53 protein-coding genes and 7 tRNA genes (2 of these 60 running past the window's edge) are annotated in these 57,671 nt (G+C 53.5%); 20 read left to right on the top strand and 40 right to left on the bottom strand.

Going from position 1 to position 57,671, the window contains the following annotated elements; all coding sequences use genetic code 11:
• Nucleotides 1-579: the 5' portion of an adenosylcobalamin/alpha-ribazole phosphatase gene (locus MRY16398_RS20890; protein WP_107223652.1), read on the bottom strand. 33 nt of this gene lie to the left of the window's left edge; 579 of the gene's 612 nt are visible here — the first part of the coding sequence; it begins with the start codon at nt 577-579; its stop codon lies beyond the left edge, outside the window.
• Nucleotides 580-676: 97 nt separating this feature from the next.
• Between MRY16398_RS20890 and cobD the strand changes: the two genes are divergently transcribed.
• A complete protein-coding gene (gene cobD, locus MRY16398_RS20885; RefSeq protein WP_125125105.1) occupies nt 677-1,768 on the top strand; it encodes a threonine-phosphate decarboxylase CobD in 1,092 nt (363 codons plus the stop codon).
• Here the strand turns inward: cobD and nadD are convergent.
• From nadD to leuS, 4 genes are read right to left on the bottom strand one after another with little or no spacing between them, the layout of a single operon-like run.
• The gene (nadD, locus tag MRY16398_RS20880) at nt 1,743-2,384 is read right to left on the bottom strand and encodes a nicotinate-nucleotide adenylyltransferase (RefSeq protein ID WP_103245940.1); all 642 of its coding nucleotides are present in this window, start codon (nt 2,382-2,384) and stop codon (nt 1,743-1,745) included. The two genes, cobD and nadD, sit on opposite strands and share 26 nt — an antisense overlap.
• Before the next feature lies 1 nt (nt 2,385).
• On the bottom strand, nt 2,386-3,417 hold the full coding sequence (gene holA / locus MRY16398_RS20875) for a DNA polymerase III subunit delta (protein WP_041852131.1): 1,032 nt from the start codon (nt 3,415-3,417) through the stop codon (nt 2,386-2,388).
• On the bottom strand, nt 3,417-3,965 hold the full coding sequence (gene lptE / locus MRY16398_RS20870; RefSeq protein WP_041852130.1) for an LPS assembly lipoprotein LptE: 549 nt from the start codon (nt 3,963-3,965) through the stop codon (nt 3,417-3,419). Before lptE ends, holA begins: the two co-directional genes overlap by 1 nt.
• A 14-nt stretch (nt 3,966-3,979) precedes the next feature.
• Entirely contained in the window at nt 3,980-6,562 is a 2,583-nt protein-coding gene (gene leuS / locus MRY16398_RS20865) for a leucine--tRNA ligase (protein WP_110295819.1), read from the bottom strand.
• 228 nt (nt 6,563-6,790) lie between these two features.
• Between leuS and MRY16398_RS20860 the strand changes: the two genes are divergently transcribed.
• Nucleotides 6,791-7,273, top strand: a complete 483-nt coding sequence (locus tag MRY16398_RS20860) for a zinc ribbon-containing protein (protein WP_041852128.1) — start codon at nt 6,791-6,793, stop codon at nt 7,271-7,273.
• Nucleotides 7,274-7,336: 63 nt separating this feature from the next.
• On the opposite strand, the gene rihA is transcribed toward MRY16398_RS20860, so the two are convergent.
• From rihA to miaB, 10 genes are all read right to left on the bottom strand, one after another.
• The gene (gene rihA / locus MRY16398_RS20855) at nt 7,337-8,278 is read right to left on the bottom strand and encodes a pyrimidine-specific ribonucleoside hydrolase RihA (protein ID WP_125125104.1); all 942 of its coding nucleotides are present in this window, start codon (nt 8,276-8,278) and stop codon (nt 7,337-7,339) included.
• Nucleotides 8,279-8,396: 118 nt separating this feature from the next.
• Nucleotides 8,397-9,122 (bottom strand): amino acid ABC transporter ATP-binding protein, encoded by a 726-nt coding sequence (locus MRY16398_RS20850; RefSeq protein ID WP_041852126.1) that lies wholly within the window; start codon nt 9,120-9,122, stop codon nt 8,397-8,399.
• Entirely contained in the window at nt 9,122-9,796 is a 675-nt protein-coding gene (gene gltK, locus MRY16398_RS20845; protein WP_041852125.1) for a glutamate/aspartate ABC transporter permease GltK, read from the bottom strand. The genes MRY16398_RS20850 and gltK overlap by 1 nt, the downstream gene beginning before the upstream one ends.
• Nucleotides 9,796-10,536: an amino acid ABC transporter permease gene (locus MRY16398_RS20840; protein WP_041852124.1), complete on the bottom strand. Its 741-nt coding sequence runs from the start codon at nt 10,534-10,536 to the stop codon at nt 9,796-9,798. The genes gltK and MRY16398_RS20840 overlap by 1 nt, the downstream gene beginning before the upstream one ends.
• Before the next feature lie 284 nt (nt 10,537-10,820).
• Nucleotides 10,821-11,759 (bottom strand): amino acid ABC transporter substrate-binding protein, encoded by a 939-nt coding sequence (locus MRY16398_RS20835; RefSeq protein WP_071193864.1) that lies wholly within the window; start codon nt 11,757-11,759, stop codon nt 10,821-10,823.
• Between the two features lie 365 nt (nt 11,760-12,124).
• On the bottom strand, nt 12,125-13,663 hold the full coding sequence (gene lnt / locus MRY16398_RS20830; RefSeq protein WP_125125103.1) for an apolipoprotein N-acyltransferase: 1,539 nt from the start codon (nt 13,661-13,663) through the stop codon (nt 12,125-12,127).
• Between the two features lie 5 nt (nt 13,664-13,668).
• Entirely contained in the window at nt 13,669-14,544 is an 876-nt protein-coding gene (gene corC, locus MRY16398_RS20825) for a CNNM family magnesium/cobalt transport protein CorC (RefSeq protein WP_041852121.1), read from the bottom strand.
• A gap of 102 nt (nt 14,545-14,646) precedes the next feature.
• Nucleotides 14,647-15,114, bottom strand: coding sequence for an rRNA maturation RNase YbeY (gene ybeY, locus MRY16398_RS20820; RefSeq protein WP_041852120.1), 468 nt, complete (start codon nt 15,112-15,114; stop codon nt 14,647-14,649).
• Nucleotides 15,111-16,157 (bottom strand): PhoH family protein, encoded by a 1,047-nt coding sequence (locus tag MRY16398_RS20815; protein ID WP_041852119.1) that lies wholly within the window; start codon nt 16,155-16,157, stop codon nt 15,111-15,113. The genes ybeY and MRY16398_RS20815 overlap by 4 nt, the downstream gene beginning before the upstream one ends.
• A gap of 267 nt (nt 16,158-16,424) precedes the next feature.
• A complete protein-coding gene (miaB, locus tag MRY16398_RS20810) occupies nt 16,425-17,849 on the bottom strand; it encodes a tRNA (N6-isopentenyl adenosine(37)-C2)-methylthiotransferase MiaB (protein ID WP_041852118.1) in 1,425 nt (474 codons plus the stop codon).
• A 146-nt stretch (nt 17,850-17,995) separates the two neighbouring features.
• Between miaB and ubiF the strand changes: the two genes are divergently transcribed.
• Nucleotides 17,996-19,171 carry a 3-demethoxyubiquinol 3-hydroxylase gene (ubiF, locus tag MRY16398_RS20805; protein WP_041852117.1) on the top strand — a complete coding sequence of 392 codons (1,176 nt, stop codon included), beginning with the start codon at nt 17,996-17,998 and terminating at the stop codon, nt 19,169-19,171.
• 5 nt (nt 19,172-19,176) lie between these two features.
• On the opposite strand, the gene MRY16398_RS20800 is transcribed toward ubiF, so the two are convergent.
• The 13 genes from MRY16398_RS20800 to nagB all read right to left on the bottom strand — a co-directional run bounded on the left by MRY16398_RS20800 (nt 19,177) and on the right by nagB (nt 26,995).
• Nucleotides 19,177-19,752, bottom strand: a complete 576-nt coding sequence (locus tag MRY16398_RS20800) for a hypothetical protein (protein ID WP_125125102.1) — start codon at nt 19,750-19,752, stop codon at nt 19,177-19,179.
• A gap of 148 nt (nt 19,753-19,900) precedes the next feature.
• Nucleotides 19,901-19,974, bottom strand: a tRNA-Gln gene (locus MRY16398_RS20795).
• A gap of 77 nt (nt 19,975-20,051) precedes the next feature.
• A tRNA-Gln gene (locus tag MRY16398_RS20790) sits at nt 20,052-20,126 on the bottom strand.
• Nucleotides 20,127-20,175: 49 nt separating this feature from the next.
• Nucleotides 20,176-20,252: transfer RNA gene (locus MRY16398_RS20785), tRNA-Met, on the bottom strand.
• A gap of 27 nt (nt 20,253-20,279) precedes the next feature.
• Nucleotides 20,280-20,354: transfer RNA gene (locus MRY16398_RS20780), tRNA-Gln, on the bottom strand.
• A 34-nt stretch (nt 20,355-20,388) separates the two neighbouring features.
• Nucleotides 20,389-20,463: transfer RNA gene (locus tag MRY16398_RS20775), tRNA-Gln, on the bottom strand.
• 23 nt (nt 20,464-20,486) lie between these two features.
• Nucleotides 20,487-20,571, bottom strand: a tRNA-Leu gene (locus MRY16398_RS20770).
• A 9-nt stretch (nt 20,572-20,580) separates the two neighbouring features.
• Nucleotides 20,581-20,657, bottom strand: a tRNA-Met gene (locus MRY16398_RS20765).
• A 229-nt stretch (nt 20,658-20,886) separates the two neighbouring features.
• Nucleotides 20,887-22,551 carry an asparagine synthase B gene (gene asnB, locus MRY16398_RS20760; protein WP_108701801.1) on the bottom strand — a complete coding sequence of 555 codons (1,665 nt, stop codon included), beginning with the start codon at nt 22,549-22,551 and terminating at the stop codon, nt 20,887-20,889.
• A 285-nt stretch (nt 22,552-22,836) separates the two neighbouring features.
• Nucleotides 22,837-23,589 carry an HAD-IIA family hydrolase gene (locus MRY16398_RS20755; RefSeq protein WP_071193860.1) on the bottom strand — a complete coding sequence of 251 codons (753 nt, stop codon included), beginning with the start codon at nt 23,587-23,589 and terminating at the stop codon, nt 22,837-22,839.
• Nucleotides 23,590-23,757: 168 nt separating this feature from the next.
• On the bottom strand, nt 23,758-24,978 hold the full coding sequence (nagC, locus tag MRY16398_RS20750) for a DNA-binding transcriptional regulator NagC (protein WP_041852110.1): 1,221 nt from the start codon (nt 24,976-24,978) through the stop codon (nt 23,758-23,760).
• Nucleotides 24,979-24,987: 9 nt separating this feature from the next.
• Nucleotides 24,988-26,136, bottom strand: coding sequence for an N-acetylglucosamine-6-phosphate deacetylase (gene nagA, locus MRY16398_RS20745; protein WP_125125101.1), 1,149 nt, complete (start codon nt 26,134-26,136; stop codon nt 24,988-24,990).
• 58 nt (nt 26,137-26,194) lie between these two features.
• A complete protein-coding gene (gene nagB, locus MRY16398_RS20740) occupies nt 26,195-26,995 on the bottom strand; it encodes a glucosamine-6-phosphate deaminase (RefSeq protein WP_041852108.1) in 801 nt (266 codons plus the stop codon).
• A 318-nt stretch (nt 26,996-27,313) separates the two neighbouring features.
• On the opposite strand from nagB, the gene nagE reads away from it, so the two are divergent.
• The 4 genes from nagE (at nt 27,314) to chiQ (ending at nt 33,325) form a co-directional block, all read left to right on the top strand.
• Nucleotides 27,314-29,332: an N-acetylglucosamine-specific PTS transporter subunit IIBC gene (gene nagE / locus MRY16398_RS20735; RefSeq protein WP_125125100.1), complete on the top strand. Its 2,019-nt coding sequence runs from the start codon at nt 27,314-27,316 to the stop codon at nt 29,330-29,332.
• A gap of 178 nt (nt 29,333-29,510) precedes the next feature.
• A complete protein-coding gene (gene glnS / locus MRY16398_RS20730) occupies nt 29,511-31,178 on the top strand; it encodes a glutamine--tRNA ligase (protein ID WP_107223645.1) in 1,668 nt (555 codons plus the stop codon).
• Between the two features lie 393 nt (nt 31,179-31,571).
• Nucleotides 31,572-32,972, top strand: coding sequence for a chitoporin ChiP (gene chiP, locus MRY16398_RS20725; protein WP_079498369.1), 1,401 nt, complete (start codon nt 31,572-31,574; stop codon nt 32,970-32,972).
• A gap of 17 nt (nt 32,973-32,989) precedes the next feature.
• Nucleotides 32,990-33,325 carry a ChiQ/YbfN family lipoprotein gene (gene chiQ / locus MRY16398_RS20720; protein WP_071193988.1) on the top strand — a complete coding sequence of 112 codons (336 nt, stop codon included), beginning with the start codon at nt 32,990-32,992 and terminating at the stop codon, nt 33,323-33,325.
• 97 nt (nt 33,326-33,422) lie between these two features.
• Here chiQ and fur read toward each other — a convergent pair whose 3' ends face one another.
• The 4 genes from fur to ybfF all read right to left on the bottom strand — a co-directional run bounded on the left by fur (nt 33,423) and on the right by ybfF (nt 36,043).
• Nucleotides 33,423-33,875, bottom strand: a complete 453-nt coding sequence (gene fur / locus MRY16398_RS20715; protein WP_041852104.1) for a ferric iron uptake transcriptional regulator — start codon at nt 33,873-33,875, stop codon at nt 33,423-33,425.
• Between the two features lie 289 nt (nt 33,876-34,164).
• Entirely contained in the window at nt 34,165-34,695 is a 531-nt protein-coding gene (gene fldA, locus MRY16398_RS20705; protein WP_071193856.1) for a flavodoxin FldA, read from the bottom strand.
• 149 nt (nt 34,696-34,844) lie between these two features.
• Entirely contained in the window at nt 34,845-35,138 is a 294-nt protein-coding gene (ybfE, locus tag MRY16398_RS20700) for a LexA regulated protein (RefSeq protein ID WP_041852102.1), read from the bottom strand.
• A gap of 131 nt (nt 35,139-35,269) precedes the next feature.
• Nucleotides 35,270-36,043 (bottom strand): esterase, encoded by a 774-nt coding sequence (gene ybfF / locus MRY16398_RS20695; protein ID WP_125125099.1) that lies wholly within the window; start codon nt 36,041-36,043, stop codon nt 35,270-35,272.
• A 182-nt stretch (nt 36,044-36,225) separates the two neighbouring features.
• On the opposite strand from ybfF, the gene seqA reads away from it, so the two are divergent.
• Nucleotides 36,226-36,774 (top strand): replication initiation negative regulator SeqA, encoded by a 549-nt coding sequence (seqA, locus tag MRY16398_RS20690; RefSeq protein WP_071193854.1) that lies wholly within the window; start codon nt 36,226-36,228, stop codon nt 36,772-36,774.
• Nucleotides 36,775-36,798: 24 nt separating this feature from the next.
• Nucleotides 36,799-38,439: a phosphoglucomutase (alpha-D-glucose-1,6-bisphosphate-dependent) gene (gene pgm, locus MRY16398_RS20685; RefSeq protein WP_041852099.1), complete on the top strand. Its 1,641-nt coding sequence runs from the start codon at nt 36,799-36,801 to the stop codon at nt 38,437-38,439.
• Nucleotides 38,440-38,474: 35 nt separating this feature from the next.
• Here pgm and kdpE read toward each other — a convergent pair whose 3' ends face one another.
• Genes kdpE through kdpF form a run of 6 tightly spaced genes read right to left on the bottom strand, consistent with a single transcriptional unit; the run spans nt 38,475 to nt 46,266 of the window.
• Entirely contained in the window at nt 38,475-39,152 is a 678-nt protein-coding gene (gene kdpE, locus MRY16398_RS20680; protein WP_079498367.1) for a two-component system response regulator KdpE, read from the bottom strand.
• Complete coding sequence (gene kdpD, locus MRY16398_RS20675; protein WP_107223646.1) at nt 39,149-41,836, bottom strand: two-component system sensor histidine kinase KdpD; 2,688 nt, start codon at nt 41,834-41,836, stop codon at nt 39,149-39,151. Before kdpD ends, kdpE begins: the two co-directional genes overlap by 4 nt.
• A gap of 3 nt (nt 41,837-41,839) precedes the next feature.
• Nucleotides 41,840-42,418: a potassium-transporting ATPase subunit KdpC gene (kdpC, locus tag MRY16398_RS20670; RefSeq protein WP_125125098.1), complete on the bottom strand. Its 579-nt coding sequence runs from the start codon at nt 42,416-42,418 to the stop codon at nt 41,840-41,842.
• Between the two features lie 13 nt (nt 42,419-42,431).
• Nucleotides 42,432-44,480 carry a potassium-transporting ATPase subunit KdpB gene (gene kdpB, locus MRY16398_RS20665; protein ID WP_125125097.1) on the bottom strand — a complete coding sequence of 683 codons (2,049 nt, stop codon included), beginning with the start codon at nt 44,478-44,480 and terminating at the stop codon, nt 42,432-42,434.
• Nucleotides 44,481-44,497: 17 nt separating this feature from the next.
• A complete protein-coding gene (gene kdpA / locus MRY16398_RS20660; protein WP_108701794.1) occupies nt 44,498-46,177 on the bottom strand; it encodes a potassium-transporting ATPase subunit KdpA in 1,680 nt (559 codons plus the stop codon).
• Nucleotides 46,177-46,266, bottom strand: a complete 90-nt coding sequence (gene kdpF / locus MRY16398_RS20655) for a K(+)-transporting ATPase subunit F (protein WP_041852093.1) — start codon at nt 46,264-46,266, stop codon at nt 46,177-46,179. The genes kdpA and kdpF overlap by 1 nt, the downstream gene beginning before the upstream one ends.
• Nucleotides 46,267-46,610: 344 nt before the next feature.
• Here kdpF and MRY16398_RS20650 point away from each other — a divergent pair, with 344 nt between their 5' ends.
• The 7 genes from MRY16398_RS20650 to nei all read left to right on the top strand — a co-directional run bounded on the left by MRY16398_RS20650 (nt 46,611) and on the right by nei (nt 52,408).
• Nucleotides 46,611-46,817 carry a YbfA family protein gene (locus MRY16398_RS20650; RefSeq protein WP_041852092.1) on the top strand — a complete coding sequence of 69 codons (207 nt, stop codon included), beginning with the start codon at nt 46,611-46,613 and terminating at the stop codon, nt 46,815-46,817.
• A gap of 283 nt (nt 46,818-47,100) precedes the next feature.
• Complete coding sequence (gene phrB / locus MRY16398_RS20645) at nt 47,101-48,519, top strand: deoxyribodipyrimidine photo-lyase (RefSeq protein ID WP_125125096.1); 1,419 nt, start codon at nt 47,101-47,103, stop codon at nt 48,517-48,519.
• Between the two features lie 11 nt (nt 48,520-48,530).
• Entirely contained in the window at nt 48,531-49,280 is a 750-nt protein-coding gene (locus tag MRY16398_RS20640; RefSeq protein WP_079498361.1) for a type 2 GTP cyclohydrolase I, read from the top strand.
• An 11-nt stretch (nt 49,281-49,291) separates the two neighbouring features.
• Nucleotides 49,292-49,948 carry a 5-oxoprolinase subunit PxpB gene (pxpB, locus tag MRY16398_RS20635; RefSeq protein ID WP_041852088.1) on the top strand — a complete coding sequence of 219 codons (657 nt, stop codon included), beginning with the start codon at nt 49,292-49,294 and terminating at the stop codon, nt 49,946-49,948.
• A complete protein-coding gene (gene pxpC, locus MRY16398_RS20630; protein WP_041852087.1) occupies nt 49,942-50,874 on the top strand; it encodes a 5-oxoprolinase subunit PxpC in 933 nt (310 codons plus the stop codon). Before pxpB ends, pxpC begins: the two co-directional genes overlap by 7 nt.
• Nucleotides 50,864-51,604, top strand: coding sequence for a 5-oxoprolinase subunit PxpA (pxpA, locus tag MRY16398_RS20625; RefSeq protein ID WP_125125095.1), 741 nt, complete (start codon nt 50,864-50,866; stop codon nt 51,602-51,604). Before pxpC ends, pxpA begins: the two co-directional genes overlap by 11 nt.
• A gap of 12 nt (nt 51,605-51,616) precedes the next feature.
• The gene (gene nei, locus MRY16398_RS20620) at nt 51,617-52,408 is read left to right on the top strand and encodes an endonuclease VIII (RefSeq protein WP_125125094.1); all 792 of its coding nucleotides are present in this window, start codon (nt 51,617-51,619) and stop codon (nt 52,406-52,408) included.
• A 98-nt stretch (nt 52,409-52,506) separates the two neighbouring features.
• On the opposite strand, the gene MRY16398_RS20615 is transcribed toward nei, so the two are convergent.
• Nucleotides 52,507-53,793 (bottom strand): citrate synthase, encoded by a 1,287-nt coding sequence (locus MRY16398_RS20615; protein WP_041852084.1) that lies wholly within the window; start codon nt 53,791-53,793, stop codon nt 52,507-52,509.
• Between the two features lie 180 nt (nt 53,794-53,973).
• Complete coding sequence (locus tag MRY16398_RS31460; protein WP_075203577.1) at nt 53,974-54,156, bottom strand: hypothetical protein; 183 nt, start codon at nt 54,154-54,156, stop codon at nt 53,974-53,976.
• Nucleotides 54,157-54,430: 274 nt separating this feature from the next.
• Between MRY16398_RS31460 and sdhC the strand changes: the two genes are divergently transcribed.
• The 4 genes in view from sdhC to sdhB are tightly spaced (at most 15 nt apart) and all read left to right on the top strand, a layout consistent with a single transcriptional unit that may run on beyond the window.
• Nucleotides 54,431-54,835 carry a succinate dehydrogenase cytochrome b556 subunit gene (gene sdhC, locus MRY16398_RS20605; RefSeq protein ID WP_047371241.1) on the top strand — a complete coding sequence of 135 codons (405 nt, stop codon included), beginning with the start codon at nt 54,431-54,433 and terminating at the stop codon, nt 54,833-54,835.
• On the top strand, nt 54,829-55,176 hold the full coding sequence (sdhD, locus tag MRY16398_RS20600; protein WP_041852082.1) for a succinate dehydrogenase membrane anchor subunit: 348 nt from the start codon (nt 54,829-54,831) through the stop codon (nt 55,174-55,176). Before sdhC ends, sdhD begins: the two co-directional genes overlap by 7 nt.
• Nucleotides 55,176-56,942 (top strand): succinate dehydrogenase flavoprotein subunit, encoded by a 1,767-nt coding sequence (sdhA, locus tag MRY16398_RS20595; RefSeq protein WP_041852081.1) that lies wholly within the window; start codon nt 55,176-55,178, stop codon nt 56,940-56,942. Before sdhD ends, sdhA begins: the two co-directional genes overlap by 1 nt.
• 15 nt (nt 56,943-56,957) lie before the next feature.
• On the top strand, nt 56,958-57,671 hold the 5' portion of the coding sequence (gene sdhB, locus MRY16398_RS20590) for a succinate dehydrogenase iron-sulfur subunit SdhB (RefSeq protein ID WP_041852080.1). 3 nt of this gene lie beyond the right edge of the window; 714 of the gene's 717 nt are visible here — the first part of the coding sequence; the start codon lies at nt 56,958-56,960; its stop codon lies beyond the right edge, outside the window.

Raw genomic sequence — 57,671 nt, 5'->3', positions numbered from 1 at the left:
GAGAACGCGTAACATGGAAAAATCATCATGGATATCCATTGCGCTCCAGGTGCCCTGGTCTACGCGAAAATGCCATAACGACGCCGCTGGCATCTTAAGTAAACTGGCGATGAGCAGACTCAATACGCCCTGATGGCTGACGATCAGCAGATTTTCCGCCGGGCCCCAGTTGGGGAGCTGGCTGATAAAATCTTGTACACGTGCGGAGAACGCCTGAAAACCCTCTCCGTTGGTAGGAATGGCGTTCTGCCAGTCGGCGCACCACGCGGCATAGCTCTGCGGATCTTCCCGGGTAAGGTCCCGGTGGTGGCGCATCTCCCAGTCGCCAAAAAACATCTCATTGAGCAACGGCGTTGAATGTTGAACGATATTGCGATCGTTCAGGACCAGCCTTGCCGTGTGTTGCGCACGTTCGAGTTCGCTGCAGATCACCCGGTCGAAAGGCACTTCACGAAGCAGGTGATGTAGCGTTTGCGCCTGTGAAATCCCCTTTGCGGTTAGCGGGGTAGGTGAGTGCCCACTGTAGAGTCCTGCAACATTTGCTTCGGTTTCGCCATGTCGAATCAACCAGAGTCGCATTGTTTTCTCCCGTGCGGTTTTCTGCACGAAGTTTATCATTACACCCTTATTCCTGGTGGCTTTTCGTTTAAAATAACGCTTTTGCCCGGAGCAGAAGATGGCTTTATTTCACAGCGCACACGGCGGAAATATCCGTGAGGCCGCTGCTATGGTGGGTGTTTCAGCCGAGGATTTATTGGATTTCAGTGCGAATATAAACCCGGCAGGTATGCCCGCGTCATTGAAACACGCTTTACTGAATAATTTTGCCGTGGCTGAGCGCTACCCGGATCCTGAATATCAGCAATTACATCAGGCGCTTGCCGCACATCATCAGGTTCCCGCCGACTGGATCCTCGCGGGCAACGGTGAAACTGAATCAATATTTACGTTGGTGAAAGGCCTTCTGCCGCGCCGGGTGATGCTCGTCACGCCGGGGTTTGCCGAATATCGCCGCGCCTTGCAGCTTTCCGGGTGTGATATCGTCGATTATGCGCTGCGTGAAGAGGATGGCTGGCAGATTACCGGGGCGATTCTTGACGCACTCACCGGTGGCGTTGACTGTCTGTTCCTCTGTACTCCCAACAATCCCACCGGCCTGTTGCCAGATGCTTCACTGATGCATGATATTGCCGCACGCTGTAAGCAGCTCGGCATCACACTGGTGCTGGATGAAGCCTTTATGGATTTCCTTAGCGATCGCGACGGATTTATCCCCCATCTGGCGGACAATTCGCATATTTGGGTGCTGCGTTCCCTGACCAAGTTTTACGCTATTCCGGGGCTACGTCTGGGGTATTTGCTCAGCAGTAACACACATCTTGTCACCCGTATGCGCCAGCAGCAGATGCCCTGGTCTATTAACGCCTTTGCGGCGCTGGCGGGAGAAGTGGTTTTAAACGATAGCGCGTATCAAAAAGAAACATGGCAATGGCTCAACACGGAACGACCGCGCTTGCGTCAGGCGCTGGAAAATTTGCCTGAGTTATTCGTCTGGCCGGGCGTGGCGAATTATCTCTTCTTGCGCTGTGATGCAGGCATTGACCTACAGCAGGCGTTGCTCCGCCAGCACATTTTGATTCGCAGTTGTGCCAACTATCCGGGGCTCGACGCGCGTTACTACCGTGTTGCGGTACGTAGCGCGTCAGAAAACGATCGGCTGATTGAGGCGCTGGATAGCGTCCTCAGCGATAGAGGCCATGCTGATTGATATAATCGAGTACCGTGGCGGGAAGCAGATCATCGCAATTCTCGCCTCTTTCCAGCCTTTCACGGATGAGCGTGGCGGAAATGTTGAACCACGGTGTTTCCGCTAAATAGATTTTGCCGGCAGGCAGGGTATGCAAATCATCCGCGTTATGTGTCAGATGGTCTTCCAGCCACTGCTGATCGGCCTCATTCTCCATGGCTAACGGGTAACCGGGGCGGCGGCAGACAATCAAATGGCTGTTGTTCAGAATAGTTTCATAGTGATGCCATGTCGGAAACGTTAACAGCGAGTCCTGACCAATAATGAAGGCCAGTGAGCGCTTCGGCCCTTGTTCTTCTCGCCACGCCTGCAAGGTTTGCGCCGTGTACGAGGGGCTCTCACGCCGCAGTTCGCGCTCATCAAGGGCAAAAAGCGGTTTGTCGCTGATAGCCAGTTCCACCATTGCTTTACGCTGTACGCTTGTCGCCTCAGGCTGTGGGCGATGGGGAGGGACGTTATTGGGCATGATAATGACGCGTGACAGCCCAATCTGGTTTGCCAGTGCTTCGACCGGTTTCAGGTGCCCGTAGTGAATAGGATCAAATGTACCGCCAAAAAGTGCCTGCAACTGATTCATATCAACCATCAATAAAAACGTCTGCCAGTGCCTTATGACAGAGTAGCAGAGAAAGTCCTTCCAGCTCTGCCCATACCGACTGACCAAAATCCTGTTTCACAATCAATTCAATACGCGTAAGCAGATGAACAGCCTGGCGCAGTTGCTCATTGCTCAGACGTTGTAGCGCTTCACCGATGAGGCCGCGCCGATTTTGCCAGACCCGGTGTTTATCAAACAGCGAACGCAGCGGCGTATGGGCAGACTGCCGTTTTAGCGTCACCAGTAACGTCAGCTCACGCTGGATAGTACGCAGCAGGATAATCGGTTCGCTGGCTTCGAGTTTAAGCTGATGCAGTATATGAAGCGCACGTTTACTTTTCCCTGCCAGCAGGGCGTCTACCCAGTGAAATGGCGTAAAGTGAGCGGCATCGTTAACGGCCTGTTCCACGCGCGGTAGCGTCAGCTTACCGTCCGGGAAGAGCAGCGCCAGCCTTTCCAGCGCCTGCGCGGCGGCCAATAGATTCCCTTCGTAGCAATAGCAAAGCAACTGATTGGCGGCGTCGTCCAGTTGCAGGTTGTTCTGCTTCGCACGTGCGGCAACCCAGCGGGGTAGATTGGCCTGCTCCGGGGTCTGACAACTGACCGAAACGCTGCGATTGGCCAGAGCAGTATACCAGGCGGCATTTTCCTGGGCCTTCGTCAGCTTATTGCCACGCACAATCAATATCAGATCATCATGAAGCAGGCCCACCAGCATGGCGAGGCGTTCATTAAGCGCGGCGTTAGGGCCATTTTCCGGCAACTGTAAGGACAGTATCTGGCGGCTGGCAAACAGGCTGAGTGCCTGGCAGATCGCATAGATAGCATCCCAGTCCGTGCTGGCATCAATGGTGAAAGCGTGATGTTCGGTGAAGTCTTGTGCGAAGGCCGCCTGACGTACGGCGTCATGGCTTTCCTGCAATAAAAGAGGGTCATTACCGAGCAGTAAATACGCCGCGCGCAGCCCTTCATTGAGCTGCGCGCGGAGTTGTTCCGGATACAACTTAAGCATTAGCTACCCGATTTTGCCGCAGGACGCGCGGACGGCGGGTTTTTTTCGTTATCTGCCGCTTGTACGCTAGACAGTTTGCGAATCAGTTGTTCTGCCGCTTTGTCGTACATTTCCTGTATGATTATGTCCTGTTCGGCATCTTTCGCCAGCGCCGTCTGCGGGTTATCAAAGAACGAACGATACACCCTGGTGTGTATCGGGTAGATGTCATGGCCCGGGATCAGCACGCTGGCTTGAACTGTCAGCACTAACTGATACTCAGCAGTACTTCCGTCCTGGAAAATAGACGCGGTATCACGTGTGAAAGTGACAGCCCCAAGGCGAAGGGAAGGCACATCCTTACGCAATGAGCCTTTCTCCACCAGTTCCACGCCATTGAGCCGCAACTGATTACGTACAGCACGGCTAAGAGGACCGTTCGGATCTGCGGAATCAAAGATCATTATGTTCATATTGCCCGGCACCTGCGTCGTATTACGCAAGTGCCAGCCGCATCCGGCGGTGAGAAGCACCGCCAGAGATAACAACCATGTTGCCAGATATCGCACGCTTCCTCCCGCGCTTAGCCAACGACCAGATTAAGCAGTTTACCCGGTACGTAAATCACTTTACGCAAGGTAACGCCATCAAGATATTTTGCGACCAGCGGTTCCTGACCTGCACGTTCACGGACCTGTTCTTCGGTCGCGTCAACGGCAACGGTGATTTTACCGCGCACTTTACCGTTAACCTGCACGACAACCAGCGTGGTGTTTTCAACCATCGCCGCGTCGTCTGCAACCGGCCACGGCGCGTTGTCGATATCGCCTTCGCCGCCCAGTTCTTTCCACAGGGTAAAGCTCGCATGTGGCGTGAACGGGTTAAGCATACGGACAACCGCCAGCAGCGCTTCCTGCAGCAGAGCACGATCTTGCTCGCCTTCGGTCGGTGCTTTCGCCAGTTTGTTCATCAGCTCCATAATCGCCGCAATCGCGGTGTTGAAGGTCTGACGACGACCAATATCATCCGTGACTTTAGCGATAGTTTTGTGAACGTCGCGGCGCAGCGCCTGCTGGTCTTCGTTCAGTGCGCTGATATCCAGTGCTACAACCGGGCCGAGCGCTTTATGTTCATAAGCCAGTTTCCAGACGCGTTTCAGGAAGCGGTTTGCCCCTTCCACGCCGGACTCCTGCCATTCCAGCGTCATATCTGCCGGCGAAGCGAACATCATAAACAGCCGCACGGTGTCCGCGCCATAGCGCTCAACCATTTCCTGCGGGTCGATACCGTTGTTTTTCGACTTGGACATTTTGCTCATGCCGGTGTACACCAGCTCATGGCCTGCGGCGTCTTTCGCCTTCACGATACGGCCTTTCTCGTCGCGCTCAACGATGGCTTCTTTCGGTGAAACCCAGTTACGCTCGCCGTTTTCGCCAACGTAGTAGAACGCGTCTGCCAGCACCATGCCCTGACACAGCAACTGTTTTGCCGGTTCGTCAGAGTTCACCATGCCTGCGTCGCGCATCAGCTTATGGAAGAAGCGGAAGTAGAGCAGGTGCATGATGGCGTGTTCGATACCACCAATGTAGATATCAACCGGCAGCCAGTAGTTAGCCGCTTTCGGATCCAGCATACCTTCTTTGTACTGCGGGCAGGTGTAACGCGCGTAGTACCAGGAGGACTCCATAAAGGTGTCGAAAGTATCGGTTTCACGCAGCGCGGGCTGGCCGTTGACGGTGGTTTTCGCCCACTCAGGATCGGCTTTGATCGGGCTGGTGATGCCGTCCATGACCACATCTTCCGGCAGAATCACCGGGATCTGATCTTCTGGCGTTGGGATCACCGTACCGTCTTCCAGCGTCACCATCGGAATCGGTGCGCCCCAGTAACGCTGACGGGAAACGCCCCAGTCGCGCAGACGATAGTTGATTTTGCGCTCGCCAACGCCTTTGGCCGCCAGTTTGTCGGCAATAGCATTGAAACCTTCTTCAAAGCTCAGGCCGCTGAATTCGCCGGAGTTGAAGAGGGTGCCTTTTTCGGTCAGCGCTTGTTCTGACAGATCGGGTTCAGAACCGTCTGCTGCCAGAATGACCGCTTTGATCGGCAGATTGTATTTGCTGGCAAATTCATAGTCGCGCTGGTCATGACCCGGAACTGCCATCACGGCACCAGTACCGTACTCCATCAGCACGAAGTTTGCCGCCCAAACCGGAATCTCTTCGCCGGTTAATGGATGAACGGCTTTAAAGCCGGTATCGACGCCTTTTTTCTCCATGGTCGCCATATCTGCTTCGGCCACTTTGGTAGTACGACATTCGTCGATAAAGGCTGCCAGCTCAGCATTGGTTGCCGCCGCTTTCTGCGCCAACGGGTGACCAGCCGCCACCGCCAGATAAGTGGCACCCATAAAGGTGTCCGGGCGGGTTGTGTAAACGGTCAGCGTTTTGTCATAGCCGTTAACGTTAAAGGTGATTTCCACGCCTTCGGAACGACCAATCCAGTTGCGCTGCATGGTTTTCACCGTGTCAGGCCACTGATCCATATGATCCAGGTCGTTGAGCAGTTCTTCGGCATAGGCGGTGATTTTGATAAACCACTGCGGGATCTCTTTACGCTCAACTTTGGTGTCGCAGCGCCAGCAGCAGCCGTCGATAACCTGTTCGTTCGCCAGCACGGTCTGGTCATTCGGGCACCAGTTCACTGCGGACGTTTTCTTATACACCAGGCCTTTTTTATACAGTTCAGTGAAGAACTTCTGTTCCCAGCGATAGTATTCCGGGGTACAAGTGGCCAGCTCGCGGCTCCAGTCATAGCCGAAGCCCAGCATTTTGAGCTGGTTTTTCATGTACGCGATATTGTCGTACGTCCACGGTGCCGGGGCCGTGTTGTTTTTCACCGCCGCACCTTCGGCTGGCAGACCGAACGCATCCCAGCCAATCGGCTGCAGCACGTTCTTGCCCAGCATGCGCTGGTAACGGGAAATCACATCACCGATGGTGTAGTTACGCACGTGGCCCATGTGTAGTCGGCCAGAAGGATAGGGAAGCATCGACAGGCAATAATATTTTTCTTTGCTCTCGTCTTCTGTTACTTCGAAGGTACGCTTCTCTTCCCAGTGAAGCTGGACTTTGGATTCTATCTCTTCCGGGCGGTATTGCTCTTGCATGGCAGCCAGTGGTCCTGTATTTGCGATACAGCTACAAATGTAGCGTTTTACGTGGTTTTTCAGATCCGCATAGCATAGCCCAAACGACTTCGTCACAACAGCCTTTCGCACATTTAGCCTGCGAAAAGCCCCCGACGAGAATTTACGCACTCTGTGGGGTAATTGACAAAGCCAACGGTAAATAACGTCTATTATTAGAACAGGTTAACTGCCCGGGAGAGGAAAACAATGAACAAGGTTGCTCAATATTATCGCGAACTGGTTGCATCATTGACCGAGCGGCTACGCAATGGCGAAAGGGATGTTGATGCGCTGGTAGCCCAGGCGCGTCAACGAGTAAGCCAGACCGGGGAGCTAACGCGTACTGAAATCGAAGAGTTAACGCGCGCGGTGCGCCGCGACCTGGAAGAGTTCGCTCGCAGTTATGAGGAAAGCCAGGACGATGTCACCGATAGCGTGTTTATGCGGGTTATCAAAGAGAGCCTGTGGCAGGAACTGGCGGATATCACCGATAAAACGCAACTGGAGTGGCGCGAAGTTTTTCAGGACCTTAATCATCACGGGGTTTACCACAGCGGTGAAGTCGTGGGGCTTGGCAACCTGGTGTGCGAGAAATGTCACTTCCATTTGGCTATTTATACGCCGGATGTGCTGCCGCTGTGTCCGAAATGCGGACATGACCAGTTCCAGAGAAGGCCCTTTGAGCCCTAAGTAAATGCACAACGTTTTAATGTTTGCACCCTCTCCAGGTCGGAGAGGGTTGGGGTGAGCGCATCAGGCCGCATTGTAGAATGTCAGACGTTCTGCCAGTAAATCCACAAACCCTTCGCGGTCGACATCAACCATCACGGTGGCATTCGGTTTATTTCCCGTCAGGAAGTAGTAATCCACCACCGTCATCCCCTGGGTATATTTGCCCTGCGTTTCTACCCCCACCCAGCGTTCTACGGTGGTGAAGAGGTCCGGTTTCAGCAGCCAGGCGATAGTACAGGGGTCATGCAATGGCGCGCCAACAAATCCCCATTTTTCCTGTTTGTGGTACTCCATAAAAAAGTCGAGCAGTTCTGCCACAATGGTAGAAATAGGGTTGCCGATGGCACGAAAACGCGCAATGTCATCCGCGTGGATTTGCGCCCGATGCGTCACATCCAGACCTGCCATCACCACCGGAATGCCCGACTGGAAGACAATTTCGGCGGCTTCCGGGTCGACATAAATATTAAATTCCGCCGCAGGGGTCCAGTTCCCAAGCGACATCGCGCCGCCCATGATCACGATGCGATTGATTTTGCTGTACAGCTCCGGATGACTGTTTAGCAGCAGGGCTACGTTGGTTTGGGGGCCGGTGGAGACAATAGTGACCGGAACAGGGCTGTCACGTAGCACGGTCGCCATCAGTTCTACGGCGGTACACGACTGGGGTGCAAAAGAGGGCTCCGGCAGGGCCGGGCCGTCCAGACCGCTTTCGCCATGCACGTTGTCCGCGATAATAAGCTCACGCATCAGGGGCTTAATGGCGCCACCCGCCACCGGGATATCGCTACGATTGAGCAGGGTGAGCATGCGCAGCACATTACGCAGAGTCTTCTCCGGTGTCTGATTTCCCGCAGAGGAGGTGATGGCTTTTACGTCGAGTTCGGGTGAGGCGAGAGCAAGAACAATTGCGATTGCGTCATCATGACCAGGATCGCAATCAAGAATGATGGGCTGAACCATAGCAACTCCTTGTTAGCATTACTGTGCGACAAGGTTAAAACGTTGCTGTAAATCAGACGAGAAGTGAAACAGTAAAGCGTGATGAGACGCGCATTCTGGTGAATGCGCGTCGGAACGATTAATGCAGGATTTTGGCGAGGAAGTCTTTCGCGCGTTCAGATTTCGGATTGGCGAAGAACTCTTCTTTCGCTGAATCTTCAACGATTTTCCCTTCATCCATAAAGATAACCCGGTGCGCCACCTTGCGGGCAAAACCCATTTCGTGAGTGACCACCATCATGGTCATCCCCTCATTGGCCAGTTCAACCATAACGTCCAGCACCTCGTTGATCATTTCCGGATCAAGGGCCGATGTCGGTTCATCAAACAGCATCGCGACCGGATCCATACACAGCGCACGGGCAATCGCCACGCGCTGCTGCTGACCACCGGAAAGCTGCGCCGGAAATTTGTTGGCATGGGCTGACAAGCCAACGCGCTCTAGCAGTTTCAGTCCTTTCTCGCGCGCAGCGGTTTTATCGCGTTTAAGCACTTTGACCTGTGCCAGCGTCAGGTTCTCAATGATCGACAGATGCGGGAACAGCTCGAAATGCTGGAACACCATCCCGACATGAGAACGTAGTTTAGCCAGGTTGGTTTTTTTATCGTTCACGGTGGTGCCGTTGACGATAATTTCCCCTTTCTGCACGGGCTCAAGGCCGTTCACCGTTTTGATCAGGGTCGATTTGCCTGAACCGGATGGACCGCAAACGACCACCACTTCGCCTTTTTTCACTTCCGTGGAGCAGTCGGTCAGCACCTGAAAGTGACCATACCATTTAGAAACATTTTTCAGGGTAATCATTAAACTGTCCTTTTCTTCAAATAGCTGACCAACAACGATGCACTCAAGCTAATAGCAAAATAGACGGCACCGGCGAACAGGATCATTTCAACTTGCGTCCCGTCGCGTTCGCCAATGGTGGAGGCGGTACGGAAGAAATCCGCGAGGCTTAATACGTAGACCAGCGAGGTATCCTGGAACAGGACAATTCCCTGGGTCAGAAGCAGTGGGACCATCGCCCGGAATGCCTGCGGCAGAATGATCAATTTCATCGACTGCCAGTGGGTCATGCCCAGCGCCAGCGCTGCACTTGACTGCCCGCGAGAGATACTCTGTATACCGGCACGGATGATCTCAGAATAGTAGGCGGCCTCGAACATGGAGAATGCCACCATTGCTGATATCAGGCGGATATCCGATTTTGGCGACAGGCCCAGCACGTTTTGCAGCAGTCCCGGCACAATCAGATAGAACCACAGCAGCACCATAACCAGTGGAATGGAGCGGAAGACATTCACATAGGCCTTCGCAAACCAGGCGATGGGGGCAAAGCTGGACAGGCGCATTACCGCCAGCAACGTCCCCCAGACAATCCCGACGATAATGGCCGTCACGGTAATTTTTAAGGTAATCACCAGTCCCGCCAGCAGATAAGGGATGGACGGGATGATTGAACTCCAGTCAAATTCGTACATTATTTGCCCCCCATATTGCCCGGCAGGCGAATTTTGCGTTCTACCAGATTCATCACCAACATAATGAAGGCGTTAATTAATACATACGCGACGGTAATCGCGGTGAAAGACTCCCAGGCGTGTGCGGAATAATCCAGCAGCTTACCGGCCTGTGCTGCCATATCCACCAGCCCGATAGTGGATGCGATGGCCGAGTTTTTTACGAGGTTCATCATCTCCGAGGTCATCGGTGGGACGATGACGCGATAGGCATTCGGCAGCAGGACATAGCGGTACGTTTGCGGCAGCGTCAGCCCCATGGCGAGACCCGCGTTTTTCTGCCCGCGTGGTAACGACTGAATCGCCGCACGGACCTGCTCGCAGACGCGTGCCGCGGTGAACAAGCCAAGGCAGACCATCGAAGAGACAAAGAACTGGATATTGGGATCCAGTTCGGATTTGAACCACATGCCAATGTTTTCCGGCAGCAGTTCCGGTACCACCAGATACCAGGTAAAGAATTGCACGATCAGCGGGACGTTACGGAACAGCTCCACGTAGCAAGTACCGATACCGGACAGGATACGATTGGGAACGGTTCGCAGAATACCAAACAGAGAGCCTACCAGGAACGCGATAATCCAGGCAGTGATCGACAGCGCGATCGTGACCTGAAAACCGCTCCACAGCCAGCCGAGATAGGTTGTGTTGCCGAACGGGGCTTGTTGCAGGAAAATTCCCCAGTTCCAGTCTATGGACATAAATCTACTCCGGAAAAAAAAGGGTAGCAGCGCTACCCTCGAAGATTGTGCGAAGAGCTTGTGTTCGCGTCGAATGGGGAACGACCATTCAACGTATAGTCTGTCCGTGCTACTTCAACAATCGAGAGGGCTGGTTATCCCGCCCCTGACTACACTTCATCCACGATGCCGCTTTGTACGGGCTGCTTTGACCTACCCCGACCATGATATTTGGGGGCCTTTGGGGATCCGTTCAATTGCAGCCCGGATACAGCATCAGTAAATGTGTGTATTCTTTTTGTTAATTAGTTCAGAGCCTTATCATTCGGTTCTTTGAACAGTGCTTTCATCTCGTCAGAGAGTGCGAAATTGAGGTTCAGGTTTTTTGGCGGAATAGGGTTTTTGAACCATTTATCAAACCATTTTTCCGCTTCACCGGAAGTCTGCGCCTTAGCGATGGTGTCATCCATCAGCTTTTTGAACTCAGTATCGCCTTTACGCAGCATACAGCCGTAAGCTTCCTGTGATTGCGGTTTGCCCACGATATCCCAGTTATCCGCTTTCTTCGCTTTCGCACGTTCACCCGCCAGCAGGGCGTCATCCATCATAAAGGCCACTGCACGACCGCTTTCCAGAGTACGGAAAGAGTCGCCATGGTCTTTGGCGCTGATAATGCGCATGTCCATTTTCTGTTCGTCATTCAGCTTGTGCAGCAGGATCTCAGACGTTGTACCGGAGGTCACAACCACCGCTTTGCCTTTCAGATCCGGGAAGTCTTTAATGTCGCCGCCTTTTTTGACCAGAAGACGAGTACCGACCACAAAAATAGTGTCAGAGAATGCGGCCTGCTTCTGACGTTCCAGATTGTTGGTGGTCGAACCGCATTCGAAATCAAAAGTGCCGTTTTGCAGCAGCGGAATACGGTTTTGTGAGGTGATTGGAATCAATTTAACTTGCAGGTCAGGCTTGTTGAGCTTTTTCTTCACGGCTTCAACGATAGCGTTGGAGTAGTCCTGAGAGTAACCCACAACTTTTTGCTCGTTGTCGTAATAGGAGAACGGTACGGAAGATTCACGGTGTCCGACCACGATCACGCCGTTTTTGGCAATTTTTTCCAGCGTAGGCTGTTGCGCCTCAGCCGGGGCGGCTGCCGCGTCGGCAGGTTTCGCCTCATCGGCGGCATGCGCCAGACCCGCAGACATTCCCATAACCAGCATTGCTGTGGCCAGTTTACGTAATTGCATATCCAACTCCTTTATCGTCGCGCCAGAGACGCATTGATACCCATTGTGAGTGTTGTGTTTGTTATATCCTGCTGCAAATGCGTGCAGTGTTGTATGCGTTTGTTAGCATTTAGTTTGGCTTAATGTAAAGATTTTGCTGCGGTATTGTTTGTTTTTGCGAAGTGTACCGCACCGTTTGAAGGCAAAAATCTCCCATTGCACCACTTTAGTGCTGTATGCGATCCGTCATAGTGCGTGCTATCCGCACATCGGGGAAAATCGCCGTTACATGGATTTATTTTGCAATTGATGTGCCAGAAATGGCATTTGAGGAAAAGAGGGTGAAAGCGCCCTCTCTGGTCAGAAAGAGGGCGCGGACGGGGTAATTACTTGCGGCGTTGCCGCAGGCTCATGATCAGCGCGCCAAAACCGAGGAGCGCGGTCAGAACCCACAGAGGCCAGTTACCCATGCGGGCATAAGGGGTCAGGCCGGAGGTCGGAGTGACTTTGGTGGTCAGGACCTGCCGGGTGAACTGCGGGAGCATCGCCTGGATCTCACCGGTTGGCCCAATCATTGCCGTAATGCCGTTATTCGTGCTGCGCAGCAACGGACGCGCCAGTTCCAGCGAGCGCATCCGCGCCATCTGGAAGTGTTGCCACGGGCCGATCGATTTACCAAACCACGCATCATTCGAGATGGTCAGCAGGAAATCAGTATCTGGGCGGAAATTATCTCGCACCTGCTCACCGAGGATAATTTCGTAACAGATGGCCGGCGTCAGCTTATAACCGTGGGCAGACAGCGGAGGCTGAATGTATGGCCCGCGACTGAATGATGACATGGGTAGATCAAAAAACGGAGCCAACGGGCGCAGGATAGATTCCAGTGGGACAAACTCACCAAAAGGTACCAGGTGATTTTTGTTATAGCGGTCGGTAGAGCTGTAGCTATAGGCGCTGTCTTTTCCAAGAGTGATGACGGTGTTGTAGGTGTCGTAACGGTTCTGCTGATTAAGACGCGCGTCCACAATCCCGGTGATAAGCGAACTGTCATTCTTGCGCATCAAATCATCCATCATGCCCAGGAAGCGCTGTTGGTTGATTTCGAGATCAGAAATGGCAGATTCCGGCCAGATGATGAGCTGTGATTTGCCCAATTCCGGCTGGCTGGCATTGAGGTAGATTTTCAGCGTATCCAGCAACTGACCTTCATCCCACTTGAGCGCCTGCGGGATATTGCCTTGTACCAGCGATACCTGCGTCGTTCTTTCCGGCAGCAACTGATACCACTGGATATAGCGCAGCGGGAAGGGCAGAGCAAAGAGCACCAGCGCCACGATGAAAGGGCGCCAGCAGCGTGTCGCCGCCGCGAGGACCAGTAAACCGCTTACTGACATCAACAGGAAGGTAATGGCATCAACGCCTAATATCGGCGCCAGCCCTTTCAGTGGCCCGTCAATCTGGCTGTAGCCAAACTGTAGCCAGGGAAAGCCCGTCAGCACCCAGCCGCGCAAAAACTCACTCAGTTGCCAGATGACCGGGGCCGCTACCGCGACGCGCAGCCAGGTTGTTTTGGGCCACAACCGGGAAAGCACGCCTGCGAACAGCCCGGTATAGAGCGAAAGGTAGGCGGCAAGCAGTACTACCAGAAAGACGTTTACCGGCCCTGGCATCCCACCGAATTGTGCGATGCTGACATAAACCCAGTGAATACCGGAGCCAAACAAACCGAGTCCCCAGAAATAACCTACCCAGGCGGCTTGCGCCGGACGGCGGTTAAGCGTGAGCGCTTGCAATCCCATCAGGGAAACAATTGCGGCAGGCCAGATATCATAAGGAGAAAAAGCCAGCGTTCCGCTGGCTCCGAAGAGTAGCGCCAGCAGCAAACGTACGCGCTGGCGTTCAAACAGTGGGGCAAATGCCATTTACATTACTCATCCAATTTCGGAACGGGGGAATCGTCCGGCATTCTTACATGAACCTGAATAATACGTCGACTGTCCGCCATGGCGACTTTAAATTGGTAACCATCAATATCAATGGATTCCCCACGCGCAGGCAGATGCCCGAAGGCCTGCATAACCAGACCACCAATAGTATCGACTTCGTCATCGCTAAAGTGGGTGCCGAAGGTTTCGTTGAAATCTTCGATAGACGCAAGGGCGCGCACGGTCCAGGTATGGCGGCTGAGCTGGCGGAAATCGATATCTTCTTCGTCGTCATATTCGTCTTCGATTTCGCCGACGATAAGTTCGAGAATATCTTCGATAGTGACAAGGCCCGAGACGCCGCCGAACTCGTCAATCACAATAGCCATGTGGTAACGCTGGGAGCGAAACTCTTTAAGCATCCGGTCAACCCGTTTGCTTTCCGGCACCACCACGGCCTGACGTAACACTTTTTCCATGCTGAAGGCTTCGGCATCGCTGCGCATAAACGGCAGCAAGTCTTTGGCCATCAAAATCCCTTCAATGTGATCCTTATCTTCGCTGATCACCGGAAAACGCGAGTGTGCAGACTCAATGATAACGTCGAGACATTCATCAAGGCTTTGGTTGCGTTTCAGGGTAATCATTTGCGAGCGGGGGATCATGATGTCGCGAACGCGCTGGTCGGCGATGTCCATTACCCCTTCGAGCATTTCGCGCGTATCCTGATCGATAAGCTCGTTCTGCCCGGAATCACGGATCAGCTCCAGTAACTCATCACGGTTTTTGGGTTCGCCGTGAAAAAGTTGGCTGAGTAAAAGGGAGAAGAATCCCTTCTTGTTGTTAATGTCGCTACTGTGTGAATTGTCGTCGCTCATGGCGTCGTTTGGGTTCTCATGTTAGTGGTTCTGTCGCCAGGACGCGCAAACTCAGCGCCTGGCAGCATTTTCTGTCAGCACGGCAATAGGTTGCCGCACAGACTACTCCTTCTCGGAAATGTACGGATCCTCATACCCCAGAGCAAGCATTATCTCTGTTTCGAGTCCTTCCATCTCTTCGGCTTCGTCATCTTCAATATGGTCGTAGCCCAGCAGATGCAGGCTACCGTGAATCACCATATGCGCCCAGTGCGCATCAAGCGGTTTATCCTGTTCTTTGGCTTCCTGCTCAACCACCTGGCGGCAAATGATCAGATCGCCCAGCAGCGGCATTTCGATGCCCGGCGGCGCTTCAAACGGGAAAGAGAGCACATTTGTCGGCTTGTCTTTCCCACGGTAAGTCAGGTTTAACTCATGACTTTCCGCCTCATCCACCAGACGGATAGTGACTTCCGCTTCTTCCTGGAATTGCGGAATGACCGCGTCCAGCCAGCGCTGAAACTGTGCTTCTTCCGGCAAACCGCCGGTCTCTTCACATGCCAGCTGTAAATCGAGGATCACCTGACTCATTTTTGCTCCTGCTCCTGGGCTTCGCGTTTGCGCTCGGCTGCCTGTTCCGCCCGGCGTTTTTGATCCGCCTCTTCCCAGGCTTCGTAAGCATTCACGATGCGTGCGACAACAGGATGACGGACAACGTCTTCGCTATGGAAAAAGTTAAAACTGATTTCTTCGACTTCCGCCAGTACTTCAATGGCGTGGCGCAAGCCGGATTTAACATTGCGTGGCAGGTCAATCTGCGTCACGTCACCGGTGATGACCGCTTTGGAGTTAAAGCCAATACGGGTCAGGAACATCTTCATCTGTTCGATGGTGGTGTTCTGGCTTTCATCAAGAATGATAAAAGCGTCATTCAGCGTGCGACCACGCATATAGGCCAGCGGCGCAACTTCAATGACATTACGCTCAATCAGCTTCTCAACTTTCTCAAAGCCGAGCATCTCGAACAGCGCGTCGTAGAGCGGTCGCAGATAGGGGTCCACTTTCTGGCTTAAATCACCCGGCAGGAAGCCCAGTTTTTCCCCGGCTTCCACGGCTGGACGGGTCAGCAGAATACGGCGAACGTCCTGACGTTCCAGCGCATCCACCGCCGCGGCAACCGCCAGATACGTTTTACCTGTACCCGCCGGCCCCACGCCAAAAGTGATGTCATGATCAAGAATATTGGCGATGTACTGCGCCTGATTTGGCGTACGGGGTTTAATCACGCCGCGTTTAGTTTTGATATTGACCGCTTTTCCATACTCCGGCACGCTCTCCGCGCTCTGTTCAAGCACGCGGGCTTCTTTGATAGCCAGATGGATCTGTTCCGGTTCGATATCCTGAGTTTGCCCACGCATGGGGGCCGTATCGACATAGAGGCTGAGCAAAATATCTGCAGCAGCGTTCACGCAAAGGGTACGTCCGGTGAGTTTGAAGTGATTATCGCGACGGTTAATCTCGATGCCCAGTCGCCGTTCCAACTGTTTGATATTGTCATCAAACGGTCCGCACAGGCTCAGCAGGCGAGCATTGTCAGCGGGTGTCAGGGTAATTTCACGGGTATCTATGTTCAAACTGTTCCTCTTATTCAGATAGTGCCGAATGGAGCCTGGCTAACACAGCCTGAGGCCGTCAGCCTTATAGAGAATTATTCACGCCATGGAATAAAGGCGCAAGCATTGCGATGGATATAAGGGCGGGAAGGGGAAATGCAAGGGCTGCTCAGTCATACTCAGCCGCAGATTCGTGGTTTTGCACGCGCTCCGGTCGCATCATCATCTCTGCGACCGGGCACTTGCCTGCTGCCTTTCTGCAACGTTGAGCAGCCAGAACCGTGAAGATTAAGGTTGGTAGAGACCAACGCCGATATCATTCTCTTTACGGGTACGGGCGATGACCGATTCTGGCGACTGCGCTATGCGCAGGCCCATTTCATCTTCGGTACGCACCACTTTACCGCGCAGGGAGTTTGTCCAGACGTCGGTGATTTCCACGTCAACGAATTTCCCGATCATCTCCGGTCTGCCTTCGAAGTTCACCACGCGGTTATTTTCGGTACGGCCTGACAGCTCCATGATGCTCTTACGGGACGTTCCTTCCACCAGGATACGCTGAGTCGTGCCGATCATCCGGCGGCTCCAGGCCATTGCCTGCTGGTTGATACGTTCCTGCAGAATATACAGGCGCTGCTTTTTATCCTCTTCCGGTACGTCATCTACCATATCGGCCGCAGGCGTTCCCGGACGGGCGGAGAAAATAAAGCTGTAACTCATATCGAAATTCACATCGGCAATCAGCTTCATGGTCTGCTCGAAGTCCTGGGTCGTTTCGCCAGGGAAGCCAACGATAAAGTCAGAGCTAATCTGAATGTCCGGACGTGCGGCACGCAGTTTGCGGATGATCGCTTTGTATTCCAGCGCCGTATGGGTACGGCCCATCAGGTTCAGTACGCGGTCAGAACCACTTTGTACCGGCAGATGCAGGAAACTCACTAGCTCCGGCGTATCGCGGTAGACATCAATAATATCGTCGGTGAATTCGATCGGGTGGCTGGTGGTAAAACGAATACGGTCAATACCATCAATCGCCGCCACCAGACGCAGCAGATCGGCGAAGGAACCGGTACTTCCGTCGTAATTCTCACCGCGCCAGGCGTTGACGTTTTGGCCCAGCAGGTTAACTTCACGTACGCCTTGTGCCGCCAGTTGCGCGATTTCAAAAAGGATATCGTCACACGGACGGCTCACCTCTTCGCCACGGGTGTAGGGCACGACACAGTAAGTGCAGTACTTATTGCAGCCTTCCATTATGGAGACAAAGGCGGTCGGACCTTCGGCTTTCGGTTCCGGCAGGCGGTCGAATTTTTCGATTTCCGGGAAGCTGATATCTACCACCGGGCTGCGATTGCCGCGCACGGAGTTGATCATTTCCGGCAGACGGTGCAGCGTTTGCGGTCCAAAAATAATGTCAACATAGTGGGCACGCTGGCGAATATGGTCGCCTTCCTGAGATGCGACGCAACCGCCGACACCAATGATCAGGTCTGGATTTTTTTCCTTTAATAATTTCCAGCGCCCCAACTGGTGGAAGACTTTCTCTTGCGCCTTCTCGCGGATTGAGCAGGTATTAAGCAGCAGCACATCTGCTTCTTCGGCCACTTCGGTGAGTTGATACCCGTGAGTGGCATCCAGCAGATCGGCCATCTTCGATGAATCGTACTCGTTCATCTGACAGCCCCAGGTTTTGATGTGGAGTTTTTTTGTCATCGACTTGCTCATGCTTTGTTTAATGGCCCAATGCAGGGCGCGTATTGTAATGCTTTGGTCGCGTGCTGACCAGTATGACGCTTGTCAGACTCAAGATGTAAAAAATCCGGTAAACTTAGGAGATTCTCGTTTAAGGATAATGGGCCATGATAAATCAATCTACTGAGGTCGCGGTTGTCGGCGGCGGAATGGTCGGCGGGGCGCTGGCGTTGGGTTTAGCGCAGCAGGGTTTTAGTGTCACGGTCATTGAACAACATGCGCCGCCTGCCTTTGACGCGACGGCACAACCGGATGTGCGTATTTCGGCGATTAGCGCCTCCTCCGTAACGCTGCTCCAGACGCTGGGCGTCTGGGATGCGGTTCAGGCGATGCGTTGTCACCCATGGGAGCGGCTGGAGACCTGGGAGTGGGAAAATGCGCATGTCGTCTTCGACGCGCGTGAGTTAAAACTGCCGTTGCTTGGCTATATGGTCGAAAACAATGTCTTGCAGCGCGCGCTGTGGGAAGCGCTGGAACGCCATCCACTGGTAACGCTGCGCGTACCTGCGGCGCTCAGTACGATGCGACAGAACGATGAGTATCACGAGCTGACATTTGAAGATGGCGAAACGCTTTCGGCGAAGCTGGTGATTGGTGCTGATGGGGGGAACTCCCGGGTGCGCCAGTGTGCCGGTATTGGCATTCACGCCTGGCAATATCAGCAATCCTGCATGCTGATCACCGTAGAGTGTGAGCGCGCGCCCGGTGAGAGTACCTGGCAGCACTTTACCCCCAACGGTCCGCATGCTTTCCTGCCGTTATTTGACTACTGGGCATCGCTGGTCTGGTACGACACACCTGCCCGTATTCGGCAGTTGCAATCGTTAAATATGGTGCAGTTACAGAAAGAGATCGCGGCACATTTTCCATCCCGCCTGGGGCATGTTATGCCCGTCGCTGCTGGAGCGTTCCCGCTCGCGCGCCGCCACGCACTGCAATATGTACGTCCAGGGCTCGCGCTGGTGGGGGATGCAGCGCATACCATCCATCCGCTGGCGGGGCAGGGGGTAAACCTCGGCTATCGCGATGTAGACTGCCTGTTAGACGTGCTGACAAGAGCGCGCAGCCACGGTGAAGACTGGGCAAGCCTTTCGGTGCTCAAACGCTATCAGACACGCCGTATGGCGGATAATTTTATTATGCAAAGTGGCATGGACTTGTTCCATGCCGGGTTCAGTAACGATCTGGGCCCGGTACGCGTACTGCGTAATATCGGTTTGATGGCGGCGGAACGGGCTGGGGTACTTAAACGCCAGGCGCTGAAATATGCGTTAGGACTGTAAAGCTATCATTTGACCGTTATCAGAATACTAAGCCCTAGTTTGCCCTTAAAAGCGGCTTCATACCAGGGCGAGTCTGCTGATTGCAATCGCACCTCATACCGGCGGGTAAAAACGGTAACCAAAGAGGCTATCGTGGAATAAGCGGTTTTAACCAGGATGGCGAATATCAGGAAGATGACCAGCAATGTCCCCCCGGTGTAATCGTTGTAGGCACTGTCGAGATACAGAACGTAAAAAATCAGCGCATGCAGAATGAGCTTACAGATCAGTGAGCGTAAATAGAATCGGTGCAAAGCCTCAGGGCTCTTAAAGGCGATTTCTTCCAGGTTGTGGCGTGTCTCCTGTACCGGAATGCCAGGAAGATAAACAATCCACTCAGAAACGCGCTCTCTTAGCCTAAGCCTGTTGTTGCCGCTCAGGATGTGTATCCTCATACACAGCGCAACCGGGTAGCCTATGCCAAAAAGGAGAAGATAGACTGCCCCGGCACTCACCCCCACAAAGACGGATGAGGAGATCAGCAGTGCCGTAAAAAATGTCAAAGGTTTGAGGAATGCATACCAGCAAAATTGGTAGTTCATAGAACTGCGCCTTGATAAGTCTTTATTTGACAATAGTTTATCTGTTTTGGACCATGAATGAAGGCCGCAGGCAATTTTTCAGAATTGATAAAAGCCGTGGGGGAGAAAAGCAAAAAGCCCGCCGAAGCGAGCTTTTTACTTTTTTATGTGGCTGGGGTACAAGGATTCGAACCTCGGATGGCGGAATCAGAATCCGCTGCCTTACCGCTTGGCGATACCCCAATAGGCGTGAAATTTTACGCGTTAACGATAAAACTTCAACCTTTGCGTCTACCCGAAAGCAAACGACTTTTTGAAATTGGCTGGGGTACGAGGATTCGAACCTCGGAATGGTGGAATCAGAATCCACTGCCTTACCGCTTGGCGATACCCCAACAATTTTTTACTCAGGTTAATGTTTTTATGAACATCAGCCTTTGAATATGGTGGCTACTACGGGAATCGAACCTGTGACCCCAGCATTATGAGTGCTGTGCTCTAACCAGCTGAGCTAAGTAGCCAAATTTTACTGCAAACCAGTCACCGACTGGCTGGGGTACCTGGATTCGAACCAGGGAATGCCGGTATCAAAAACCGGTGCCTTACCGCTTGGCGATACCCCAATACCGTCGCGGTGAACCGCAAACATCAAAAATATGGCTGGGGTACCTGGATTCGAACCAGGGAATGCCGGTATCAAAAACCGGTGCCTTACCGCTTGGCGATACCCCATCCGTGCAACGCTTATTGGTGAATGGTGCGGGAGGCGAGACTTGAACTCGCACACCTTGCGGCGCCAGAACCTAAATCTGGTGCGTCTACCAATTTCGCCACTCCCGCAAAAAAAGATGGTGGCTACTACGGGAATCGAACCTGTGACCCCAGCATTATGAGTGCTGTGCTCTAACCAGCTGAGCTAAGTAGCCATCTTTTTTTCGCGTTACCTTATCGGCGTTGCGGGGCGCATTATGCGTATTGGGCCTGACAGCGTCAATACCTTTTTCATCGAAAATTGCCGGAATGTGACTGTTTGGTTAGGTTGCGAACAGCGTGACGCATAATTCGGCAATTATTGGTTATTTATCGTTTTTGTATAGCAAAACATATGCAGAAATAAAAAAAAGGCCCCGCAGGGCCTTTGACGATAACAATCGCTTATTTGTAAGCGGACTGGTGTACGCCAACCGCACGACCTGATGGATCGTTCATGGATTTGAATGATTCATCCCACTCGATTGCTTTTGCAGAGGAGCAAGCCACAGACGGGCCGCCAGGAACACATTCAGCGGCGCTGGGTACCGGGAACAGCTCTTCAAAGATTTCACGGTACAGATACGCTTCTTTCGAGCTCGGCGTGTTGTACGGGAAACGGTAGCTGGCTGTCGCCAGTTGCTGATCGCTAACCTGCTGTGCCGCTACTTCTTTGAGTGTATCGATCCAACTGTAACCTACGCCGTCAGAGAACTGCTCTTTCTGACGCCATGCAACGCTCGCCGGCAGATAGGATTCGAAACATTCGCGCAGGACGTGTTTTTCCATTTTGCCGTTGCCGCACATTTTATCCTGCGGGTTGATGCGCATCGCTACATCGAGGAATTTCTTATCCAGGAACGGCACACGCGCTTCTACGCCCCAGGCGGACATCGCTTTGTTAGCACGCGCGCAGTCGAACATATGCAGCGCCTGCAGCTTACGTACGGTCTCTTCATGCAACTCTTTGGCATTCGGCGCTTTATGGAAATAGAGGTAGCCGCCGAACACTTCGTCAGAACCTTCGCCAGACAGTACCATCTTGATGCCCATCGCTTTGATTTTACGGGACATCAGATACATCGGCGTAGAGGCGCGAATGGTGGTCACATCGTAGGTTTCGATGTGATAAATCACGTCGCGAATCGCGTCCAGACCTTCCTGCACGGTGAAGTGGATTTCGTGGTGAACCGTACCCAGATGGTTTGCCACTTCCTGCGCAGCTTTCAGGTCCGGAGCCCCTTTCAGGCCCACAGCAAAGGAGTGCAACTGCGGCCACCAGGCCTCAGAGCGTTCCTGATCTTCCACACGGCGTGCGGCGAATTTTTTGGTAATAGCGGAAATGACAGAAGAGTCCAGACCGCCCGAGAGCAGAACGCCATACGGCACATCTGACATCAGGTGACTTTTCACAGATTCTTCAAGCGCCTGACGCAGTTCGTTTTTGTCAGTGACGTTATCTTTCACTGCCTCATAGTCGAACCAGTCACGCTGATAGTAAGAACGGATTTCACCGTCTTTGCTCCACAGGTAGCTGCCCGCCGGGAACTCTTTGATGGTACGGCACACAGGGACCAGCGCTTTCATTTCGGAAGCAACATAAAAGTTACCGTGCTCATCATGGCCCATATACAGCGGGATAATACCGATGTGGTCACGACCAATCAGATAAGCGTCTTTTTCGCTGTCATACAGGGCGAAAGCGAACATACCTTGCAGATCGTCGAGGAATTCTGGGCCTTTTTCCTGGTACAGCGCGAGGATAACTTCACAGTCAGAACCGGTCTGGAACTGGTAGCGATCGCCATATTCAGCACGCAGAGCCTGGTGGTTGTAGATTTCGCCATTAACGGCCAGCGCATGTGTTTTTTTCTCGTTGTACAGCGGCTGGGCACCTGCATTGACGTCAACAATAGACAGACGCTCATGGGCAAGAATCGCTTTATCGCTGGCATAAACGCCAGACCAGTCCGGGCCGCGGTGGCGCATCAGGCGGGATAATTCGAGCGCTTTTTTACGCAGCTCAACCGCGTCGGTTTTAATATCCAGTACGCCAAAAATAGAACACATAGACTTCTCCGTTACTTTAAGGCAATGCAGTGTTGTGTGAGTGCAGACGCCGCGTCATCGCGTTGTCTTATTGCTTGTTTAAGAAAATGCCGCAAAGGTGTGACGCGCGCAAGCGTTTTACAGCCTGGAAAGTAAAAAGCGCAATGGCGATTGCCGAATGCTGAAAAAAGAACATGAATTGAGCTGAGCTATTGATGAATTCTCAGTTTTCAGCGCATTTTATTAAACGGTCTGTTTTTTATTGGTGCGGAAAATGAAAAACCACGTCCGGGGACGTGGTTTCGTTTAAAAAATGTCGATTTCAGCAACCGAAGGGTAAATCCATGAAGGACGGAACGGCATGCTGTCGATATCATCCAGCGTTGATACGCCAGAGAGCACCAGGATAGTCTCCAGACCCGCCTGGAAGCCCGCAAGAATGTCGGTACGCAAATTGTCGCCGACAATCACCGTCTGCTCTGAATGCGCCTGCATAGTATTGAGCGCGGCACGGATAATCCACGGACTCGGCTTGCCGACGTAGAAAGGCTCGCGGCCGGATATTTTTTCAATACCGGCGCACAGCGCGCCGCAGCCAGGGTAGTAACCGCGTCCGTGGGTGTCCGGGTTGGTGGCAATAAAGCGCGCACCGTTGGCGACGAAAAAGGCCGCCTTATGCATCATTTCCCAGTTGTAAGAACGCGTTTCGCCCACGATAACGAAATCCGGGTTGATATCCGTAATGGTAAACCCGGCTTTATAGAGTTCGTGAATCAATGCGCCTTCACCGACTACGTAAGCTTTTTTCCCTTCCTGACGTTTAAGGAAGTCAGCCGTCGCCATCGCAGAGGTATAAAAGACACTGGCTGGTGCATCTATACCGGCAGAGGCAAAGCGGTTAGCCAAATCCTGCCCCGTCTGGGAAGGATAGTTGGTGAGCAGCACCAGCGGCATCCCTTTTTCCAGGATTCGATGAATAAACTCCGCTGCGCCCGGCACGGCGACATTATCGTGCATCAACACGCCGTCAATATCACAGATTACGTTCTGAATGGTCATGGACTACCCGGTAAAAAAAGAGAAGCAATAACTATAACCGTCATACTTCAACTTGCCTATGCGTTGGTGACGTTTGCGCGGCCCGGTCACTTATCTCAGTAAGTTCCTGAGCACTTATGCGCTTGCCGCCTTTATGCAATTCGAGTTATTGAGGATATCTAAACCCTGTCAGCTTTCCAGCAAGCGTTGCAGCAGCATGCCGTTCAGCATGGCGCGTTTCACCAGGGCAAAAGCGCCTATCGCCGAGCGATGGTCAAGGGTGGATCGCACCACCGGAAGATTTTTACGGAATGCTTTGAGCGACTGGGTGTTAATGCAACCTTCAATAGCAGGCAGCAACACTTTCTCCGCTTCAACAATCTCCCCGGCGATGACCACTTTTTGCGGATTGAAGAGGTTAATGGCAATGGCGATGGTTTTACCCAGATGGCGACCGACGTACTCAATCACTTCACACGCCAGCGCGTCGCCTTTATTTGCGGCTTTACAGATATTTTTTATCGTGCAGTCATCCAGCGTTACGCGGCTTTGGTAGCCCTGTTCCAGCAGATGCCTTACGCGTTGTTCAATGGCGGCATTGGCGGCGATGGTTTCCAGACAGCCAAAGTTACCGCAATGACATCGCTCGCCGAGGGGTTCTACCTGGATGTGACCAATTTCACCTACATTACCGTTGCGACCGATAAAAATGCGCCCGTTAGAGATGATTCCTGCCCCGGTTCCGCGATGAACACGCACCAGAATGGAATCCTCACAGTCCTGACTTGCCCCAAAATAGTGCTCTGCGAGGGCCAGACTGCGGATATCGTGACCGACGAAACAGGTTAATTTGAAACGTTTTTCCAGTGCGTCCACCAGCCCCCAGTTCTCAACCTGAATATGCGGCATATAGCGAATGACGCCGCTTTCCGGGTCGACAAGGCCTGGTAAAATGACCGAGATGGCGATCAATTCGCGGATCTTACGCTGATTGCTTTCGATAAAGGCGCTGATGGTGTTCAGCAACGCGTGCTCCAGCGTTTCCTGCGTCCGCTCCGGCAGAGGATAATGCTCTTCCGCCAGCACTTTGCTGCTCAGATCATAAAGGGTGAGGGTGGTATCGGACCGTCCAAGACGCACACCAATAGCCTGAAAATTGCGGGTTTCGGTAATGATTGAGATAGCGCGGCGGCCCCCGGTGGAGGCCTGCTGATCAACCTCTTTGATCAGGCCGCGTTCAATAAGCTGACGCGTGATTTTTGTCACGCTGGCGGGCGCAAGCTGGCTCTGCTCGGCAATTTGAATACGCGAAATAGGGCCTAGTTGATCAATCAGGCGGTAAACCGCCGCACTGTTAAGTTGTTTAACGAGATCAACGTTACCAATCTGAGCTTGTCCGCCTGCTGTCATACCTTTTATTTACTCGATGACGACCTCGTTACCATTAACGATAGTCTTGATTATTTTATAATCGTGCGTGAAGGCGGTCAGGTTCGCAACCTTACCCGGGGCAATGCTGCCGAGCTGCCCGTCGACGCCTATCGCGCGAGCCGGGTACAAGGTTGCCATGCGCAGTACTTCATCCAGCGCAATACCCACGTGTTCGACCAGGTTCCGAACCCCTTCAATCATTGTCAGGGAGGAGCCGCTCAGCGTACCGTTTTCATCCACACACAGTCCATTACGGTAGTATATTGTTTTACCAGCAAAAATGAACTGGTCAATATCTGCCCCTGCAGGCGCCGTTGCATCTGTAACTAAACAGAGTTTGTCGCCTTTCAGGCGTTTCGCATTACGGACATTAACGTAATCGACATGCAGCCCATCTGCAATGATCCCGCAATAAACATCGGCATCATCCAGTACCGCGCCCGCCAGACCCGGTTCACGTCCGGTGATGTACGGCATCGCATTGTATAGATGCGTCGCAAACGTGATGCCTGCGCGGAAACCCGCTTTCGCTTCTTTTAATGTCGCGTTCGAGTGGCCTGCAGACACCACAATACCCGCCGCAGCCAGCTTGCTGATAACCTCATTACCGGCCATTTCCGGCGCCAGCGTCACTTTGGTGATGACGTCAGCATTGGCGCAGAGATAATCCACCAGTTCGGCATCCGGTTTGCGGACAAATTTCGGGTTATGGGTGCCTTTTTTTACGATATTGAGCCACGGCCCTTCGAGGTGCAAGCCAAGCGCCTGATGTGCATGTTTCGCCAGATAATCACGCATCACCTGAATGCCTTGTTTCATCAGGTCATCGCTGGTGGTGATAAGCGTCGGCAGAAAACTTGTGCAGCCTGATTTTTCATTGGCGCGCTGCATGATTTCCAGCGTTTCAATGCTCACGGCTTCGGCGGTGTCGTTGAACTGCACACCACCGCAACCATTCAGTTGTACATCAATAAAACCGGGGGCCAGCGTTGCGCCATTGAGATCACGCTGCTCGATAGTGGGCGGCAGCTCAGCCAAAGGGCAGAGACGATCAATCAGGCCATCGGCGACAATCAGCGCGTGGTCATCCAAAATTTCATGGCCGGTGAAAATCCGGCAATGGGTTAAAGCATACATAACGACCCCCGGTTAACAAATGGGTGTCGTCCCGCTGGGTTTGCGGAACGAGACACAATTACAGACCTTTAATATTTTCCGCTTCTAATTCATTGAAATATTTCAATGTTTTAACTTTCAGTTCCATCGTAGACGGCTCGTCACACACCATCACTGCTTTCGGGTGCAGTTGCAGGCAGCTAATGGTCCACATATGGTTCACGTTACCTTCTACGGCCGCCTGTAGAGCCTGCGCTTTCTGGCTTCCCAGCACCAGAATCATCACTTCTTCTGCATCCAGCAGCGTACCTACGCCCACGGTCAGTGCGTATTTCGGCACCTGATTAACGTCGCCGTCGAAGAAACGGGAATTGGCCACGCGGGTGTCATGGGTCAGCGTTTTAATACGGGTACGAGAAGCCAGCGAAGATGCGGGCTCGTTGAAGGCGATGTGACCATCGTTGCCAACGCCGCCCATAAACAGGTGAATTTTGCCATAGGAACGGATTTTTTCTTCGTATTGGCGGCATTCTGCGTCAATATCCGGCGCATTGCCATCCAGGAGGTTAATATTTTCCGCCGGAATATCAACGTGATCGAAAAAGTTACGGTGCATAAAGCTGTGATAGCTTTCCGGGTGCTCCTTCGGCAGGCCGACATATTCGTCCATATTGAACGTGACAACATGTTTAAAACTAACCTGGCCCGCTTTGTGCATTTCAACTAATGCTTTGTAGGCGGTAAGAGGCGTGCCACCGGTTGGCAGGCCAAGCAGGAACGGACGATCCGCTGTAGGTTTAAATGCATTGATGCGATTGACGATATGGCGGGCCGCCCATTTACCGACTTGTTCAGCTGTTGCCAGAGGAATCAGTCTCATTGTTCACCTCTAAGTTGATTAAAGTTAGCGGATTGCGTTCCAGTGCAGTGTAAAGCGTAACTCAGTTTCGCTCCCTATGGGGGCAATCCGTCTTGATTTTTTGAATGATAAAATAAGTTTTGCTGGTTAGCCAGCAAAGAGGAGGTCAAATAACGATATTTGGTGATTAAAATCACAAAAAAGGTGCTTTTAATTTGCGAGACGAATTAATTTTCAACACACTCTCAATGTAATGAAAAATGGCCGTGTTTTCAGGGTTAGTCAGACAATAAAAAGACTGTTTCTAAGGGCTCCGGTGGGGTTCAAAGGGGGAATAACGTGAATCTTTTAGGTTACTTGCAAAAGGTTGGCCGCGCGCTCATGGTGCCGGTCGCCACGCTGCCTGCCGCAGCGATTCTGATGGGGGTCGGTTACTGGATCGACCCGGTAGGCTGGGGTGGATCTAACGCGCTGGCGGCGTTCTTCATTCAATCTGGTTCTGCCATTATCGATAACATGGGCGTGCTGTTCGCCGTGGGTGTTGCTTATGGTATGTCCAAAGACAAAGACGGTGCTGCTGCACTGGCCGGCTTTGTGGGTTTCCTTGTATTGACGACGCTGTGCTCGCCAGCCGCTGTCGCTATGATCCAGAAAATCCCAGCCGATCAAGTTCCTGCCGCGTTTGGCAAGATCAAAAACCAGTTCGTTGGGATCATGGTCGGTATCATTGCCGCGGAACTGTATAACCGCTTTAGCAGCGTCGAGCTGCCGAAAGCGCTCTCCTTCTTTAGCGGCCGTCGTCTGGTGCCGATCCTGACTTCTTTTGTCATGATCGCTGTCGCGTTCATCATGATGTTTATCTGGCCGGTAGTCTTCAGTGGTCTGGTTGGCTTCGGTGAGCATATCCAGAAACTGGGCTCTGTCGGTGCGGGCATCTACGCCTTCTTCAACCGTCTGTTGATTCCGGTGGGGCTGCACCATGCGCTGAACTCCGTATTCTGGTTTGATGTTGCCGGTATTAACGATATTCCTAACTTCCTGGGCGCCGCGCAGTCTATTGAAGCGGGCAAAGCGGTTGTTGGGGTTACGGGGCGTTACCAGGCGGGCTTCTTCCCGATCATGATGTTTGGTCTGCCAGGTGCCGCGCTGGCGATTTACCACTGCGCGCGTCCGGAAAATAAAGCCAAAGTCCTTGGTATTATGATGGCAGGCGCCTTTGCTGCCTTCTTTACTGGTATCACTGAACCGCTGGAATTCTCCTTCATGTTCGTGGCACCGGTGCTGTACTTCATTCACGCTGTGCTGACCGGGGTTTCTGTCTTTATCGCCGCGACTATGCAGTGGATTGCCGGCTTCGGCTTTAGCGCCGGTCTGGTGGATATGGTGCTCTCGTCCCGTAACCCGCTGGCCGTACACTGGTACATGCTGATTCTGCAAGGCCTGGTGTTCTTTGTTATCTACTACGTGGTGTTCCGTTTCACTATCCTCAAATTCAACCTGTTGACCCCGGGTCGTGAACTGGCGGTTGCTGGTGACGAAGCAGATGGCCAGGATGTGAATGTCAGCACGGCTTCCGAGCAGGATGTGACCGGTCTGGCGCGTCAGTATATTGCCGCTGTCGGGGGTTCCGCGAACCTGACCGGTATTGATGCCTGCATCACACGTCTGCGTCTGAGCGTGAAAGACTCTTCCCTGGTCAACGAAGCGCTGGCTAAACGTCTGGGTGCGAGCGGGGTTATTCGTTTGAATAAAACCGGCGTACAGGTGATTGTGGGTTTTGCGGCCGAAAAAATTGCTAATGCGATGAAAACGGCGGGCGACGTTCCGGCGGCAGGCGCAGCGGCTCCGGCAGCCGCCAGCGCGCCTAAACCGCAGGCAGTGCCGAACGTTAGCGCGGCGGTGATTGCGGAACTGGTCTCTCCGGTGACCGGGCAGGTCGTTTCTCTGGATGAAGTGCCGGATGAAGCGTTTGCCAGCAAAGCCGTTGGCGATGGCGTAGCGGTAAAACCGACAGAGAAAACGGTTGTTGCACCGGCAGCGGGTACCATCGTGAAAATCTTCAATACCAACCACGCGTTCTGCCTGGAAACTGAAAAAGGCGCGGAAATCGTTGTTCATATGGGCATCGACACCGTTGCGCTGGGTGGCCAGGGCTTCACGCGTCTGGTCGAAGAGGGGGCAACCGTTACGGCAGGTCAGCCAATCCTGGAAATGGATCTGGAATATCTGAACGCCAATGCCCGTTCTATGATTAGCCCGGTGGTATGTAGCAATATTGATGATTTCTCTGGTCTGGTTATCAAAGCACAAGGTTCCGTTGTGGCAGGGCAAACGCCGCTGTACGACATCAAAGGCTAATGATGTAATCTGAACCAGAAATAGCCATAAGCGGCAGGGGATCTTCCTCTGCCGCTTTTTTTTGCATGAATTAAAGTATTCCGTTTTGTATCTATTTTCCGTAACTAAAGGTTGTCTCTGAGGGCGGCTTATAAGATCATGTGCCGTTATATGTTGTTTACGCCTTGAGGAATCTACGATGAGTGAGGCTGAAGCCCGCCCGACTAACTTTATTCGTCAGATCATTGATGAAGATCTGGCTACTGGAAAGCACTCTACTATTTGCACCCGTTTTCCGCCTGAGCCGAATGGCTATCTGCATATCGGTCATGCGAAATCCATCTGCCTGAACTTTGGTATCGCGCAAGATTACCAAGGGCAATGCAACCTGCGTTTTGATGACACCAACCCGGTAAAAGAAGATATCGAGTACGTTGAGTCCATCAAGAATGACGTGCAGTGGTTAGGTTTCCACTGGTCAGGCGATGTGCGCTATTCCTCTGATTATTTCGATCAACTGCACAACTATGCCGTAGAGTTAATCAGCAAAGGTCTGGCCTATGTTGATGAACTGTCCGCTGATGAAATCCGTGAATATCGCGGCACGCTGACAGCGCCGGGTAAAAATAGCCCGTATCGCGATCGTACGGTTGAAGAGAACCTCGCTCTGTTTGAAAAAATGCGCGCGGGTGGTTTCGAAGAAGGTAAGGCGTGCCTGCGTGCGAAGATTGATATGGCGTCGCCGTTCATCGTGATGCGCGATCCGGTGCTGTACCGTATTAAATTTGCTGAACACCATCAGACGGGCAACAAGTGGTGCATCTACCCGATGTATGACTTTACCCACTGCATCAGCGATGCGCTGGAGGGGATCACTCACTCTCTGTGTACGCTGGAGTTCCAGGATAACCGTCGTCTGTATGACTGGGTGCTGGACAACATCACCATTCCGGTTCACCCGCGTCAGTACGAGTTCTCCCGACTGAACCTGGAATACACCGTCATGTCCAAGCGTAAGCTGAACCTGCTGGTGACAGACAAGCATGTTGAAGGCTGGGACGACCCGCGTATGCCGACTATCTCTGGTCTGCGTCGTCGTGGTTACACATCCGCCTCCATCCGTGAGTTCTGTAAACGTATTGGTATCACCAAACAGGACAACACCATTGAGATGGCGTCGCTGGAGTCCTGCATCCGTGAAGATCTCAATGAAAACGCACCGCGCGCGATGGCTGTTATCGATCCGGTTAAGCTGGTTATCGAGAACTATCCGCAGGGCGCCAGTGAAATGGTTTCGATGCCTAACCATCCAAACAAACCGGAAATGGGCAGCCGTGATGTCCCATTCAGCGGTGAAATCTGGATCGATCGTGCCGATTTCCGTGAGGAAGCCAACAAGCAGTACAAACGACTGGTGCTGGGCAAAGAAGTCCGCCTGCGTAACGCGTATGTGATTAAAGCGGAACGTGTTGAGAAAGACGCGGAAGGTAATATCACCACGATTTTCTGTACCTTTGATGCCGATACGCTGAGCAAAGACCCGGCAGATGGCCGTAAAGTGAAGGGCGTTATTCACTGGGTTAGCGCGGCACACGCACTGCCGGTTGAAATTCGTCTGTATGACCGCCTGTTCAGCGTGCCAAATCCGGGTGCAGCGGAAGACTTCCTGACAGTCATGAACCCGGAATCGCTGGTCATTAAGCAGGGCTTTGCTGAGCCGAGCCTTAAGACCGCTGAGGTAGCGAAAGCGTATCAGTTTGAGCGTGAAGGTTACTTCTGCCTCGACAGCCGCCATGCTACGGCGGACAAACTGGTCTTCAATCGCACTGTGGGTCTTCGCGATACCTGGGCGAAAATCGGCGAGTAATCCCGTCTTGCCTGGATGCTAAAAACGCTGCCTCGTGCAGCGTTTTTTATTTCTCGACTGAAAATAAGTTACTACACACCTTCTTTTTTTCTAAAATATTGTTTTAACTTTATCCAATCCTCTTTTCAGTTATTTATCGATAACGCAGACTCTGTCGCTCTGAAAGCCTTGCTGTGCAAGCTGTCAGCCGATAAGCAACAAATCTGTGTGGTGCGTCATAATCCCCGTATTCCCTTCCTGCAAATACTTGATAATTCGCGTCGCGAAAAATATGCTTACAAACGACAGAGATAGAAACATTTTCTATAACTGTCAGTAATATTTCATTTTTTTAATTTATTGTTGTTTGCCTTTGCGCAGCACTTTTTATTTTTTCGTCAAAGAGGAACACTCATGAACGCGTTTAACGCTAAACGTAAGGCGTTAGCGTTGGCTATTGCCTGCGCCACCGCATTACCTGGTTTAACTTTCACCCCTTCCGCCAGCGCCACTGGTTTTGTTGATGATGCCACGCTCACCGGCGGGATTTACTACTGGCAGCGCCAGCGCGACCGTAAAGATGTCACCGATGGCGATAAATACAAAACTAACTTGTCGCACTCTACCTGGAATACCAATCTCGATTTCCAGTCAGGTTATGCTGCCGATATGTTCGGTATTGATGTTGCGGTCTTTGCGGCGATTGAGATGGCTGAATCCTCTGAAAGCGCGCACCCGAATGAAATCGCATTTTCCAATAGCCACAAGGTGTATGACGAAGACTGGTCCGGCGATCGCAGCGGGGCAAGCCTCTATAAAGCCGCCGCGAAATTTAAATATGGCCCGGTGTGGGCGAGGGCAGGGTACATCCAGCCGACGGGGCAAACGCTGCTGGCCTCAAACTGGAGCTTTATGCCGGGCACCTATCAGGGGGCGGAAGCCGGTGCAAAACTGGATTTCGATGATCGCGGCGCGCTGAGCTTCTCATACATGTGGGCCAATGAATACAAAGCGCCGTGGTATAACGAAACGGATAATTTCTACCAGAACGATGGCGTGAGCAAAATTGATTATGTCCACTCTCTGGGCGCATCGTACGACTTTAAAAACGATCTGATCCTCGAAGCCGCGTTTGGCCAGGCACAGGGTTATGTTGATCAATATTTTGCCAAAGCCAGCTATAAGTTTGACGTCGCGGGTAACCCGCTTTCCACCAGTTATCAGTTCTATGGCTCGCGCGACAAGGCCGATAACAACACCATTAATGATATTTATGACGGCACCGCGTGGCTACAGGCGCTCACTTTTGGCTATACGGTCGGCCCGGTGGATTTACGCCTGGAAGGGACCTGGGTCAAAGCGGATGGCCGCCAGGGCTATTTCAACTCACGTATGACGCCGCGGTATGGATCTTCCAACGGTCGCCTGGATATCTGGTGGGATAACCGCTCCGACTTTAATGCCCATAATGAGAAATCCGTCTTTGCTGGCGCTATGTATGACCTGAAAGGCTGGAATCTGCCGGGTTGGGCGGTCGGTGCATCGTATGTATATGGCTGGGATGCCAAACCGTCCAATGTCTCCTCTGGCGACAAATATTACGATGCGGGAAATTCCATTAAAGAGTCGGCCTACAGCCTTGACCTGCTTTATACGGTGCAGGAAGGGATGGCAAAAGGCACCTTATTCAAGCTGCATTTCACACAATATGATAACCATTCCAATATCCCGAGTTGGGGCGGTGGATATAACAACATCTTCCAGGACGAACGTGACGTGAAGTTTATCGTCATTGCGCCCCTGAATATTTTCTAATGCGAGGGAATGCCATGATGACGAAACCGCTATTGCTTGCCCTGATGACGCTGGGGCTTGCCGCCTGTGTGCAACAGCCGCAGGCACCAAAGGAAGATGCGCGATTAAAAGAGGCTTATAGCGCCTGTATTACTACGGCAGAAGGTTCTCCGGAGAAAACGGCGGCGTGCAGAAGTGTGCTGGATGTCCTGCGCAAAGAGAAAGCGCACCAGCAATTTGCGCAGGAGGAGAGCGTGCGCACCCTGGATTATCAGCAGTGTCTTGAAGCGACGCATACCGGAAACGGGCAGGCGGTACAATCACGCTGTGACCAGATCTGGCAGGAGATACGCCACCATAACACGGTGAATTAACCGTCTGAAAGGGCCCGCTTCGGCGGGCTTTTTCGTGTGGTGAAAGCAGAAAATAAAAAAGCCAACCCGGAGGTTGGCTTTATAACGATGCGGATAATTATTTATCAGCCGCTTCGTGCGCGTTTTCGTCAGTACGGCAGTCACCTTCGGCGCAGTGGCCATACAGGTAGAGACTGTGGTTCGTCAGACGAATACCATGCTTAGATGCGATTTCACGCTGACGCGCTTCAATAGAGTCATCGCTGAACTCGATCACTTTGCCGCAATCCAGGCAAATTAAGTGGTCATGGTGATGCTGCTGCGTCAGTTCAAAGACGGATTTACCGCCTTCAAAATTATGGCGGGTCACAATCCCGGCATCGTCGAACTGGTTAAGTACACGGTACACCGTGGCCAGCCCAATCTCTTCGCCCATGTCGATCAGGCGCTTATATAGATCTTCCGCACTGACATGATGGTTCTCCGGCTCCTGAAGCACTTCCAGGATTTTTAACCGAGGAAGCGTGACTTTCAGGCCGGCCTTCTTTAATGCGGTATTGTTGTCAGTCATGCGGAATCTGTCCTGTTGCTAAACGATTCACTTCCCGTTGGGAAGCTACAAGGAATGCACCTGGGATAATGCGTCTCATTATAGAACTGCCATGCCTGAATGAAAACTGCAAGTCCTCAAGTAAAGTAAGCTTATAAAACGTGGTAGCGTCTACAAAGTCCTTTGGGCTACCCGTTTTAATCAGGGGCCATTGTACAGCGCTGGAGAAAAAAGTTAAAAAATTGTAGCAATTATTTCCATCGCTTTTATCTATTAATCCGGCGCAACCAGCAGGTTGCGCCAAACATCATCAGGCATTGAGGATGTCGTTCAGATGAAGTTCTTCAGAAATCTGTTTTACCCATTTGTCGACGCGGCCAGCGGTCAGTTCAGGCTGACGGTCTTCGTCAATGGCAAGGCCAACGAAATGGTTGTCGTCTACCAGACCTTTTGACGCTTCAAAATGGTAACCTTCGGTCGGCCAGTGGCCTACAATAGTGGCGCCACGCGGTTCAATGATGTCGCGAATGGTGCCCAGCGCGTCACAGAAGTACTCTGCATAGTCTTCCTGATCGCCACAGCCAAACAGAGCGACCAGTTTGCCGTTAAAATCGATATCTTCCAGCGTCGGGAAAAAGTCATCCCAGTCACACTGTGCTTCACCATAATACCAGGTCGGAATGCCAAGCAGCAGGATGTCGTAACCTTCCAGATCCTCTTTGCTGCTTTTAGCAATGTCATGCACATCGGCAACATCTTTACCAAGTTGAGCCTGGATCATCTTTGCGATGTTTTCGGTATTACCGGTATCGCTGCCGAAAAAAATGCCTGTGATTGCCATGAGTAAAATAACCTCTTGAAACTTAATGATATGGTGGTGGCGATTGGCCCACGGATAAGGGCAATCATAGCAGATCAGAGAAGCACGCGGAAACTGCAATCACGCAAGACTGCACTCTGTGCAACATGAAAGTGAATTTTTGCGATAATTCAGAGGATTTCCTGGTCGTTCAGCGCGTTAAGCTGAGCCAGTAACATCTCTTCAATCAGTTCGCTCCGGCTCATTTCCCGCGCATCCGCCAGCGCGTTTAGCGCGTCGACAGCCTCGGCGTTGAGTTTTAATTCGACGCGTTTAAGCCCACGAACCTTGTCGCGTTTAAGCTGATTGCGCTTATTGATGCGCAATTGCTCGTCGCGAGAGAGCGGATTGGTTTTAGGACGTCCCGGGCGACGTTCATTCGCGAACAGATCTAATGTCGTGCGGTCCGTTTGTTCTTTAGCCATGATTTAAGAATACTACGGGAAGTACAAGCAATCGGGTCATAGCCCGGGCTGATTAGCGCGCCATCATACATCAGCGATGCGGACACGCCAACGACCGGGCGCTTTCAGGCAACCGGTCGCCGGGTTTTTAATCAGTTTGTCTTTTCAGCGAGATAACGGCGGATGGCGCGCAGAACCGCTTCTGGCTTTTCTGCATGTACCCAGTGCCCGGCACCGGCAATGACATGCGCGCGTGCCTGCGGGAACTGTTGCAGCAGTTCGTCACGATACTGTTCGGTAACATAGGGCGAGTTGCCGCCAGGGATAAAGAGAGCAGGGTGGTTCCAGGCAGGCACAGTTTCCCAGCCCACTATATAGGGGTACTGATCCCACAACGCGGGCACATTGAAACGCCACTTGCCATCGACAAACGACTTGAGCAGGAACTGTATCACCCCTTCTTCATTTATATGCTCACGCATAACGGCGGCGGCCTGCTGGCGCGTCGTGACGCCAGCGTCGGTCACCGCATTGATGGCGGCAAAGATCTCATCGTGACGGCGTACATGGTAATTGACCGGGGCAATATCGATAGCGACCAGCTTGTCGATGCGTTCAGGCGCCAGTGCGGTAAAGGCCATCACCGCTTTCCCCCCCATGGAGTGACCAACGAAAGTCGCGCGCTCAATACCGTGGGCATCAAGGGTATCCAGTAAGTCCTGTGCCATCGCCGGATAATTCATCTCCGGTGAGCGTTCGGAAAGGCCATGATTGCGCATATCAACCTGAATAATATCATGGTCATTGACGAGGTCGCGGGCAAGCACGCCAAGGTTGTCCAGGCTACCAAATAAACCGTGAACCAGCACGATGGGGGAATTGTTGTGCGATTGTTGTGCAGATTGCGCTCGGGTATTCAATTTCATGGCAAAGTTCTTTTTTTCGCTCTTTCGGATTAAGGTATTATGTTGAACATTCTGCCGTCCGGCTGCAAGGTTTTGACACACTCTGACTTTGCCGCCATCCTGGTTTGACGCTATCCGCTGTTGGGATTTGACTTTATAATCTCAATAACTTGTATTCAGAATAGACACTGCACTGGATTAAGATGAAAACGATCGAAGTTGATGATGAGCTCTACAGTTATATTGCCAGCCATACAAAGCACATTGGCGAGAGCGCATCCGACATTTTACGGCGCATGTTGAAGTTTTCCGCCGCTTCGCAGCCAGCTGCCGCTGTTCAACTCGCGAAAGAAACCCCTGCACCTGTTACGGTTGAAGAAGTGAAACCGGCTAATACGGCAAAAGATAAAGTCCGCGCGGTGCGTGAACTGCTGCTCTCTGACGAGTATGCAGAACAGAAAAAGGCCGTTAATCGCTTTATGCTGGTGCTGTCTACACTTTACTCATTAGATAAAAAAGCTTTTGCAGAATCCACTGAGTCTCTGCATGGGCGCACCCGCGTATACTTCGCGGCGGATGAACATACCCTGTTGCAAAACGGCAATCAGACGAAGCCAAAACAGGTGCCTGATACCCCGTACTGGGTTATCACTAACACGAATACGGGTCGTAAATGCAGCATGGTGGAGCACATCATGCAATCAATGCAATTCCCGGCGGAATTGATTGAAAAGGTTTGCGGCACAATTTAATCCTTGCATAAAAAGGACCAGGCAATGGCTAACCACGAACGTGCGGGGCAACCTGCGCAACAGAGCGATTTGATTAACGTCGCCCAGCTTACTGCGCAGTACTATGTGCTGAAACCAGAAATCGGCAATGCTGAGCACGCGGTAAAATTTGGTACGTCAGGTCACCGCGGCAGCGCGGGGCGTCACAGTTTTAACGAACAACACATTCTGGCAATTGCTCAGGCTATCGCCGAAGAGCGCGCCAAAAACGGTATTACCGGTCCGTGCTATGTCGGTAAAGACACGCACGCTCTGTCTGAACCTGCCTTTATCTCTGTACTGGAAGTGCTGGCGGCGAACGGCGTTGATGTGATTGTGCAGGAAAACAATGGCTTCACGCCGACCCCCGCGGTGTCCAACGCTATTCTGGTGCACAATAAAAAAGGTGGCGCGCAGGCTGACGGTATCGTCATTACCCCGTCACATAACCCACCGGAAGATGGCGGTATCAAATACAATCCGCCAAACGGTGGCCCGGCTGATACCAACGTGACCAAAGTGGTTGAAGATCGCGCGAACGCGCTGCTGGCTGATGGCCTGAAAGGTGTGAAACGCATTACGCTGGATGCCGCACTGGCATCCGGTCACGTGAAAGAGCAGGATCTGGTGCAGCCGTTTATCGAAGGGCTGGCCGATATCGTCGATATGGCGGCTATCCAAAAAGCGGGCCTGAAACTGGGCGTTGATCCGCTGGGCGGTTCCGGTATCGAATACTGGAAACGTATTGCGGCGTTCTACAAGCTTGACCTGACTATCGTTAACGATCAGGTTGATCAAACCTTCCGCTTTATGCACCTCGATAAAGACGGCGTGATCCGCATGGACTGCTCCTCTGAGTGTGCTATGGCCGGTTTGCTGGCGCTGCGTGACAAGTTCGACCTGGCCTTTGCCAACGACCCTGACTATGACCGTCACGGTATCGTGACGCCAGCCGGGCTGATGAATCCGAACCACTACCTGGCGGTCGCGATTAACTACCTGTTCCAGCATCGTCCGCAGTGGGGCAAAGATGTCGCCGTGGGTAAAACCCTGGTCTCTTCTGCCATGATTGACCGCGTGGTGAATGACCTGGGGCGTAAGCTGGTGGAAGTGCCGGTCGGCTTTAAATGGTTTGTTGACGGTCTGTTTGACGGCAGTTTCGGCTTCGGCGGCGAAGAGAGTGCAGGGGCCTCCTTCCTGCGTTTCGACGGCACGCCGTGGTCTACCGATAAAGACGGTATCATCATGTGCCTGCTGGCGGCGGAAATCACCGCGGTTACGGGTAAAAACCCGCAGCAACATTACGATGAGCTGGCCGCACGTTTCGGCGCGCCGAGCTACAACCGTCTGGGTGCCAGCGCAACCTCCGCACAGAAAGCGGCATTGTCCAAACTCTCTCCGGAAATGGTCAGTGCCAGCACGCTGGCGGGGGATCCCATCACCGCACGTCTGACGGCAGCACCGGGTAACGGCGCGTCTATCGGTGGTCTGAAAGTGATGACCGACAACGGCTGGTTCGCCGCCCGTCCGTCAGGCACAGAAGACGCCTACAAAATTTACTGCGAAAGCTTCCTCGGTGAAGAACACCGTAAGCTGATTGAGAAAGAAGCGGTAGAAATTGTCAGTGAAGTGCTGAAAAACGCGTAATCCTCATCAGGCCCTGTTCAGGGCCTGATTCTTTTCTACAGCATAAATCGATAGCCAATGCCGGTTTCTGTCAATAAATGGCGGGGACGTGCAGGATCGGCTTCCAGCTTCTGACGAAGATGGCCCATATAGATGCGTAAATAGTGACTATGCTCAACGGCGTTTGGTCCCCAGACCTGGCTTAACAACTGGCGTTGGGTCAACACCTTACCGTGGTTATTGAGTAACACGGCCAGCAGACGAAACTCGATAGGAGTAAGATGCAGCTCTTCACCCGCCCGCATAATACGGCGGTTGGCGAGATCAACCTGAATATCTGAAAAGCTCACCAGGGGATCGTTTTGTTGCATACCCGCATTGCGGCGCAGCGCTACGCGCAGGCGCGCCTGCAATTCCCCGATACCAAAGGGTTTACTCAGATAATCGTCAGCCCCGGCATCCAGCGCGGCAATCTTGTCGCTCTCTTCGGTTCGCGCGGATAGCACGATAACCGGAATCTGGCTCCACTGACGCAGATCGCGGATGAAATCAATGCCATCACCGTCCGGCAGGCCTAAATCGAGGATCACAAGGTCCGGTTTGCGCGTTGCGGCTTCGATAAGGCCGCGTTGCAATGTTTCGGCTTCCCAGGCGCGCAACCCCTCGGCTTCCAGCGCAGCACGCAGAAAACGACGTATGGCCTGTTCATCTTCAACGATGAGAACGTTAATCACAAATCCTCGGCTAATTCATCCAGTTGCGGTGGCGGTTCCAGCGGCAGTGTAACATAAAAACTGGCGCCCCCTTCCGGGCGGTTGGCGGCAGAAATCGTCCCGCCATGCACCTCGACAATCGCCTCGCAGATGGCCAGCCCTAAGCCCACGCCGGGAATTGCCGACTCTTTGCTGCCGCGTGCAAATTTAGCAAAAATCGCCTCTTCCTGCCCGGCGGGAATACCCGGCCCGTTATCCCACACTTCAAGTGTCAGCCGCGAATCATCATGTCGGGCATCGATACCGATATTCGCATTATGCCCGGCGTATTTAACGGCATTTTCCAGCAAATTAATCAGTACGCGTTCAAACAACGGCCCATCGACGTGTACCAGCATCAGCGGGTCGGGGAGGTTCAGCGCAATATGGCGCTCGCCGAGACCGGGTTCGAGGGTTTTCAACGCGCTTCCCACCACTTCTTCCAGCGTCAGCCACTCTTTTTTAAGATTAAAACCGCCGGACTGAATGCGCGCCATATCCAGCAGATTATTCACAAGCCGGGTGGTATTGAGCACATGCTGACGAATTTCGCTGGCCTGAGGCGCGTGTTTTGACCCTTCGCTGGCAAGGTCCAGGGTCAGGATTTCAGCCTGGCCAAACAGCACGGTAAGCGGCGTGCGCAGATCGTGAGAGAGTGCCGCCAGCAGGGAGTTGCGTATGCTTTCCCGTTCACTGGCAAGGCGTGCCTGCTCTTCGCTGGTGGCGAGCGCCTGGCGCTCCAGCGCGCTCGCCACCAGCAAGGTAAATGTTTCCAGCAGACGCTGCTGTTCGGGGATCATCAGCAGGCGCAAGTTTGCCGGTTCCACAATCAGTAAACCGTGTGTTTTCTGTGCGCTTTTTAATGGCAAAATCTGATAGGGCACGCCGGGGAGGGTATCGGTACCGGCGCCCGCCGGCTGCCCCTTATCAAAACTCCAGCGAGCGATAGCATCATCCCACGGGCTGATGCCCTGTGTCTGGGTAACGGCGACCAGTTTTCCCGAATGATCGGGCAGCAAGACCTGACTGCGGGCATCAAATGTTGAGCGAATAAACGCCTCGCTGGTTGTGGCAATATCGGCTTCACTGCGCCCGGTAGCCAGCGCTTTCGACATCTCATACAGATGGCGCGTACGCTGTTCACGGTAGCGGGCGACGCGCGCCTGATAGCGCACACCGGCGGTGAGGTTGCCGATCACCAGGCCAACCGTCAGCATCACGCCAAACGTCAGCAGATATTGCACATCGGAAACGGCCAGCGTACCGCGCGGCGCAATAAAAAAGAGATCAAAGCTGACGACATTGATCACTGTGGCAAATGCTGACGGCCAGCGGCCATATAGCAGCGCGACCACCACCACGCCAAGCAGATAGACCATCACGAGGTTGGCGGCGTCAAAGGCTATCAGCCACTGCATCGCAATCAGTGTAATGGCAGCGCACAGAGCCACGGCCACCAGACAGCCTTTTAACTGGACGCGCCATTTTTCCATAAATGGACGGCTGTCGCCGGGACGGGATGGCAGTGTGACGGGGGCGTCATCCGGCGCAATGATCACCAGATCGAGATCCGGCGCGCGGCGCGCCAGCCGGTCCGCAAAGGATTCAGCGCCAAACCAGCGTCGTTTATTGCGTCTGCCAATAAGGATTTTGCCGAGGTTATGCTCACGCGCGTAGCGCAATATGGCTTTATCTTCTGCCGGATCGGAGAGGGTTGCGGTTTCAGCGCCCAGCTCCTGCGCCAGGTGTAATGAGGCGAGGATCGCCCGACGCTGTTGTTCGGGCAAACGGTGCAGGGCAGGGGTTTCCACATACACCGCGTGCCAGACGCTGCCCAGTTTTGCCGCAAGACGGGCTGCGGTGCGGATAAGTTTTTCGTTACCAGAACCGTGGCCGACGCAAAGCAGGATCGCGTCGCGCGTATGCCAGACTTTTTCATCCCCAAGACGGTCGCGCCAGGCGCGCATCTGGTCGTCAACGCGGTCGGCTGTACGGCGCAGGGCCAGTTCACGCAAGGCGATGAGATTGCCTTTGCGAAAGAAATGCTCGATAGCGCGTTCGGCCTGACCGCCAATATAGACTTTGCCTTCGTGCAGGCGCTGGCGTAAATCGTCGGGCGGAAGGTCGACCAGCACAATTTCGTCCGCAGCGTCAAAGAAGGGGTCGGGTACTGTTTCGCGCACCTGTACGCCGGTGACGCCACTGACCACATCATTCAGACTTTCCAGATGTTGCACATTCACGGTGGTCAGCACATCGATGCCCGCTTCCAGCAGTTCTTCCACATCCTGCCAGCGTTTCGGGTGACGGGAGCCAGGCGCGTTGCTGTGCGCCAGCTCGTCCATCAGTATCAATGCCGGACGCCGCGCAAGGGCGGCGTCAAGGTCAAACTCCTGAATCAGGCGAGCGCGATGGGCAATACGCCTTGGCGGCAACACCGCCAGCCCATTGAGCAGGGCGGCGGTCTCCTTGCGCCCGTGGGTTTCCACCACGCCCACCAGAATATCCAGCCCCTGTGCCCGTAGCCGCTGTGCTTCCTGCAACATAGCAAACGTCTTCCCTACGCCAGCACAGGCACCGAAGAAGATTTTCAGTTTGCCACGATGATCCGTCGCCGCATGTTCCAGCAGTCTGTCGGGGTCCGGGCGCAAAGGCTCGTCTGTCATGACTTATTTATCCTTGAGCGCATCCAGCGCCAGATTCAGTTCAACGATATTCACCACCGGCTGGCCAATAAAATCGAAAAGCGGGTGAGTGGTGTTTTGTTCTACTAACCGGGCAACGGTCTGTGCGGGCAGATTGCGAGCCTGGGCAACACGCGGGATTTGCCATTCCACAGCCTGCGGCGTCAGATTGTTGTCCAGACCGCTGGCCGATGTTGTTATCAGTTCCACCGGCACACGGGCATCAGCTTGTGGGTTTTCCTGACGCAACTGGGCAATGCGCGCAGCCACTTCTTTATCCAGCTCCGGGTTACTGGCCGCCAGATTACTCCCACCGGACGCCATCGGATTATAAGGCGCATCGGCGGTGGCGGAAGGGCGGCCATGAAAATATCCCGCTGCGGTGAAATTCTGCCCAATCAGGCGCGAGCCGCGAACCCCATCGTCTCCCTCACGAATAAGCGAACCGTTGGCCTGTGTCTGAAATAACCACTGCCCCAGCGCCGTAGTAACCAGCGGGTAAAGCCCGCCGGTAATCAACGTCAGTACAATTAAGAGTACAAATGCCGGACGAATCAAAGCCATTTTTTTATCCCTCTTACACCAGGCCGAACAGGGTCAGCAACAGGTCAATAATCTTGATGCCGATAAACGGCACCACCAGTCCGCCCAACCCATAAACCCACAGATTGCGGCGCAGCATGGCGGAGGCGGTCAACGGCTTGTAGCTCACCCCTTTCAACGCCAGCGGGATCAAAAAGACAATGATCAGGGCATTGAAAATAACCGCACTCAGAATGGCCGATGCCGGGGAGTGAAGGTGCATCACATTCAGCGCATTGAGCTGCGGGTAGGTGGCGGCAAAGGCTGCGGGGATGATGGCAAAATATTTCGCCACGTCGTTGGCGATGCTGAATGTGGTCAACGAACCACGGGTCATCAGCATCTGCTTGCCGATATGCACCACCTCAATTAGCTTGGTGGGGTTAGAGTCCAGATCCACCATGTTGCCAGCCTCTTTCGCGGCCTGTGTCCCGGAGTTCATGGCAACCGCAACATCCGCCTGCGCCAGTGCCGGGGCGTCGTTAGTGCCATCCCCGGTCATCGCCACCAGACGGCCTTCTGACTGATACTGGCGAATCAGCGCCAGTTTTGCTTCCGGGGTTGCTTCGGCCAGGAAATCATCCACCCCGGCTTCGGCGGCGATAGCGGCGGCAGTAAGACGGTTATCCCCGGTGATCATGACCGTCTTGATGCCCATTTTTCGCAGTTGGGCGAAACGCTCTTTGATGCCGCCTTTGACGATATCCTTGAGTGAAATCACCCCCAGGACACGAGCCCCTTCCGCCACTACCAGCGGTGTGGCGCCGAGACGCGCCACCTGTTCCACACGCTGCTCGACATCGGCCGGGAACTGACCGTTGTTAGCCTCAATGTGACGACGAATGGCATCCACTGAGCCTTTGCGGATCATGCGCCCTTGCACGTTAATGCCACTCATACGGGTCTGCGCGGTAAAAGGGACAAACGTCGCCTGCAGACTTTGTACATCCCGTTCACGCAGGTTAAAGCGCTGCTTTGCCAGTATCACAATGCTGCGGCCTTCCGGCGTTTCATCCGCCAGCGAAGAGAGTTGCGCAGCATCGGCCAGGGTTTTTTCATCCACGCCGTTTGCAGGCAGGAATTCGGAGGCCTGGCGGTTACCGAGTGTGATGGTGCCGGTTTTATCCAGCAGCAGTACGTCGACATCACCTGCGGCTTCTACGGCACGCCCGCTGGTGGCAATCACATTGGCGCCGAGCATACGGCTCATCCCGGCGACGCCGATGGCCGACAGCAAACCGCCGATGGTGGTCGGGATCAGGCAGACCAGCAGGGCCACAAGAACGGTGACGCTGACCGGCGTGCCGCCGTAGACCGAGAATGGCCACAGGGTGGCGGTTGCCAGTAGGAAGACAATGGTCAGTGCCACCAGCAGAATGGTCAGCGCGATCTCATTGGGCGTCTTACGGCGCTGGGCGCCTTCCACCATGGCAATCATCCGGTCAAGGAAGGTTTCGCCAGGGTTAACGCTACACTGAATCACCAGCCAGTCGGAGAGAATGCGCGTACCGCCCGTCACGGAGGCGAAATCGCCGCCGGACTCGCGGATAACTGGCGCGGACTCCCCGGTAATGGCGCTTTCATCCACCGACGCGCCGCCCTCAATGACTTCCCCGTCGCAGGGAATAATATCGCCCGCTTCCACCAGCACCACGTCACCTTTACGCAAATCAGCGGCGGGAATGTGGTCGATTTGTGCATCATGCTGCGGTGCGCGTAATTTGCGGGCGAAGGCCGTTTTCTTCACTCCTTTCAGGCTGTTGGCCTGCGCTTTACTGCGACCTTCCGCCAGCGCTTCTGCGAAGTTGGCGAACAGTACGGTAAACCACAGCCACAGACTGACCGCGCCGGTAAACGAGGCGCTGCCGTCGAGATACCCGCCCGCCATCGCAATCGCCAGCAGCGTAGTCAGCACGCTGCCAATCCAGACGATAAACATAACCGGATTGCGCCACTGGATATGCGGGCTCAGTTTGGTAATGGAATCAATCAGCGCCTGACGCACCAGCGTCGGTTCGAGCAGGGCCATTTGTTTGCGACTCATGACAAATACTCCGCAAATCAGCGTAAAGAGAGGTATTCCGCCACCGGACCCAGGGCCAGTGCAGGAATAAAGGTCAGGGCACCAACGAGCAGTACGGTACCGATCAGCAGGCCGATAAACAGCGCGCCGTGCGTCGGAAGCGTCCCGGTACTGGCGGGCTGGATTTTCTTGTTGACCAGCGACCCGGCAATTGCCATGACCGGCACAATGATGCCGAAGCGACCAATAAACATGCAGAACGCCAGCAGGCAGTTCCAGAACGGCGTATTCGCGCTCAGGCCAGCAAAGGCACTGCCGTTGTTATTCGCAGCAGAGGAGACGGCATACAGCACTTCGCTAAAACCGTGGATACCCGGGTTGAGCATGCCGCTGCGTCCCGCCTCGGTCATCATTGCCAGCGCGGTGCCAATCAACACAAGGGCAGGGGTGACGAGGATCGCCAGCGCGGTCATTTTCATTTCGCGCACATCGATCTTTTTGCCGAGGTATTCCGGGGTACGGCCAATCATCAGCCCGGCAATAAACACCGCCAGCAATACAAACAACAACATGCCGTACAAGCCGGAGCCCACGCCGCCAAATACCACCTCGCCGATTTGCATCAGCCACATGGGCACCATCCCGCCCAGCGCGGTAAAGGAGTCATGCATGGCGTTAACGGCACCGCAGGAGGCGGATGTGGTGATGACCGCAAAAAGGCTACTGGCAAGAATGCCGAAGCGGCTCTCTTTCCCTTCCATATTGATGGCGCTATCACCGCCTAATGTCAGGAAGTGCGGATTACCCTGCCATTCGGCCCACATGACCACGGCAACGCAAATGACGAAGATTATCGACATCGCCCACAAAATGGCGTGTCCCTGGCGGCGATCGCTGACAGCATCACCAAAGGCGAAGCACAGCGCCGCCGGGATTAAAAAGATTGCCAGCATCTGCAGGAAGTTGGTTAACGCCGTAGGGTTTTCAAACGGGTGCGAGGAGTTGGCATTAAAGAAGCCGCCGCCATTGGTTCCCAGCATTTTAATGGCTTCCTGCGAGGCAACAGGCCCCATCGGTAATAGCTGTTTTGCCCCTTCAATGGAGGTAAAAGGCTGATAGGGCAGAACGTTTTGCAGAGCGCCTTGTTGAATAAAGATCAGCGCAAGGACCAACGACAGTGGCAGCAGCACCCACAGGGTAATGCGGGTTAAATCGACCCAGGCATTTCCGAGCGTCGTCACGCTATGGCGAGAAAATGCGCGGATCAGGGCGAAAATGACCGCAATACCGGTAGCGGCGGAGAGGAAGTTTTGTACCGTGAGCCCCACCATCTGGCTGAAATAACTCAGAGTGGTTTCACCCGAATAGGATTGCCAGTTGGTGTTGGTCACGAAACTCACGGCGGTGTTCAGCGCCAGATGCCATGACAAGCCAGGGAACTGTTGCGGGTTAAAAGGCAGGATGCCCTGCAACATCAGCATGACGAACAACAGTACCAGCCCGAAAATGTTGAGCCACAATATTGCCATCAGATACTGGAACCAGCCCATTTCGCGGGAATCAATCCCCATCATCCGCCATAGACCGGTTTCCAGAGTGGATACGCCAGGAAGGGAAGCGCCGACGATCATCTTCGCCAGTAACGTCCCGAGCGGGCGAGCAAGAATAAACAGGACCAGTAAAAAGCTGGCAATCAGTAAAAACGCCTGGGCTGCCATCAGAAAGCCTCCGCGTTAATCAGGGCATAGACCAGATAGCCCAACAACAGGAAAACCAGCACGATGCCGGTTACGACGCCTGCACTCACAATCCACCTCCAGGTGTTTTAGGGATTGCAGTGAGGGTAGGATTTTGTGTGCAAAGATTTCGCAAAAATCAGCCGGGCGGGTATAAAAAAAATATAAAAATGGATAAAACCATATTTTAACTAATGGTTAGTATTAATTTAACTTTTATGTAACTTAATTACGGCGTGAATGTAAATAACGCCAGAAATGGCAAAAAAAAGTGGTCGGATGAGTAGTAAAATTACAAACAAAACGGTACTATTTTAACCAGATTCAGATGCGCCCCACAGGATCCGTCAAGGATCTCTGTCATGGGGGAACATTTTTCCGGTGAATGTTACCGGCCAACAAAGGGGAGAGAATTATGACCGTATATAAAACATTTCCAGTTCATATCGTCCTGATGCGTCGCATTTTCGCCGTGCTGGCTGGCGTACTGGCATTGCCGGTAATGATGTTCTGGAAAGACCGCGCACGTTTTTACAGCTATCTGCATCGCGTCTGGGCTAAAACCAGCGATAAACCGGTTTGGATGGCTCAGGCCGAAAAAGTGACCTGCGATTTTTATTGATCAATTGATTACACTCAGCAATAAAAAAACCGCTACGTTTTTGACGTAGCGGTTTTTTTTTATCTTTACAGGAGCCGCAACCCATCGGTGAAAGTCGTGAATCCTGTGCAGGGCGATGCATGTTCATTCGTCAGATTATGTGCGTCATCCTGCTGGCGCGTTACATTCACCCGCTACACTTAACCCACGCTGTTGTTTTGAGGCGTAAGCTCTGCTTGCACTCGCAACCTTCCTTTAACACACTATCGACATTTTCTGACGGATATCTGTTACCTGGAGAGTTATGACCACCCATCTGGTCTGGTTTCGCGCGGATTTGCGCGTACATGATAATTATGCCCTCGCTGCCGCCTGCAGTCATCGCGACGCCAGTGTCAAAGCCCTGTTTATTGCCACGCCGGGACAGTGGAAAAAACATGCGATGGCCCCACGGCAGGCTGCATTTCTCGCCACTCACCTCAACGCGCTCCAGCAGGCACTGGCGGAGAGAGGCATTCCGTTAATTTACCGGGAAGTAGACGATTTTGCCGCCAGTGTTGATACTGTGGCGGCGGTGTGCGCTGAAGAAAAGGTCAGCCATCTTTTCTATAACTACCAGTACGAAGTGAACGAACGCCAGCGTGACGCGGCGGTGGAAAAGGCGCTTGTCGATGTCGCCTGCCAGGGATTTGATGACAGCGTAATGCTGGCGCCAGGCAGCGTTGTGACCGGCAATCATGAAATGTACAAAGTCTTTACACCCTATAAAAACGCCTTTTTGCGGCGGCTGAAAGATGAGCTACCCGCATGCGTTGGCGCACCAGATGTACGGACGGGGGGCGCATTAGACGGGCCGCTTGCGACATTGACGTTTGATTATCCGCAAGAAGAATTTGATTCAACCCTGTTTGCGGTGGATGAAAAAACGGCAATTCAACGCCTGCGCGCTTTTTGCCAGCAGCACGCCGCCGCTTACGAGCAACAGCGGGATTTTCCTGCAATTGAAGGCACCAGCCGCCTTTCTGCCTGCCTAGCGTTAGGGGTTCTTTCGCCGCGACAATGTTTGCATCGTCTGCTGGCCGAGCAGCCCGATGCCTTGAACGGCGGCGCTGGATCCGTATGGTTAAACGAGCTGATCTGGCGGGAGTTTTATCGCCATTTGATGACTTATCATCCTGATTTATGTAAGCATCGTCCTTTCATTTCGTGGACGGATAAGGTGCAATGGAAAGACCATCCGGAGCAGCTTCGCGCCTGGGAGGAGGGGAGAACGGGTTATCCGATTGTGGATGCGGCCATGCGCCAGTTGAAGAGCACTGGCTGGATGCATAACCGCTTGCGGATGATCGTTGCCAGCTTTCTGGTCAAAGATCTCTTGCTCGACTGGCGTTTGGGCGAGCGTTATTTTATGACGCAACTTGTCGATGGTGACCTGGCTGCGAATAACGGCGGCTGGCAGTGGGCGGCGTCGACAGGGACAGATGCCGCACCTTATTTCCGTATTTTTAACCCTACGACTCAGGGGGAACGGTTTGATAGCGATGGCGAATTTATTCGGCGGTGGATCCCTGAACTTGCTGCTGTGCCGGGTAAGGCGATTCACGATCCCTGGACATGGGCGGATAAAAGAGGCATTTCTCTGAATTATCCGCGCCCGATAGTGGAACACAAACAGGCACGGGCTGCGACGCTTGCGGCCTATGAAGCCGCCCGTAAACCGTAAAGAGAGTGACGATGAAAAATACCGAACTGGAAAAACTGATCAACGAAAAACTCAACAGTGCGGCGTTCAGCGATTACGGTCCGAATGGCCTACAGGTTGAGGGACGCGAAACCGTCAAAAAAATCATCACCGGTGTAACGGCAAGCCAGGCATTGCTTGATGAAGCGGTACGCCAGGAAGCCGACGCGGTGATTGTGCACCATGGTTATTTCTGGAAAAACGAACCGGCGATCATTCGTGGCATGAAGCGCAATCGCCTGAAAACGCTGCTGGCGAATGATATCAACCTCTACGGCTGGCATCTGCCGCTGGATGCGCACCCGGAGCTGGGCAATAACGTCCAGTTGGCCTCGCTGCTGGGGATCACGGTGATGGGCACCGTTGACGGTGATGCGCTGCTGCCGTGGGGCGAACTGGCAATGCCGGTACCGGGGCTGGAACTGGCATCCTGGATTGAAGCGCGTCTTGGGCGCAGGCCACTGTGGAGCGGTGATACCGGGCCCGAGCTGATTAAGCGCGTCGCCTGGTGCACCGGCGGTGGTCAAGGCTTTATCGATAACGCTGCCCGTTTTGGCGTTGACGCGTTTATTACCGGAGAAGTCTCTGAGCAAACTATTCACTCGGCGCGTGAGCAGAACCTGCATTTTTACGCGGCAGGTCATCATGCCACCGAGCGCGGCGGTATTCGTGCACTGAGCGAATGGCTGACGGAGAATACCGATCTGGACGTGACATTTATTGATATTCCGAATCCGGCATAAGGAGCGGGACAGTGCAGAGAGCACGTTGTTATCTGTTAGGTGAAACGGCGGTGGTGCTGGAGCTGGAGCCTCCCGTCACATTGGCGACGCAAAAACGTATCTGGCGCTTAACGCAGCGTCTGGCGGATGTGCCCGATGTGGTTGAAGCTATTCCTGGAATGAATAACATCACTGTGGTATTGCGCGATCCGCAAACCCTGGCGCTGGATGCCATTGAGCGTTTACAGCGCTGGTGGGAAGAGAGCGAAGCGCTGGAGCCTGAATCGCGCATAATCGATATCCCGGTCATTTATGGCGGCGAAGCCGGGCCGGATCTGCCTGATGTGGCGCGCCATACCGGGCTGACGCAGAAACAGGTCGTTGAGTTGCACTCTTCCATTGATTATGTGGTGTGGTTTTTAGGATTCCAGCCGGGCTTCCCGTATCTGGGCGGTCTGCCCGAAAACCTCGCCACGCCGCGTCGCGCCGAACCTCGCGTGCGTGTGCCTGTCGGATCTGTTGCCATTGGCGGGGCGCAAACGGGGATCTATCCGCTCGAAACGCCGGGCGGCTGGAACCTGATTGGCCGCACCGAACTGCCGCTGTTTAACCCGTCGCTTTCAGAACCTGTATTGCTTCGCCCCGGTGACACACTGCGGTTTATCCCGCGTAAGGAGGGCATATGCTAAAAATTCTTCGTGCGGGTATCTACACCACAATCCAGGCAGGTAAACGTGTGGGGCTGCGGCAATCCGGCGTCAGCTATTGTGGCGCGCTGGATGGCCCGGCGCTGCACATCGCCAACGCGCTGGTCGGTAACGACGGCGATGCCCCAGGCCTTGAGATAACGCTCGGCCAGTGTGAAGTGCAGTTTAACGAAGCGACGTGGTTTGCGCTGACGGGCGCGGGGTGTGAAGCCAAACTTGACGGCAAAGCTGTCTGGACGGGCTGGCGCTACCCGGTCCAGGCTGGGCAAAAGCTGGTACTGAAACGGCCGCAGCACGGCATGCGCAGTTATCTGGCCGTGGCCGGTGGACTGAACGTGCCGGAAGTCCTGGGCTCCTGCAGTACGGATTTAAAAACCGGGCTAGGTGGGCTGGAAGGCCGTTTGCTGCGTGATGGCGACGAAATCCCGTTGCGGGCTGTTACGCAGAACTTTAAGGGGCCACAAGGGGTGAAGCAGTTGCTTTGGGGCAACCGCATTCGCGCACTGCCAGGCCCGGAGTATCGGGAGTTTGATCAGCACTCGCAGGAGGCCTTCTGGCGCGTGCCATGGCATCTCGACCCGCAAAGTAACCGTATGGGATACCGTTTGCAGGGCCATAAGTTAATACGTGCCACCGATCGCGAGCTGGTGTCGCACGGGCTGTTACCCGGCGTGGTACAGGTGCCGCCGAATGGGCAACCCATCGTGTTAATGAATGATGCTCAGACAACGGGTGGTTACCCGCGGATCGCCTGCATTATCGAGGCCGACATGTACCATCTGGCGCAGATCCCTCTTGGGCATCCTATCCATTTTGTCCCCTGTACACTGGAAGAGGCGCTGGCAGCGCGCCAGGATCAGCAACGTTACCTGGAACAACTGTCGTGGCGGCTGCGTAATGAAAATTGATTTAAACGCCGATCTGGGGGAAGGGTGCGGCAATGATGCCGCGCTCCTGAAACTGGTCTCCTCAGCGAATATCGCCTGTGGCTTTCATGCGGGCGATGCGCAAACCATGCGCGAATGTGTGCAGGAGGCGTTGAAAAATGGCGTGGCGGTGGGGGCACACCCGAGCTTCCCTGACCGGGAGAATTTTGGCCGCACGGCGATGCAATTACCCCCACAGACCGTCTACGCGCAGACGCTTTACCAGTGCGGCGCACTGGCGGCGATTGTGCGTGCCGAAGGGGGGCGTATGGTTCATGTCAAACCGCACGGCATGCTGTATAACCAGGCCGCCGTCGATCCCATGCTGGCGGAAGCTATCGCCCGCGCGGTGCGCGACTGTGACCCGGCGTTGATTCTGGTCGGTCTTGCGGGCAGTGAGCTTATTCGCGCCGCAAAACACCTTCAACTTACCACGCGCGAGGAAGTGTTTGCCGATCGCGGTTATCTGGACGATGGCACGCTGGTGCCACGTTCACAGCCGGGGGCACTGATTACCGATGACGAGGCCGCGCTGACGCAAACGCTGGGGATGGTCTTATCCGGTAATGTTAAAAGCATCAACGGGCGTGATGTTGCGCTGCGTGCGCAAACCGTCTGCCTGCATGGCGACGGTGAACATGCGCTGGCATTTGCCCGTCGCCTGCGTGAAGCATTCGATCGGTCTGGTATTGTCGTGAGCGCAGAAAATTAAAAGGATGTTGTAATGCCAGAAGGTCCTGAAATTCGCCGTGCAGCAGACAGTCTTGAAGCGGCCATCAAAGGTAAACCGCTCACGGATGTCTGGTTTGCCTTTCCCCATCTTCACTCTTTCGCGCCGACACTGGTTGGCGAGTGCGTTGAACGCATTGAAACCCGGGGTAAAGCGTTGCTGACCCACTTTTCCAATGGCATGACGATGTACAGCCACAACCAGTTGTACGGCGTCTGGCGGGTGGTTGAAGTGGGAGAGGTGACAGAAACCAACCGCGTGCTGCGTGTACGGCTGGCGGCGAAAGACAAAGCCATTTTGCTCTATAGCGCCTCTGACATCGAGATACTGACCGCCGACGAACTGGCTGTTCATCCTTTTTTACAGCGCGTAGGACCGGATGTGCTGGATATGTCACTGACCGTCGAACAGGTCAAATCGCGGTTATTATCTCCCCGGTTTTGTCGTCGCCAGTTTTCCGGTTTGCTGCTTGATCAGGCGTTTCTCGCCGGACTGGGGAACTACTTGCGCGTGGAAATCCTGTGGCATGCCGCCCTTGCGCCGCAGCATAAAGCGATTGATCTCAATGAAGCCCAGCTCGACACGCTGGCCCAGGCGCTGCTCGACATTCCGCGCCTTTCCTACCAGACGCGCGGCAGGGTGGATGAAAACCACCATCACGGGGCGCTATTTCGCTTTAACGTTTTTCACCGGGCCGGGCAGGTCTGCGAGCGCTGCAGGGGGATAATCGAAAAATCGACGCTCTCTTCGCGTCCGTTTTATGGGTGTCCGGGGTGTCAGAAGTAATTCTGCTTAGCCGGGCCACTGGTTTTGGCGTTAATTCTTTGCCGCCAGACGGCAGCCAATAAAAAACCCGCCGCAGCGGGTTTTTTACTATCAGCAGCTTAGTGCTTTTCGAGATCGGTTTTGAAATCGCGTTTTTCATAACCGGTGTATAGCTGACGCGGACGGGCAATTTTAATGCCGTCATCGTGCATTTCGTTCCAGTGTGCAATCCAGCCCACGGTACGCGCCATCGCGAAGATAACGGTAAACATGGAAGACGGAATGCCCATCGCTTTAAGGATGATACCGGAGTAGAAGTCCACGTTCGGGTACAGCTTACGCTCGATGAAGTACGGGTCGTTGAGCGCGATATGCTCAAGTTCCATTGCCACTTCCAGCAGATCGTCTTTGGTACCCAGCTCACGCAATACTTCATGGCAGGTTTCACGCATAACGGTCGCGCGCGGGTCATAGTTCTTGTAGACACGGTGACCGAAGCCCATCAGACGGAACGAATCGTTCTTATCTTTGGCGCGACGCAGGAATTCCGGAATGTGTTTAACGGTGCTGATCTCTTCGAGCATTTTCAGCGCGGCTTCGTTCGCGCCGCCGTGCGCCGGCCCCCACAGGGAAGCAATACCCGCGGCGATACAGGCAAACGGGTTCGCACCCGAGGAGCCTGCGGTACGGACGGTGGAAGTCGAGGCGTTCTGCTCATGGTCAGCGTGCAGGATCAGGATGCGGTCCATTGCACGTTCCAGCACCGGGTTCACTTCATAGCTTTCGCACGGAGTGGCGAACATCATATGCAGGAAGTTACCAGCGTAGGAGAGGTCGTTACGCGGATAAACGAAAGGCTGACCGATAGAATATTTGTAACACATCGCTGCCACAGTCGGCATTTTGGACAGCAGGCGGAAGGCTGCAATCTCACGGTGACGCGGATTGTTCACATCCAGAGAGTCATGGTAGAACGCCGCCAGCGCGCCGGTGACGCCGCACAGAACCGCCATCGGATGAGAGTCACGACGGAAGCCATGGAACAGACGGGTAATCTGCTCGTGAATCATTGTGTGTCGAGTGACGGTGAGTTTGAACTCATCGTATTGCTCTTGCGTCGGTTTTTCGCCGTACAGCAGGATATAGCAGACTTCGAGATAGTTGGAATCGGTGGCCAGTTGGTCGATCGGGAAACCACGATGCAACAGGATACCTTCGTCGCCATCAATGAAGGTGATTTTGGATTCGCATGATGCGGTAGAGGTGAAACCTGGGTCAAAAGTGAATACACCTTTTGAACCGAGACTACGGATATCAATAACATCCTGACCGAGCGTGCCCTTTAGCACATCCAGTTCAATAGCAGCGTCACCATTATAGGTGATGTTTGCTTTTTTATCAGCCATTTACGGTCTCCTTAGCGCCTTATTGCTTAAGACTACCTGTTACCGGATTTGCATTCAAACTGCCTTTTAACGCTACCAGATTATTATTTGGCTCGCTGCTCTGATGAGAGGAAAAACCAGGGTACAGAGCGATGGGCGCTAGCAGGTACACATTGAAAGTACAGTCAAAACAGCAACAAATCAGGTTCTTAGCAGTCGGATTTTGTCAAACCTGCTATCACTAATAACTGTCCTGATTAATTCGGTCAACTTCATCACACTGTTGCATAACTTATTTGCAGGTGAAAGATAGACCCCATAACTTTTGCGAATTATATCTCTCTTCTGATGAAGTTTGTAACAAGAATGTTTAACTTTTGTCAAATCAGATGATTAAATTTTAAAATAATGTTGTTATCGTGACCATGATCACTGTTCAGCATAAAACCCGACAAACTATATGTAGGATAATTGTAATGATTTTGTGAACGACCTATACTGCCGCCAGGTCTCCGGAATACCCTGCAATCCCGAGCCACCCAGCGTTGTAACCTGTCGTTTCGCATCTGGAAGCTGAAATTTTGCATTACGCGCAGTTATAGAAAAGGACGCTGTCTGACCCGCAAGCAGACCGGAGGAAGGAAACTATAAGAACAGCATGTGGGCGTTATTCATGATAAAAAATGTGAAAAAACAAAGACCTGTTAATCTGGATCTCGCAACGATCCGGTTTCCTGTTACGGCAATAGCGTCCATTCTTCACCGCGTTTCCGGCGTCATCACCTTTGTGGCGGTCGGTATCCTGCTGTGGTTACTGGGCCTGTCGCTGTCATCCGAAGAAGGCTTCCAGTCTGCCTCCGCTATTATGAGTGGTTTTTTTGTTAAATTCATTTTGTGGGGCATTCTGACTGCACTGGCTTACCATGCGGTTGGCGGTATTCGCCACATGCTGATGGATTTTGGCTGGCTGGAAGAAACTTTTGAGGCAGGAAAACGTTCCGCCAACGTGTCATTTGCAATTACTGTCGTGCTTTCACTTCTCGCAGGAGTCCTCGTATGGTAAGCAACGCCTCCGCATTAGGACGCAACGGCGTACATGACTTCATTCTGGTCCGTGCTACCGCAATCGTCCTGACGCTCTATATCATCTATATGGTCGGTTTTTTCGCTATCACTGGCGATATTACCTGGCAAGTCTGGACAGGCTTCTTCTCATCCGCCTTCACGAAAGTCTTCACCCTGCTGGCACTGTTCTCCATTTTGATTCATGCCTGGATTGGCATGTGGCAGGTGTTGACCGACTACGTTAAACCGCTGGCTGTGCGCCTGATTCTGCAACTGGCTATTGTCGTTGCACTCGCGGCTTACGTTATTTATGGATTCGTTGTGGTGTGGGGTGTGTGATGAAACTGCCAGTCAGAGAATTTGATGCTGTCGTTATTGGCGCAGGCGGCGCAGGTATGCGCGCGGCGTTACAAATTTCCCAAAGCGGCCAGACCTGTGCGCTGCTTTCTAAAGTTTTTCCAACCCGTTCTCACACTGTATCCGCTCAGGGCGGCATTACGGTAGCGCTGGGCAATACCCACGAAGATAACTGGGAATGGCACATGTACGATACGGTAAAAGGTTCCGATTACATCGGCGACCAGGATGCCATTGAATATATGTGTAAAACCGGTCCGGAAGCCATTCTGGAACTGGAACATATGGGCCTGCCGTTTTCGCGTCTCGATGACGGCCGCATCTACCAGCGTCCGTTCGGCGGTCAGTCAAAAAATTTCGGTGGCGAGCAGGCTGCACGTACCGCAGCGGCGGCTGACCGTACCGGGCACGCGTTATTACATACGCTTTATCAGCAAAACCTTAAAAACCACACTACTATTTTTTCCGAGTGGTACGCGCTGGATCTGGTGAAAAACCAGGATGGTGCAGTCGTCGGTTGTACCGCGCTGTGCATTGAAACCGGTGAAGTGGTTTACTTCAAAGCCCGTGCGACCGTACTGGCAACGGGCGGCGCGGGTCGTATTTACCAGTCCACCACCAACGCGCACATCAATACCGGCGACGGTGTCGGGATGGCGCTGCGTGCCGGTGTGCCGGTGCAGGATATGGAAATGTGGCAGTTCCACCCGACCGGTATCGCCGGGGCGGGGGTGCTGGTCACCGAAGGTTGCCGCGGTGAAGGCGGCTATCTCTTAAACAAACATGGTGAGCGTTTCATGGAGCGCTATGCGCCGAACGCAAAAGACCTGGCGGGTCGTGATGTGGTGGCACGTTCCATCATGATCGAAATCCGTGAAGGTCGTGGCTGTGACGGTCCGTGGGGACCACACGCCAAACTGAAACTCGACCACCTCGGTAAAGAGGTGCTGGAGTCGCGTTTGCCTGGCATTCTGGAGCTGTCCCGTACTTTTGCGCACGTCGATCCTGTAAAAGAGCCGATCCCGGTGATCCCAACTTGTCACTATATGATGGGCGGGATCCCGACCAAAGTGACCGGTCAGGCGCTGACGGTGAACGCACAGGGCGAAGATGTGGTGATCCCAGGCCTGTTCGCAGTGGGCGAAATTGCCTGCGTATCGGTGCACGGTGCCAACCGTCTGGGCGGCAACTCCCTGCTTGACCTTGTGGTCTTTGGTCGTGCGGCAGGTCTGCATCTGCAAGAGTCTATCGCTGAGCAGGGCGTACTGCGCGATGCGAGTGAATCTGACATTGAAGGTTCGCTGGAGCGTCTCAACCGTTGGAACAACAACCGTTCAGGTGAAGATCCGGTGACCATTCGTAAAGCGTTGCAGGAATGTATGCAACATAACTTCTCGGTCTTCCGTGAAGGCGACGCGATGGCGAAAGGTCTTGAGCAACTGAAAGTCATTCGCGAACGCCTGAAAAATGCCCGTCTGGATGACACCTCCAGTGAATTTAACACCCAGCGTGTTGAGTGCCTGGAGCTGGATAACCTGATGGAAACCGCGTACGCGACGGCGGTATCTGCCAACTTCCGTACCGAGAGCCGTGGCGCGCATAGCCGCTTCGACTTCCCGGAGCGTGATGATGAAAACTGGCTGTGCCATTCCCTGTATCTGCCAGAGACGGAATCCATGACGCGCCGTAGCGTCAACATGGAACCGAAACTGCGTCCGGCTTTCCCGCCGAAGATTCGTACTTACTAATGCGGAGACAGGAAAATGAAATTCGAGTTTTCAATTTATCGCTATAACCCGGATGTTGACGACGCTCCGCGCATGCAGGATTACACCCTGGAAGGGGAAGAAGGTCGTGACATGATGCTGCTCGATGCGTTGATGCAGCTAAAAGAAAAAGACCCGAGTCTCTCTTTCCGTCGCTCCTGTCGCGAAGGGGTATGCGGTTCAGACGGCCTCAACATGAACGGGAAAAACGGTCTGGCGTGTATTACGCCGCTGTCGGCGCTGGGCAACGGTAAGCAGAAGATTGTGATTCGCCCACTGCCGGGGCTGCCGGTAATCCGTGATTTGGTTGTGGACATGGGACAATTCTATGCCCAATATGAGAAGATTAAGCCTTACTTATTGAATAATGGGCAAAATCCACCTGCGCGTGAGCATCTGCAGATGCCCGAACAGCGTGAAAAACTCGATGGGCTGTACGAATGTATCCTTTGTGCATGCTGCTCCACGTCCTGTCCGTCGTTCTGGTGGAATCCGGATAAGTTTATCGGCCCAGCCGGTCTGCTGGCCGCGTATCGCTTCCTGATTGACAGTCGTGATACCGAGACCGATAACCGCCTGGAAGGGCTGAGTGATGCTTTCAGCGTATTCCGCTGCCATAGCATTATGAACTGCGTCAGTGTCTGTCCGAAGGGACTGAACCCGACGCGCGCCATCGGTCATATTAAGTCGATGTTGTTGCAACGTAGTGCG

Source organism: Phytobacter sp. MRY16-398 (assembly GCF_003925915.1).
Classification (GTDB): domain Bacteria; phylum Pseudomonadota; class Gammaproteobacteria; order Enterobacterales; family Enterobacteriaceae; genus Phytobacter; species Phytobacter diazotrophicus.
Note: the sequence above shows the minus strand (reverse complement) of the source record. Positions and strands in the feature narration are given on the sequence as shown.

Bases quoted from the DNA above. Each gene is read 5' to 3' on its own strand.
- sdhC (WP_047371241.1), top strand. From the start codon at position 54,431: ATGTGGGCGTTATTCATGATAAAAAATGTGAAAAAACAAAGACCTGTT.
- kdpB (WP_125125097.1), bottom strand. From the start codon at position 44,480: ATGAGTCGCAAACAAATGGCCCTGCTCGAACCGACGCTGGTGCGTCAG.
- chiQ (WP_071193988.1), top strand. From the start codon at position 32,990: ATGACGAAACCGCTATTGCTTGCCCTGATGACGCTGGGGCTTGCCGCC.
- MRY16398_RS20755 (WP_071193860.1), bottom strand. From the start codon at position 23,589: ATGACCATTCAGAACGTAATCTGTGATATTGACGGCGTGTTGATGCAC.
- MRY16398_RS20840 (WP_041852124.1), bottom strand. From the start codon at position 10,536: ATGTCCATAGACTGGAACTGGGGAATTTTCCTGCAACAAGCCCCGTTC.
- rihA (WP_125125104.1), bottom strand. From the start codon at position 8,278: ATGGTTCAGCCCATCATTCTTGATTGCGATCCTGGTCATGATGACGCA.
- seqA (WP_071193854.1), top strand. From the start codon at position 36,226: ATGAAAACGATCGAAGTTGATGATGAGCTCTACAGTTATATTGCCAGC.
- leuS (WP_110295819.1), bottom strand. From the start codon at position 6,562: ATGCAAGAGCAATACCGCCCGGAAGAGATAGAATCCAAAGTCCAGCTT.
- ybfE (WP_041852102.1), bottom strand. From the start codon at position 35,138: ATGGCTAAAGAACAAACGGACCGCACGACATTAGATCTGTTCGCGAAT.
- MRY16398_RS20860 (WP_041852128.1), top strand. From the start codon at position 6,791: ATGAACAAGGTTGCTCAATATTATCGCGAACTGGTTGCATCATTGACC.
- nagB (WP_041852108.1), bottom strand. From the start codon at position 26,995: ATGAGACTGATTCCTCTGGCAACAGCTGAACAAGTCGGTAAATGGGCG.
- chiP (WP_079498369.1), top strand. From the start codon at position 31,572: ATGAACGCGTTTAACGCTAAACGTAAGGCGTTAGCGTTGGCTATTGCC.
- phrB (WP_125125096.1), top strand. From the start codon at position 47,101: ATGACCACCCATCTGGTCTGGTTTCGCGCGGATTTGCGCGTACATGAT.
- ubiF (WP_041852117.1), top strand. From the start codon at position 17,996: ATGATAAATCAATCTACTGAGGTCGCGGTTGTCGGCGGCGGAATGGTC.
- pxpA (WP_125125095.1), top strand. From the start codon at position 50,864: ATGAAAATTGATTTAAACGCCGATCTGGGGGAAGGGTGCGGCAATGAT.
- ybeY (WP_041852120.1), bottom strand. From the start codon at position 15,114: ATGAGTCAGGTGATCCTCGATTTACAGCTGGCATGTGAAGAGACCGGC.
- nagC (WP_041852110.1), bottom strand. From the start codon at position 24,978: ATGACAGCAGGCGGACAAGCTCAGATTGGTAACGTTGATCTCGTTAAA.
- MRY16398_RS20835 (WP_071193864.1), bottom strand. From the start codon at position 11,759: ATGCAATTACGTAAACTGGCCACAGCAATGCTGGTTATGGGAATGTCT.
- glnS (WP_107223645.1), top strand. From the start codon at position 29,511: ATGAGTGAGGCTGAAGCCCGCCCGACTAACTTTATTCGTCAGATCATT.
- sdhA (WP_041852081.1), top strand. From the start codon at position 55,176: ATGAAACTGCCAGTCAGAGAATTTGATGCTGTCGTTATTGGCGCAGGC.
- MRY16398_RS20650 (WP_041852092.1), top strand. From the start codon at position 46,611: ATGACCGTATATAAAACATTTCCAGTTCATATCGTCCTGATGCGTCGC.
- MRY16398_RS20850 (WP_041852126.1), bottom strand. From the start codon at position 9,122: ATGATTACCCTGAAAAATGTTTCTAAATGGTATGGTCACTTTCAGGTG.
- corC (WP_041852121.1), bottom strand. From the start codon at position 14,544: ATGAGCGACGACAATTCACACAGTAGCGACATTAACAACAAGAAGGGA.
- MRY16398_RS20640 (WP_079498361.1), top strand. From the start codon at position 48,531: ATGAAAAATACCGAACTGGAAAAACTGATCAACGAAAAACTCAACAGT.
- kdpD (WP_107223646.1), bottom strand. From the start codon at position 41,836: ATGACAGACGAGCCTTTGCGCCCGGACCCCGACAGACTGCTGGAACAT.
- pgm (WP_041852099.1), top strand. From the start codon at position 36,799: ATGGCTAACCACGAACGTGCGGGGCAACCTGCGCAACAGAGCGATTTG.
- MRY16398_RS20800 (WP_125125102.1), bottom strand. From the start codon at position 19,752: ATGAACTACCAATTTTGCTGGTATGCATTCCTCAAACCTTTGACATTT.
- gltK (WP_041852125.1), bottom strand. From the start codon at position 9,796: ATGTACGAATTTGACTGGAGTTCAATCATCCCGTCCATCCCTTATCTG.
- kdpA (WP_108701794.1), bottom strand. From the start codon at position 46,177: ATGGCAGCCCAGGCGTTTTTACTGATTGCCAGCTTTTTACTGGTCCTG.
- fldA (WP_071193856.1), bottom strand. From the start codon at position 34,695: ATGGCAATCACAGGCATTTTTTTCGGCAGCGATACCGGTAATACCGAA.
- fur (WP_041852104.1), bottom strand. From the start codon at position 33,875: ATGACTGACAACAATACCGCATTAAAGAAGGCCGGCCTGAAAGTCACG.
- nagA (WP_125125101.1), bottom strand. From the start codon at position 26,136: ATGTATGCTTTAACCCATTGCCGGATTTTCACCGGCCATGAAATTTTG.
- nei (WP_125125094.1), top strand. From the start codon at position 51,617: ATGCCAGAAGGTCCTGAAATTCGCCGTGCAGCAGACAGTCTTGAAGCG.
- holA (WP_041852131.1), bottom strand. From the start codon at position 3,417: ATGCTTAAGTTGTATCCGGAACAACTCCGCGCGCAGCTCAATGAAGGG.
- pxpC (WP_041852087.1), top strand. From the start codon at position 49,942: ATGCTAAAAATTCTTCGTGCGGGTATCTACACCACAATCCAGGCAGGT.
- ybfF (WP_125125099.1), bottom strand. From the start codon at position 36,043: ATGAAATTGAATACCCGAGCGCAATCTGCACAACAATCGCACAACAAT.
- asnB (WP_108701801.1), bottom strand. From the start codon at position 22,551: ATGTGTTCTATTTTTGGCGTACTGGATATTAAAACCGACGCGGTTGAG.
- kdpC (WP_125125098.1), bottom strand. From the start codon at position 42,418: ATGGCTTTGATTCGTCCGGCATTTGTACTCTTAATTGTACTGACGTTG.
- sdhD (WP_041852082.1), top strand. From the start codon at position 54,829: ATGGTAAGCAACGCCTCCGCATTAGGACGCAACGGCGTACATGACTTC.
- cobD (WP_125125105.1), top strand. From the start codon at position 677: ATGGCTTTATTTCACAGCGCACACGGCGGAAATATCCGTGAGGCCGCT.
- lnt (WP_125125103.1), bottom strand. From the start codon at position 13,663: ATGGCATTTGCCCCACTGTTTGAACGCCAGCGCGTACGTTTGCTGCTG.
- MRY16398_RS20615 (WP_041852084.1), bottom strand. From the start codon at position 53,793: ATGGCTGATAAAAAAGCAAACATCACCTATAATGGTGACGCTGCTATT.
- miaB (WP_041852118.1), bottom strand. From the start codon at position 17,849: ATGACAAAAAAACTCCACATCAAAACCTGGGGCTGTCAGATGAACGAG.
- nadD (WP_103245940.1), bottom strand. From the start codon at position 2,384: ATGAATCAGTTGCAGGCACTTTTTGGCGGTACATTTGATCCTATTCAC.